Here is a 57,671-nt window from a genome sequence, read left to right as displayed (position 1 = left end):
GCGCGCTACCGGAAGCCGGTCCGGCCAGCGACGGCCGGCCCAGCTGGAGCCACCGGCCAAGTGCCTGGTCGGCGGGCTCACCGTAGGGAACAGTGCGTTCCTTGTCGCCCTTGCCGATGACCCTCAGCACTCGTCGGTGGCGGTCGGCATCGTCGACGTCGAGTCCGCACAACTCGCCCACCCGGATACCACTTGCGTAGAGGAGCTCAAGGATCACTTTGTCCCGCAACGCAATCGGATCATCGTCGGGCCGGTCGACAGTTGTCGACGCAATGGCAGAATCCGCTTGGGCCGGCGCCAGGACACCCGGCAGGGTGCGATGCGCCTTGGGGGCACGCAGCCGCTGTGAGGGATCGTCGGCCAGCCAACCCTCTCGCGTGGCCCAGGCACAGAAGGTCTTCACCGACGACACCTGCCGCGCGATGGTCGTACGGGCCGCACCCCGACGGGTGTGCTCGGCGAGCCATGCCCGCAGGAGGTCGAGTCCGATGTCGGAGACCGCGACGCCGCGCGCACCGGCGAAGGCGATCAGGCCGCGCGCGTCACCCACGTACGCGCGCACGGTGTGTTCGCTTCGCCCCTTTTCCAGGCGCAGGTACTCCGCGAAATCATCAAGCACACCGACGAGACAACCCGGGGCTCCGCCGGCCCGCAAGCGCACACACCCGTCGTGACCCGATCGTGGCGGAGCCAGTGCCCTAGCCGCGCTTGGCGTCGGCGAGTTGCTGCGCTCCCCCGTCTTCGGCTTCACGCAACTGCGCCTTCCACTGACGGAACCCTTCTTCGGTCCGCCCTCGGCGCCAGTAGCCCGAGATCGAGGCGTTGGCGGCGCTCACCCCGCGTTCCTTGCGGATGTAGCCGCGCAGATTGTGCATGACGGCCTGCGCCTCACCGTGGATGAAGACCTGCGGCTCGCCGTCGAGCCACTGCGCCTCGCGGACGGCGGCGATCAGTGGAGCGTTGTCGCCGGCAAGTTCGTCACCGACCTCGCCGGCCGGGCCGCCCCGGTGCACCCACACCACCTCGGCTCCGGATGGCGCGGTGATCGGGAGCTCGTCCTCCGGCCCGGCGACCTCGATGAAGACCTTCGCGATGGCATCGCCGGGCAGGGCTTCGAGAGCCGCCGCCACCGCAGGCAACCCGGCCTCGTCGCAGGCGAGCAGATGCCAGGGCGCATCGGCCTTGGGCTGGTAGCCGCTGCCCGGGCCGAGGAATCGGACGGTCTCGCCGGGTTGAACTCGCGCCGCCCACGGGCCGGCAATGCCCTCGTCACCGTGTACGACGAAATCGACGGCGATTTCTCGCTGCGCGGCATCGATCGAGCGGACCGTGTAGGTACGCAGCACCGGTTGCTGCTCCGGTGGCAGCGTCTTGCGGAGCGCCTGAGGATCGAACGGTTCGGGGTATTCGACGCCCTCGGGAGTGAAGACGAGTTTCACGTACATGTCCGTGTCGGGCTTGCCCGACGACCCGATGGCGGGCTCGAAATCGTTGAATCCGTCGCCGCCGAGATATACCCGGACGAAATGCGGGCTGAGCCGCTCGGTCCGTTGGACCGTCATCGTGTTGACGCGCTTGGCCATCACACCTCCTGGTGGTAAGTCGCTGTCCAGCGTACGCGCGAAACACCGGCGACTTAGGCCCCCCTAACCTGTCGGGTTGCTGAGAGTCCTTGGTCAAGCGTCCAATCTGTGTAACGATCACACACAGTCGGGCGATTAAGTAGATTCATTACAAGATCCACACTGGTTAATATCTGTAGGCGGGCCGCCCGCCGGAGGTTTCAATGCCCGACGTCACAGCGCCGCGACGCGGCACACGCCTCGGCGCCCAGCGACTGAGCCCCGATGACTGGCTCTCCGCCGGAATGCGACTCCTGGTGGACGAAGGCATCGATGCGGTCAAGATCTCACGGTTGAGCTCGATGCTCGGTGTCACCAAGGGCAGCTTCTACTGGCATTTCGCCGACATCGCCGCCCTCAAGACCGCGCTCGCGCAGCGTTGCGCCGACTCGTACAGCTCGATTCTGACCCACCTCGACGATCTGTCGGCACGACCTCCGCGCGAGCGGCTGATCGCGATGAGCAAAATGATCGTCGAACCGCGACGCCGGCAGGCGCAGGCAGCGCTTGGACGGTGGGCCGAGGTCGACGAGATCATGGCGGAGTCAGTGAAGCACCTCGAAGAACGGGTCCATGCCGTCGTCACCGACGCGATGCGCGAACTCGGTTTCACCGACGACCAGGTGCATGCCCGCGCGTCGGCCCTGCACTATGCCGGAATCGGATACGTCCACGCACGCCGAGCGCCGGACCACTTCGCCGAGTTCACCGACGAACACGTGAGCATCGTCATCGATCTGCTGACCCGACCTTGATCCGACGAGTCGGGGGACCACCCGCGCAATCACTCACGCCAGACACCATCCACCACCATCGGCGGCCACCAGACCCGCGACGTCGAGAGCGGCCAACGCCGACCGCACGGCCGGCAGGTCGAGACCGGACGAGACGGCGATCTCCGCGAGCGTCACCGCTCCGCGACCGGGAATCGCGTCGTGCACCCGCTTCTGCTCGTCGCTGAGCCCGTCGGTGGGCCGGCCACGTCCTCCCGGCGCGTCGCCGTTCCCCTCGGGACGTACCAGCGCGATCACACCGTCGACGTCGTAGACCAGGGCAGCCTGCTGATCGGCGATCATGCGATGACATCCGACCGAGGTCGCCGACGTCACGGGTCCGGGAACCGCGCCCAACGGCCGCCCCAACTTTCGCGCCCAGGCCGCCGTGTTGGCCGCGCCCGACCGTCGCCCCGCCTCTACGACGACCGTCGCGCCCGAGAGCGCTGCCACCAACCGATTGCGGGTCAGAAAGCGGTGCTTCGCAGCGGTCGTCCCCGGCGGATACTCGCTGATCACCGCACCGACTCGAGCGATCTCTCGCAGCAACTGCGTATGCGCCGCGGGATAGTCGCGGTCGATGCCACACGCCATCACGGCCACGGTCTGCCCGGCCGACCCCAGAGCAGCCCGGTGCGCGACACCGTCGACGCCGAAAGCACCCCCGGATACGATGGCAAAACCGTTGCTACACAGTCCCGATGCCAGAGTCGCGGTCACATGCTCTCCGTACGACGACGCCGCACGCGACCCGACGAGCGCCACGGATGCCAGAGTCAAGTCATCGAGCCGCATCGGCCCCCGAACCCAGAGTGCCAGCGGCACACCACCTCTCGCCGCCGTATCAGCAGTCGCCAAGGACAATAGTGCGTATCCGGGCCACTCGTCGTCATCGGGGGTCACGAGGCGGGCGCCGATCCGCTGTGCATCGTCGAGGTCGGCGCGGGATCGATCGACGTCCGCGCGCGACTCGGTTGCGAGCAAGGCCGCGTCGTGGCCCGACGGCACCGACCGCTTGCGGATGGCGTGCGCCGCATCGAGCACTCCGAGGGCCTCGACGAGGTCGATCACCGGAGCCGACGGTGGCTCGGCGACCCGCGCAAGGTACGCCCAGGCTGCCCGCCCGGCCTCGTCGACGATCACCAGCTCGCTCCCCGGTCGCGGAACATGAGTGCCTGCGCCACATCGTCTTCGGTGGGCGAATCGTCTCCGCGCAGATCGCACAGGGTCCACCCGAGGCGCAATGCGCGATCCGCACCGCGTGCCGTCACCCGTCCGTCCCGCAGGAACAGTTCGATGGGTCGCAGAGCCGCCGGCGACAGACGGAATTGTTGACGCAGAGCCGAACCCGGCACCTCGGCGTTGGTGAGCCAACCATGCCCGCGCCAGCGATCGGCCGCAGCCGCCCGCGCCGCGGCCACCCGATTCCGCATGATGTCGGACGCCTCGCCGATCGTGGTCATCAGGGCGGTGTTGCCCGGCGGATCCATCCGGACCCGGATGTCGATGCGGTCCATCAGTGGACCGGACAGTTTGCCCAGGTACCGGCGGCGGACGAGGGCCGAGCAGACACAATCGACGTCGTGCGCAGGCGCGCACGGGCACGGGTTGGCCGCCATGATCAGCTGAAAGCGCGCCGGATAGCTCGCCACTCCGTCCCGACGCGACACTCGAACCTCCCCTTCTTCGAGCGGTTGCCGCAAGGAATCGAGCACCTTGGGGCCCATCTCGGCACACTCGTCGAGAAACAACACTCCGCGATGCGCGCGGGACACCGCACCGGGCCGCGCCATACCGGTACCGCCGCCGAGTAGGGCGGTGACCGAGGTGCTGTGGTGCGGCGCGATGAACGGTGCCTCCACGATCAACGGGTGCCCCGGGCGCAACGTTCCGGCAATCGAATGGATCGCGGTCACTTCCAGGGACTCCTCTTCACCGAGGGGCGGCAGAATTCCCGGCAGTCGACGTGCGAGCATCGTCTTTCCGATTCCCGGAGGTCCGGTCATCAGAACGTGATGGGCTCCCGCAGCGGCGATTTCGAGTGCATGCCGCGCCTGGACCTGCCCGACCACATCGGCCATGTCCGGAATGTCCGGCGGCGGGGCACATTCGCCACTGCCGACGGTGTCGAGCACATGATCTCCGTCGAGCCACCTCGCCACCTCCGAAAGGCTGTCCGCACCGCCGATGTCCAGGCCACTGACCAACGTCGCCTCTGCCACGTTGGGGCGAGGCACCACCGCATGGGTGAACCCGGCAGCCCGTGCCTTCACGAGAGCCGGCAAGACCCCGCGCACCGGCCGCAGCCGTCCGTCGAGGCCGAGCTCACCCAGGAACACCGTGTGCCGTATCCGCGTCGTCGCCACCTGCTCGGTGGCGGCCAGAATCGCCAGGGCAATCCCCAGGTCGAAGGACGACCCCGACTTCGGAAGGTCCGCGGGCGCCAACGCCACCGTCACCTTCAGATCGGGAAAGGTGAACTTGGAGTTGGTGATCGCGGGCCGGACCCGATCCTTGGCCTCGCGCAGCGCGGCGTCGACGTGACCGTGAATCGTGAAGCCGGGCAAACCCTGACCCGAGTTGGCCTGGATCTCGATGCCGGTGGCCGCAAAGGCGTTGAGCGCCACCGAATAGGTGTGGCCGAATCCCATCTGCCGCATGGCGATCAGGCGAAGACGCCGCGATGATGGCGGACCGCGGCGGCCGCGGTGTCCTCCGGATCGCGCGGATCGAGTTGGATCGATATCACGTCGAATCGGATCTGCTCCCACCCGTGACCGTTCTCGGCCAGCCACATCCGGATGAGTCGCCGCATCCGGGACAGCTTCTGCGGTGTCACCGCGGCCACCGGATCGGTGTAGGTCCGGCTCGCGCGGGTCTTGACCTCGACGACCACCAGCACCCGACCCTGCGCCGCGATCAGGTCGAGTTCGCCATAGCGGTTGCGCCAGTTGCGATCCAGCACCCGCCACCCGCGTGCGGTGACGAACTCGGCGGCCACATCCTCGCCGATCCGACCCACAAGTCGGCGGCGATCATTGCGACCTCTAGGGCGTTGCGGTGCGACGTCTTCTGTCATGCACCAGATCCTGACCGACCGATCGGCATGGATCGGCCAGGGTGACCCCACGGTGCATCGAACTGTGGATTCAGGCCGGACTGTTAACAGCCTCCACGGTCGCCGACGGAACGCGACCCTTCCTCACGGCTCGTCGGGCAATCGCAGTTCGGGCTTCTCGAGTTCCTCGATGTTGACGTCCTTGAAAGTGATCACCCGAACCTGCTTGACGAACCGCGCCGGGCGGTACATGTCCCACACCCAGGCGTCGCTCAGCCGCAGTTCGAAATAGATCTCACCGTCGGTGTTGCGCGGAACCATGTCCACCGCGTTCGCGAGGTAGAAGCGCCGCTCGGTCTCGACCACATAGGTGAACTGGCCGACGATGTCCTTGTACTCGCGGTACAGGGAGAGTTCCATCTCGGTTTCGTACTTCTCGAGATCCTCAGCACTCATCCTGTAAGCCTATCTCCCTGCACTGCACCGCCCGCGATCACTCGGGACGCAACATTACGGTAGGACATCCGGTGCTGCGGCGACGGTCCGGCAACGTCGATGCAGGCCATGTGGTGTGCGGTGCTGTATCCCTTGTGCACCGCGAAGTCGTAACCCGGAAGCTCGGTGTCCATCGCCACCATGATGCGGTCGCGGGTCACCTTGGCGATGATGCTCGCGGCCGCTATGCACGCAGCCGAGCCGTCGCCGCCGATCACCGGAAGCGACGGTGCAGTGAGCCCCGGCACCGCGAATCCGTCGGAGAGAACGTAGCCGGGCGTCACCTCGAGGGCGGCGACGGCACGACGCATGCCTTCGATGTTGGCCACGTGAATACCGATCCGGTCGATCTCTGCGGCGTCGATGATCACTGCGCTCCAACTGTGCGCATAGCGGGTCACCGCGCGGTACAACGTCTCCCGGGTGCGCTCGGTGAGACGTTTGGAATCGTCGAGATCTGCCAGGGAGGCGAGCTGGGTGGGTTTGAGAACGCAGGCGGCCACCACGAGCGGTCCAGCGCATGCGCCCCGACCGGCCTCGTCGACGCCGGCCACCGGTCCGAGTCCGTTGCGGTACAGCGCGAACTCGAAGGTCCGCAGGGCAGCGGCCCGACGAATCGGGAAACGGGGCGGCCAGCGATTCATCGAACCCTCACTGCTGAGGGTTGATCGCGTCGACACCACCGATCCGCGAGAACGGATAAATGATGAACCGGACCTTGCCGCGGATGTCGCCGACCGGCACGGTGCCGTGGTACTGGTCCTCCATGTGGTAGCGCGAGTCCGCCGAGTTGCCCCGGTTGTCGCCCATCACCCACACATTGCCGTCGGGCACCGTCACCGGCCCGAAGTCCTCGCCATAGCAGGGCACCGGCTTGCCATCGGGCCCCTGGATGCCAGGATTCTGCGCTTGGAGCTCTTGATTGATGTACGGCTCGTGCAGTGGTTTGCCGTTGACCTTGACGCCGACACCCTCGGCGTTGTGGCATTCCACGGTTTGACCACCGACGGCGATCACCCGCTTCACGAGATTGTTCTCGTCCGGTGGCGCAAACCCGAACCAGGACAGACCGTCCTGGAACCGCTTGATCACCGGGTTGGTCGAGCGAGGTGATATCCAACTGCCCGACCATGACTCGGAAGGTGCCTTGAAGACGACGACGTCGCCCGGTTCGGGATCGCCGAACCGATAGGTCATCTTGTCGATGACGATGCGATCGTTGGTGCAGCCCTCACAACCGATGAGGGTCTCCTCCATCGACTCCGACGGGATCACGTACTGACGGCCGACGAAGGTCTGGAGCACCCAGGTGAGCAGCAGCACGCACGCGATGATGATCGCGACCTCGCGCAGGAATGATCCCGACTTGCCCGACTTCTTCTCGTCGTCGTCGGTGTCACTCTTCAGGCGCCACGGACGCTTCTCGCCTGCTTCGGCGTCCGGATCGGCGGCGGCGTTCGCCGCAGAGTTGTCCGGATCGATGCGCGTCGGTTCGGCGTCGGCAGTGACATCATCTCGAACCGGGTCGGGGTTGGTCCCGTCGTCGTCTGTGCTGTGCGTGTCGGCCACGTCGTCAGGTTAGACGCGTCAGCGCTTTTCCTTGATCTTGGCTGCCTTGCCGCGCAGATCGCGCAGGTAGTAGAGCTTCGCACGACGCACGTCACCGCGGGTGACGACATCGATCTTCGCGATGTTGGGGCTGTGCACCGGGAAGGTACGCTCCACGCCCACACCGAAGGACACCTTGCGCACGGTGAAGGTCTCGCGCACGCCGCCGCCCTGGCGCCGGATCACGACGCCCTTGAACACCTGCACGCGCTCCTTGCTGCCCTCGATCACCTTGACGTGAACGTCGAGGGTGTCGCCGGGGGCGAAGTCGGGGATGTCGTCGCGCAGCGACTGCTTGTCGAGGAAGTCAAGGGTGTTCATTGGTCGTGGTCCTGTTCTGGCGTGAACGATGAGTAGAGGAACCTGGCGGTCCATGCTGAGATGGGCTCGACCGATTCGTGCTCCGAGTCGTGTGGTGCGCTGGGCAGTGTCCGCGCATGCGGTACCTGCGTCAGGCAACCCGACTATTGTGCCAGAGGAACCCGCCTCCGACGAAATCGCCGAGACGGCAACCAGCTCGACCACATGCACTATGCACTCGACTGGGCCGGCTCGTATCGATTCCCGCAGTTCAGAGGGCTGTCAACGAACTCTTCGGATCATCGACCCACCGGCCGTGTCCGCGACAACCGGTGCCTTCATGTTTCCGCAGTTCAGGAGGCCGAAAGCAGTACTCTTCGAGTCAGCGACCCACCCGCCGCCTGCGGCGGCGATCGTGGAGGCGGGAAGAGCGCGGTCTCGTCGTAGAAACCGCATTCGTGGCCAGAAACCGCCAGTTTGGCCGGAAACCGCTGGTGCGCACCGGGTTTCTCACCAGACACGCGGTTTCTGAAATCGCGACACGCCGACAATTCGCCTCAGCGGCGGACACTTCCCACTCAAGGGGTGCTGGCGACATCTGCGCGCGTGTCTCCCATCTGCGCGCGATGCTGCAGTTGCGAGCACATGGGAGAAACGCGAGCACCTTCATCGTCGCGCCCGCGACCGCTTATCGACCCGTTCCACGGAACGCGCCACACGCTCCCGGCACCCGCAGAAAGTAGGGGAAGAAACTTCGTCCCCTACCCTCAGAGTCCTCCCCTACAAATTTCTCGGGGACGACTCCGAACCCCGGGAAAGAAACTCTTCCCCTAGATTTTGCGAGCACGACTCCGACGTATTTGCCCAGGTCAGCGCGCCCGGTCACCGAACTCTCTTCGAGTCAGTCAGTCAGGGCCGACAATCGCGACGTCCGCGGCACGCAGAGCGGAGACGACACCAGGCGCCATCGGCGTCGCCGACGCGACCGCCCGAGGGGTGGTACCGGTTCGCTGCATGTGATCGACGACGGCGAGTTCCGGCGCGCGCCCGTCCGCGGTCAGCGCCTCGTCGTCGGCGAGCGTCATCCCCCGCCGCTGGTAGGGCTGCGGATCGTTGGTGCCGACCACCACCACTCGGCGGCCCCGATCAGAGACCCCCAGACCGACGGCGGTGCGCAGCCAGCCGCCGACGCCGGCCGCCACCGACGCACCGAGCCGTTCCGCACGGCGCCGCAGCCACACGAGGTCCGTCGTCTCGAGATCCTCCGAGGACACAGCTGTGTTCGACGTGCCGCTCGCCGCACGTCCAGCCGCGACACCGGCTCCCAGCGCGCCCAGCGCCCCCATCGGAGCGAACGGCATCATCCCGCTCGTCGCCGCCGCCGGCACGGTGTCGAGGGCACCCGGCTCGTGCTTGCCGGCCGCGTCGGCACGGTCGGTGTAGTCGTCGCCGGCCGCGGTCAACGCCAGCCGGCCCGAACTTGCCGCCACCACCCGCGCCGAATCGTCACCGAGGATCGCGAGCAACTCGGCGCGCCGAACATCGCGATCGGTGATCGCCGCGATCGCCGACACCGCACGGCGTGTGTCGGCCACCACGTCGGCGAAGCGGTCCAGCCGACCTGCCATCACATCGAGCCGGTCGGCCGTGGCGCCGGTTCCGGTATCCGCCCCGACGATTCGATGCAATCCGAGGTCGACATTCTCGGCGAACACTCCCCTGCCGTGTGCGTACTCGGATCGTGCTCGCTCGATGTCACCTCCGATCTGCCGAATGTGGTCGGCAAGGCCGCGGCAGCGCAGCGCCTGGGTGCGCAACGCCTCCTCGTCGGCACTCGGCCACGAACCGGGTAGCAGATCCTCGGCATAGGTCGGCGCATCCCAGACCTCGCTCGACACGTCAGCCGCACCCTGGTTCACGATCCGCTGCAGCTCTGGTTCGTCGGGCGCAGGCCGCGTCGGAGCCCGTCGTCCGTTGCAGCAATCGCGTCGGCGCCGTCGGCCACCGATGTCAGATGGTCGTGCGCTTGGCCGCAGAGTTCCGCCAGCGACGACGATGCCGCGTCGGTACAGGACACGAAGCCACGACGAAACGCCTGCGCCGCATCCCCGACGCCGAGCGCCGAGTCGACGTCGGTGAGCAACGCCGCGAGGTCGGCAGCCACCGACTCCAATGCGTGGTGAGCGGTGGACAGCCGATCGGTCAGCTCCGCCATCGCCGCGGCATCCATCGAGACGGCATCCGCAGACACCCCATTCATCCCCACAGGTTCAGTCATTATCGCTGTCCCGCAACAGTTCTCGAAGGTCAGCAAGAGTCGGCTGCGGCGCCGCAGCAGCTTCGAGAATGGCGGCCCGCCGCGTCCGAAGGGCTTCGTCGGCCTGGCCGGCGAGGTCGGTCAGAAGTGTCGAGAGCGCGTCGGCACGGTACCGGCGCAGGGCGATCGGCTCGATGGAGATGTCCACCGGCAGGCCACGCGCATTGACGGTCACCGACACCAACCGGTCGGCACTGACTGCGCGAGAGGTCAACTCGGCCAACGACGATCGGGCGCGGTCGAGTTCGGTCCGCTGGCGCTCGAGTTCGGTGAGCATCACCGAGTAGCTATCGGTATCGATGACCACGCCCCCTCGTGCTTCCGACCGGACCCCCACAGAGCAGTACCCGACGATCGTAGCCGCAACCGGCCGGTTCGATCAGGATTCGTTCACATCGTCCGGTCGAGGCTCGGTGAAACCGCCATCCGGCCGAGCGAAGCCGCCATCGAGCAGATCGGGTCGCCGTCGCCGGGTGCGGTCCAACGCCTGCTCACGACGCCACGCGTCGACGCGAGCATGATCGCCACTGAGCAACACCGACGGCACCGCGAGTCCGCGCCACGTCTCGGGACGGGTGTAACTGGGGCCTTCGAGCAGCCCGTCGGAGAATGAATCCTCTTGGTGCGACCTCGGATTGCCGAGCACGCCGGGTAGCAACCGAACGGTGGCCTCGATCATGGCCATGGCGGCCACTTCCCCACCGATGAGGACGAAGTCGCCGAGCGACACCTCTTCGACCCGGACCCGCGTGGCCGCGTCGTCGAACACGCGCTGGTCGATTCCCTCGTATCGACCGCACGCGAACACCACGTGCGACTCGGTGCTCCACCGCGCGGCTGTCGCCTGAGTGAACGGCATGCCTGCCGGCGTGGGCACCACGAGCAGCGCGTCGTCCGGGCACACGCTGTCCAGGCACGGCCCCCAGACGTCGGGCTTCATCACCATCCCCGGACCGCCGCCGTAGGGCGAGTCGTCGACGCTGCGATGGACGTCGTGCGTCCAGTCCCGCAGGTCGTGCACTGCAACGTCGATCCGGCCCGCATCTATTGCCTTGCCCAGCAAGGCAAATCGCAGCGGATCGAGGTATTCGGGGAAAATCGAGACGACGTCGATCTGCATGTCACTCGACCTCGTCCAGGAGCCCGTCCGGCGGATCGATGACGATCGATTCCCGGGTCACGGTGGGCACGATCTGCCGCACGAACGGTACCAACACTTCGCGACCGTCTTCGGTTCGCACAGAGAGCAACTCGCCGCCGGGCAGATGCAACACCGACTCCACCACCCCGACCGCCGCGCCGTCGACGGTCGACACCGCGACGCCCTCGAGTTCGTGGTCGTAGAACTCGTCGGGGTCGTCCGACGGCTCCGCCTCGCTGCTGTCGATGAGGAACAGCACGCCGCGCATCCCGTCCGCCGCAGTACGATCCGACACTTCGGCAAGTGACAGCAACAGCCGCCCGGAATGTTCCCGGGCGGCTGTCACGGTGAAGTCGCGATCTCCGGCGCCCTTGGGGAGCCGTCCGCGCAGGACGGCACCCGGGGCAAACCGGCGATCCGGATCGTCGGTGCGAATGTCGACGACGACCTCTCCGCGCACACCGTGCGACTTGACGACACGGCCGACGACGAGGTCCATCGCTGTTCTGGTCGGCTCAGCGATCGGTGTCGACGATGTCGACTCGCATCCCCTTGCCGCCGATGCCGGCGACGAGGGTCCGCAGTGCGGTGGCCGTACGGCCGTTGCGGCCGATGACCTTGCCGAGATCCTCGGGGTTCACGTGAACCTCGACGAGGCGTCCCCGGCGACCGGTCACGAGGTCGACGCAGACGTCGTCGGGATTGGCGACGATGCCGCGCACCAGGTGCTCGACGGCGTCGGCGACAACTGCACTCACGCGCCGGCCTCGGCGGCGGGTGCTTCCTCGGCGGCCGGGGCGTCGGCGGCGGCCTCGTCGTCCTTCTTGGCGGCCTTCTTCTTCGGGGTGGTGGCCTCGGCGACCGGCTCGCTGTCGGCAGCCGCGAGTGCGGCGTTGAACAGGTCCAGCTTGGACGGCTTGGCCTCGGCGGTCTTCAGGGTGCCCTCGGCGCCCGGCAGGCCCTTGAACTTCTGCCAGTCACCGGTGACCTTGAGGATCGCGGCGACGGGTTCGGTCGGCTGCGCACCGACACCCAGCCAGTACTGCGCGCGCTCGGAGTCGACCTCGATCAGGCTCGGCTCTTCCTTGGGGTGGTACTTGCCGATGGTCTCGATCACCCGGCCGTTGCGGCGGGTCCGAGCGTCGGCGACGACGATGCGGTACTGCGGGTTGCGGATCTTGCCGAGCCGCGTGAGCTTGATCTTGACAGCCATGTGTTGCCTCTTTCAGTGGTCACTGCGCAATTCAGCGGCCCGCCCGGTGTGACGGGCCCGGTTTTGCGATCTGTTCTGGTGTGACCGTCGGTCGGCGCGTGACCGGATCCGACGAACCAGCACGCAATTGTGCCAGATCGGGACCCTGCAACAGAAATCCGCCCCAGAAGCAGAATCCGACGCAGACGACCCGATCGGCGCCACCGTGTCGCGTCGGCATGTGGTCACCCACCCCGCGAAGGGAGACCACATGCCCACGACCCACCCCGAGAATGCGTCGCACAGAGAATGACGGCGATTGGGGCGACCGCCGGGTGCAACGTCACGGCTATCTTACCGACCAGTAAGTACGGGCCCCAAGACCTCTCCCAGTGGAATTGGTCACACGAGCGCCAGGCCCGAACAGACGACAGCGGTCGGATGGCGGAGAACGGCGAGGTCGTCGCACGGGTCCTCCGGCAGAACCAGGAAATCGGCTCGATCCCCGTCGCCCAGGGCGCCGGCACCCAGCCAGGCACGAGGGGCGGTGGTCGCGGCCGCCAGCGCGTCGGCGGGCCCCATGCCGACGGTGGCGAGGCGTTCGATCTCGTCGACGATGCGGCCGTGCTCGACGAACCCGCCCGCATCGGTGCCGGCGAACATCGTCACACCCGCCTCCCGGGCCGCGGCGAAGACGTCGGTGGCGGTCGCGTGCAGGGCACGCATGTGGGCGCCGTAGGTCGGGAAGCGGTCGGCTCCCGCGGCGATCTGCGGGAAGTTGTCCACCTGAATCAGCGTGGGCACCAGCGCAATTGAACGGTTCACCATCCGATCGAGGAGGTCGGGGGTGAGACCGGTGCCGTGTTCGATGCAGTCCACGCCGACGTCGATGAGGTCGACGAGGGCGTCGGTGCCGAACACGTGTGCGGTGATGCGTGCGCCGTGTTCATGTGCGGTCGACACCGCAGCGGCGAGCTGATCGCGATCCCACAACGGCGCGAGGTCGCCGGCGTCGCGATCGATCCAGTCCCCGACCAGCTTCACCCAGCCGTCCCCCGCCTGCGCCTGCCGGGCGACCTCGGCGGGCAGGTCGTCGGGGTCGTCGAGGTCGACGCCGTAGTCGCGCAGGTATCGCTTGGGCCGCGCGATGTGCTTGCCGGAACGAATGAACCGCGGACACGCCGGGTCGTCGTCGAGTGCATGGGTGTCCAGCGGCGAGCCGACCTCGCGGATGAGCAGGGTGCCGGCCCGTGCATCGGCGTAGGCGTATTGGCGGGCCTGTTCGATGGTGACGCCGAGACCCGGTGCGATGCCGACGTGGTTGTGCGCGTCGACCAGACCGGGGACGATCCATCCGCCGTCGGCAACCGTGTCCGAGCCGGGCACCTCGCTGTGGGTGATGGTGTCGCCGACCACCCAGAATTCGATCGGTTCCCCGGTGAAGGGGTCCCGTCCGCGGTAGTGCCCGGGCGACGCCATCGTCGGGCTATTTCTTCTTGGGCTGCTGGAACTGGGAGACGTCGATGCCTTCGAGTCCGGGCGGCAACTGATCGAGACCCGCGGGCATTCCCGACAGGTCCGGGAATCCACCCGGCATGCCCGGGAACCCGCCACGCACCTTCGGCGGCGTCGGGCCGCGGCCCTTCCCCTTCTTGCCCTTGCCCTTCTTGCGGTTGGACTTGCGGCCCACACCGCCCATGCCCATGCGCCCCGACATCTGGGCCATCATCTTGCGGGCCTCGAAGAAGCGGTCGACGAGCTGGTTGACCTCGCTGACGGTCACGCCGGAGCCGTTGGCGATGCGCAGGCGCCGGGAGGCGTTGATGATCTTGGGATTGTCGCGTTCGGCGGGGGTCATGCCCCGGATGATCGCCTGCACGCGGTCGAGCTGTTTGTCGTCGACCTGCGCGAGCGCATCCTTCATCTGCCCGGCACCCGGGAGCATTCCGAGGATGTTGCCGATGGGGCCCATCTTCCGGATCATCAGCATCTGCTCGAGGAAGTCCTCGAGGGTCAGCTCACCCTGCGAGATCTTGGCGGCGGCGGCCTCGGCCTGCTGGGCGTCCCAGTGCTGCTCGGCCTGCTCGATGAGGCTGAGCACATCGCCCATGCCGAGGATCCGGCTGGCCATCCGGTCGGGGTGGAAGACGTCGAAGTCCTCGAGCTTCTCGCCCGACGACGCGAACATGATGGGGCGTCCGGTCACCTCGCGCACCGAGAGGGCGGCACCACCACGGGCGTCGCCATCGAGCTTGGTGAGCACGACGCCGGTGAATCCGACACCGCTCTGGAAAGCCTCTGCGGTGGTCACCGCGTCCTGACCGATCATGGCGTCGACGACGAAGAGCACCTCGTCGGGACGCGTCGCATCGCGGATGTCGGCTGCCTGCCGCATCAGCTCTTCGTCGATGCCGAGACGGCCGGCGGTGTCGATGATCACCACGTCGTAGTGCTGCCTGCGGGCCTCCTCGACACCGGCCTGAGCGACCGCCACCGGGTCACCCGAGCTGACGCCGAGCGTGCCTTCGCCGCCGATGCTGGTGCCCGGATGTGGCGCGTAGACCGGCACCCCGGCACGTTCGCCGACGATCTGCAGCTGCGAGACCGCCCCCGGACGCTGCAGGTCACAGGCCACCAGGATCGGGGTGTGCCCCTGTTGGGTGAGCCAGTTGCCGAGCTTGCCGGCCAGTGTCGTCTTACCGGCACCCTGCAGGCCTGCAAGCATGATGACGGTCGGCGGCGTCTTGGCGTAGGTGACCCGCCGGGTCTCGCCGCCGAGGATCCCGATGAGTTCCTCGTTGACGATCTTGACGACCTGCTGAGCCGGATTGAGCGCCGCGGACACCTCCGCGCCCTTGGCACGTTCCTTGATCCGCGCGATGAAGGCACGCACCACCGGCAACGACACGTCCGCCTCGAGCAGCGCCAGACGGATCTCGCGACAGGTGCGGTCGATGTCGGCGTCGGACAGGCGTCCCTTGCCGCGCAGATCCTTGAGCGCACCGGTCAACCGATCGGAGAGGGAATCGAACATTCACCCATCTTCCCATGGCTGCCGGGCGTTCAGCTGATCGGCACTCCCGATCGGCCGGTGCCGCTGTAACTCTGCGGGCCACCGTCCTCGTCGTCCTCGTCACGCGGTTGCGGTGGCGGGCACACTGCGAGCACCGCGTCCGCCAGCGCCGTTCGGGACTCTTCGGTGTCGGTCGAGAGCCGCACGTTGAAGGTGTCCACCACAGTCGCACCGAGGGTCGCCACCTTTGCCCAGCGCACATCGGCCCCATGTTGTTCGAGGACCGCGCTCACCCGGCTCAGTAATCCGATGCGATCGTCGGTACGCACTTCGAGCATCGCCTCGCCGGCCGGCGCATCGACCCACGACACCCGGGGTGGTGCGACCGCGAACAGAGCAGGCACCGCGTTCTTGGAGTTGCCCGCACCCTCGCCGGCCGGGTCGGTGCTGCCCGACGACGCACCGACGGCGGCCCCGCCCGGACCCGCGGCGACGGTTCCGATGGTGGGGATCGGGGACTCCCGTTCGCGTGCGTCGAGCCGGGCCAGCACGTCGATCTTGCCCTCGACGGCAGCAATGAGCTGCTGCCGGATGAGGCCGGCCTCCGGCGGGGAGCCGAAAAGCGGCACCACCACGAACGTGTTGATCGCGCGACCGTCGTGTCCTTGGACCGTCGCCGAATGCGATCGGAGTCCGTTGAGTGCCAGCACGCCCGCCATCTTCGACAGGAGCCCCGGCTGATCCGGCGCCACCATCGCGATGTGGTGCGTGTGCCCCTCCGCCGGAACCAACTGCACTGCGAATTCGGCACTTTCGGCGAGTTCGAGCAATTCCGGGGTGAGCGGCTCGACGGTCGGGAGTTCACCGCCGTCGATCAACCGCATCGACCGCCGGACCAGGTCGTTGATCAGCGACGCCTTCCACTCCCCCCAGACGCCCGGTCCGGTCGCCTTGGAATCCGCTTCCGCCAACGCAGACAACAACTCCAAGAGCACGCGATTGTGTCCGAGGGTCTCGACCACTTGCTCGGCGGTCGCCGGATCATCGAGGTCACGGCGAGTGGCCACCGCCGGCAGCAGCAGATGATGGCGCACCATGGCGGAGAGGACCTCGACATCCTGCGGCCACAGCCCGACGCGGTTACCGACCTGGATCGCGAGTTCGGCTCCCACGATGCTGTGGTCGGCCCCGCGCCCCTTGCCGAGGTCGTGGATGAGCGCACCGAGCACCAACAGATCCGGGCGGGACACGCGCGTCGTCATCTGACTTGCGTACGCCGCCGTCTCCACGAGATGACGGTCCACCGTCCACGTGTGGATGGCGTCGCGCGGCGGAAGGTCGCGCACCGCACCCCATTCCGGCAACAACCTGCCCCACAGGCCGGTCCGGTCCAGTGCCTCGATCGGGTCGACCATGTGACTGCCGGAGCTGAGCAGCACCAACAGATCCGACAATGCCTCCGCAGGCCACGGTTCGCGCAGTTCGGGCGCGTAGTCGGCCAGGCGACTGAGCGTCGAGGCACTGATCGGCAGGCCGGTGCGCGCCGAGGAGGACGCCACACGCAGGATCAGGCCGGGGTCTTTGCTGGGAATAGCGTTGCGCGCCAACACGATCTCGCCGTTGTGCTCGACCACACCCTCGTCGAGGGGCCGGCGGATGGGTGATCGTCGAAGCTTCGCGAGTCCGCGCCGCGGGAGCGCATTACCGGCGGTACGTAGCCCGACATCGATCGAATAGCTGATGGTGCGCGCGGAATCGCTGATCACTCGGGCGAGGTCGAAGCGGTCGCCGATACGCAGCGCCGCTCCGATCTCGTCGGCGTCCTGCGCCTGGACCTGCTCGCGCGGGCGGCCGGCGATCCGATGCAGTTCGGTGCGGATGTCCAGCAACTTCGCGTACGCGAGCTGTGGCCCGGCGCCCGGCGAATCCGGACGCAGGCTCGCCATGCCGTCGGTGAGCTGGGCGATCGCCAGGGCACCGAGCAGCTGCACGTCACGCAACCCACCGCGACCGTTCTTGAGATCGGGTTCGGCCCGGTGAGCGATGTCCCCCGTCCGCCGCCACCGGTCCTGCGCTTGTTCGACCACGCCACCGAACCGATTGCGAATGTCATTGCGCCACTGCTGCCTTACTCCACCGATCAGGAGCGCGGACAGGTCCTCGTCGCCGGCGATGTGCCGGGCCTCGAGCAGACCGAGTGCGGCGGTGAGGTCGTCGGCGGCCACCTGGAGCGCCTGCGGCACCGTGCGAACGCTGTGGTCGAGCGGAATGTTGGCGTCCCACAACGGATACCAGAGTCCGTCGGCGACCTCGGAGACATCGGCGGACGCCTGGTCGTCGTGCAACAGGATGAGGTCGAGGTCCGAATGTGGCAGCAGCTCTCCACGGCCGAGCCCCCCGACGGCGACGATGGCGAAGCCGCTGTTGGACCGGATGCCGAGTTCGCTTGCCTTGCTGGTCAACCAGAATTCGTGCAGGTCCACCAGAACCTGCCGCAGGCCGGGGGCGTCGAGCTTGCCGGCCCGGCTCGACTCGATGAGTTGACGCCGCGTCTTGGCGAGATCCGTTGCCGCCACCGGGGTTACAGTGTGTGACGAACCACGCGGCCCCGCGCCTGACTCGTCGTCAGACGCGGGGCCGTGTGTCGTGTTGAGAAAGGGCACGGGCCCGCCGCTTCTAGAGAGCGTCGCCGCCGCGCTCACCGGTGCGGACGCGGACCACGGCCTCCACCGGGGAGACCCAGACCTTTCCGTCACCGATCTTGCCCGTCCGAGCCGCCTCGACGATCACGTCCACCACCTTGTCGACGGCGGCGTCGTCCACGACGACCTCCACGCGAACCTTGGGCACGAAATCGACCGAGTACTCGGCGCCGCGGTAGACCTCGGTGTGGCCCTTCTGGCGGCCGTAGCCCTGGACCTCACTGACGGTCATGCCGAGGATTCCGGCCTGTTCGAGTCCCGCCTTGACATCCTCGAGCGTGAACGGCTTGACGATTGCGGTGATCAGCTTCATGAGTTATCCCTCTCCATGGGTTTCAGCGTAGTCGCGAACGGTCGGTGCTTCATGCCAGTTCATACGCTGTCTCCGCATGTTCGGCCTCATCGATGCCGGTCTTCTCCTCTTCGTCGTCGACACGCCAGCCCAGCGGCTTGAGCGCGAAGGCGATGATTGCGGTGAGCACACCGGTGAAGGCCAGTGCGAAGGCGGCGATGACGACCTGGATAACGAGCTGCTTGTAATCGCCACCCCAGAAGAGACCGCCGATGCCGGCGTCATTGGGCACCGCGAACAGACCGATCGCAATGGTGCCCCACAGACCGGCAACGAGGTGCACACCGACGACGTCGAGCGAGTCGTCGTAGCCGAACTTGTTCTTCAGACCGATGGCAACCGCGGCCAGCGCGCCGGCGATGACACCCAGGATCAGCGAACCGACCGGGTTGAGCGCACCACAGGCGGGGGTGATCGCGACCAGACCGGCGACGATACCGGAGGCGGCACCGACGCTGGTGGCGTGCTTGTCGCGGATGACTTCCACCACGAGCCAGCCGATGATCGCTGCAGCGGTTGCGGCCGTGGTGTTGACCCACACCTTGCCCGCGGTCATGTCGGCGGCAAGTTCCGAACCGGAGTTGAAGCCGAACCAGCCGAACCACAGGATGGCCGCACCGAGCATGACGAACGGGATGTTGTGCGGACGGTAGGCGGTGCGACCGAAGCCGACACGCTTGCCGATGATGAGCACGAGGACCAGGGCCGCGATACCGGCGTTGATGTGCACGACCGTACCACCCGCGAAGTCGATCGGCGGAACCTTGGCGACCATCTCGCCGTCGACCTCTTCGGTACCGAAGATCCACGATGCGAACCCGGTCTCGGACTTCGACATCAGACCGCCGCCCCAGACCATGTGCGAGAGCGGGAAGTACACGATCGTCGACCAGATGACGGTGAAGACCAGCCAGGTCGAGAACTTCACACGCTCGGCCAGCGCACCACTGATGAGGGCGACGGTGATGACCGCGAAGGTCAACTGGAAGCCAAGGAACACGAACGACGGGATCGACAACCCTCCGGTGACGACCGCGTCGAAACTCTCTTGAGTCTGCTCGTTGTAGCCCGGGATTGTGTCGGCGAGCTGACCGGATCCGAACAGCGAGAACGGATTCGCGAAGATACCCCAGATGTCGTCATCACCCGTGATGCCGTCGCTGAACGCCATCGAGAAGCCCCAGAGGACGTACACGACGCTGACGGTGGCCAGCGACCCGAACGACATCATCATCATGTTCAGCACCGATTTGCCACGAGCCAGGCCGCCGTAGAAGAAGGCGAGACCGGGGGTCATGAACAACACCAGTGCAGCGGACACGATCATGAAGGCCGTGTCGCCTGTGTCAATACTGCCGAACGCGTCGTTTGGCAGGAGAGCCAAATCCACTGTAAGAAACCTCCTCAGAGTGCGCCGACCGCTCGGCGCCTCCAAAGAGACTCGCGGCACACGGTTTCAGCAGTGGTGCCCTGGTGTTTCCACCACGTGAACCAGTGGCCGATTTATATTTCCTGCACGTAACGTCCCAGGTCGCTTCCTGGGCGAGCTCTCAGGCTTGTCGAAGCAATTGTGAGCGCTGATTCGTCATCGCGAAAGGCGTTGTCGGCTACAGCAAATCGATCCGTAGGCGGAAATGTCAGAGCAGCGCGTCGACGAATGCTTCCGGTTCGAACGGCGCGAGGTCGTCGGCGCCCTCGCCGAGTCCTACAAGCTTGACCGGCACACCGAGCTCCTTCTGGACGTGGAAGACGATGCCGCCCTTGGCGGTTCCGTCGAGTTTGGTCAGCACCACGCCGGTGATGTCGACCACCTCGGCGAACACTCGCGCCTGGGTGAGGCCGTTTTGGCCGACCGTGGCGTCGAGGACGAGCAGCACCTCGTCCACCGGCGCCTTCTTCTCGACCACGCGCTTGACCTTGCCGAGCTCGTCCATCAGCCCGGTCTTGGTGTGCAGACGCCCGGCGGTGTCGATCATCACGACGTCGACGCCGGTGTCGATCCCGCGGTCGACGGCGTCGAAGGCCACCGCTGCCGGATCGGCCTTCTCCTTGCCCCGGACCACCTCTGCGCCGACTCGTTCGCCCCAGGTCTGCAGTTGGTCGGCGGCTGCGGCACGGAAGGTGTCGGCGGCACCGAGCAGCACCCGGCGGCCGTCGGCCACCAGGACGCGCGCGAGTTTGCCGGTGGTGGTGGTCTTACCGGTCCCGTTCACACCCACGACGAGGACCACCGCCGGGCTGCCGGCGTGCGGGAGGGCACGCACCGAGCGGTCCAGGTCGGGCCGGAGTGCGTCGACCAGGACGCGCTTGAGCAGCGCGCGGGCCTCGTCGGCCGTGCGGATGTTGCTGGTGGCCAACTCCTCGCGGAGTCGTTCGACCACTTCGGCGGTGGTTGCGGACCCGAGGTCGGCCATCACCAGGGTGTCCTCGATGTCCTCCCAGCTCTCGTCGTCGAGGTCACCGGCACCGAGCAGACCGAGGACGCCCTTGCCGATGGCGCCTTGCGACCGCGACAGCCGGCCCCGGAGGCGACCGAGCCGGCCCGCGGTGGGTTCGATCTCGTCGAGGGCCGGTGCGGTCGCCGCCGACTCGGCCGTGTCGGGGATCGCCGTTGCAGCCGTATCGGATTCAACCGCTTCGGGTGCAGCCGTCTCCGGTTCGGCTGTGTCAGGTTCGGTCGTATCGGGTTCGACGACCTCGGGGACAGCTTCCTCGGTGTCGGTGACATCCGGCTCGACAACTTCGGGCTCGACAACGTCGGGCTCGGCAACGTCAGGCTCGACAGTCTCCGGTGTCGGCGCCTGCGCGGGTGTGTCGAGATCGGGCAGTCGTACCTCGTGGATTCCGCGTTTGGCCGAATCCCGCGGCACCGAGGCGTCGTCGCCCACGCCCGGCTGACCGTCGACCTCGGTGCGCTCGACCGGCTCGGGCGGTTCCGCCAGTGCGGTGGTTCCCCCGGACCCCTGACTGAAGCTGAATCCCGATCCGGCGGTGTAGCCACCGGATTTGTCGACCTGACGGGAGGTGCCGTCGGTGACCGGCTTACTGGTGTCGTCGGTCAGCGAGATCCGGCGTCGACGCGCCAGCACGAGCCCCAGCGTGATCAGCGCGATGAGCGCGATCACGGCCACGACGATGCCGATGATGATTCCGGTGTCCAAAGTTCGTCCTGTCCTCGTCTTGTCCGGGGTTCGATGGCTGCTCGGTGGCTAGCCCGAACCCACTGCGATGTCCACGCCGCGCAGACGCTGCGAGATGACGGTCGTGATGCCGTCGCCTCGCATGCTGACGCCGTAGAGCGCGTCGGCCACTTCCATGGTGGGCTTCTGGTGGGTGATGACGATCAGCTGCGACCGCTCACGCAGTTGCTCGAACAGGCTGATCAGCCGTCGCAGGTTGGTGTCGTCGAGGGCGGCCTCGACCTCGTCCATCACGTAGAACGGCGACGGCCGCGCGCGGAAGATGGCCACCAGCATGGCCACCGCGGTGAGCGATTTCTCGCCGCCCGACAGCAACGACAGCCGTTTGACCTTCTTGCCGGGCGGTCGCGCCTCGACCTCGATCCCGGTCGTGAGCATGTCGGCAGGGTCGGTGAGCACGAGGCGACCCTCGCCGCCCGGGAACAGGGTGGCGAAGACCTGCGAGAACTCGCGCTCGACGTCGGCGTAGGCCTCGGTGAACACCTGCAGGATGCGTGCGTCGACTTCCTCGACCACTTCGAGGAGATCCCTGCGGGCCGCTTTCACGTCCTCGAGCTGCGCAGAAAGGAAGTTGTAGCGTTCTTCCAGCGCGGCGAACTCCTCGAGCGCCAGCGGGTTCACCTTGCCGAGCGTGTTCAGATCCTTCTGCGCCTTCTTGGCCCGCGCCTCCTGAGTTGCCCGGTCGTAGCGCATCGGCGCCGGTGCAACCACCTGTTCGCCGCGCGCCTTGGCGTCCTCGTACTCCTGGACCTCCAGGGCAGACGGCGGCATTGCGACGTCGGGTCCGTACTCGGCGATCAGGTCATCAGGGGCGACGGCAAAGGATTCCAGGATCTGTTCCTCGAGCTGCTCGATGCGCAGCGCGACCTGGGCACGGGCGAGTTCGTCGCGGTGCACGGTGTCGCGCAATGCGTTGAGCTGCCCGGTGAGGTCGGCGGCCTGACGCTTGAGTTCATCGAGTGCGGCACCGCGAGCCACGCGGATCTCCTCGAGTTCGTCGCGTCCGGCCTGCGCGGTCGCGACCGCGGCAGCCAATCGCGCGGAGACCTCGGCGCCGGCCGTACCGACCGCGGCCGCGACCGCAGCAGCGTGCCGACGAATGAGGTCCTGCTGCCTGGCCCGCTCACGGGCGTCGCGTTCCCGCTGCGCAGCGCGGCGCAACGAGTCGGCCCGCCCGCGCACCGAGGCGAGACGTTCCTCCGCTGTCCGCAGCGCGAGCCGGGCCTCCATCTCGGCACTCCGGGCCACGGTGACGGCCTCGGCAGCCACGCTCCGATCCGAATCGTCGACGTCGCCCTCCGACGGAACCGATTCGGTCTCGTCCTGCGCCAGCCGAAGACGCTCGGTCAGCTCGTCGAGCCGCTCGAGGGTTTCCGACCGCCCGTCCTCGGCCGTGGCGCGCTGCCGGAGCAGCCGCTCGATCTCGGCGTGTGCGGTGCGGATCTCCTGACCGAGCCGGGCCATCGACTCGTAGGCGCCACCGACACTCGCATCGGATTCGTGCAGGGCGGCGAGCGCCTCCTCGGCCGCCTCGCGCCGTTCACGCTGTTCGGTGAGTGCGCCGTCGAGCGCTGCTTCGACCTCCTCGGCGCGACGACGGGTGGCCGCCAGATCGCCGGTCGCGAGGTCGATCGCCGATTGCACCTCGAGCGTCGACGGACGCCGCGAGGAGCCCCCGACGATGGCCGCCGAGCCGATTCGGTCACCGTCGCGGGTCACGGCGACAATTCCCCGTTCGCGGGCCACCGCAAGCCCCAGGGCCGCGTCGTCGACGACGACGGTGTCGGCGAGAATCAGCTCGACTGCCCCGCGAACCGAGTCTGGGCACGCGGTCACCGACGACGCCCAACGCACCCCGTCGGGCAACGGATCACTGCGACGCGGCGACGCCGACAGTCCGCCGCAGATGAGGGCGGCACGACCACCATCTCCCGACTTGAGCGCCTCGAGGGCGCGCAGCGCAGCCATCGCGTCAACGGTCGCTATCGCATCCGCCGCGGGGCCCAGGGCGCCGGCGATCGCGGTCTCGTAGCCGGACTCGACCGTCAGCAACTCCGACATCGGGCCGAGCAGGCCGTCCGGCGCGTTCTCGACAAGCCAGGTGCCACCGTCGTTGCGTTCGAGCCCGACGGCGAGGGCATCGATCCGAGCGGTCAGCGAGGCGATCTTCTGCTCGCCCTCTCGTTGCTCGTTCTGCAGTGCGGCGACCCGCTCGTTCGACAGGTTCAGCGCGGTCACGCAGCGTTCGTGATGCTCGTCGAGGGCTCGTTCCGACGCTTCCAGCTCACCAAGGGCCGCGGCGGCCGAATCCTGTTGCGACTGAGCGGCTTCGGCGCGTTCGGTGGCCGCCGACACCGCGGCCGTGAGACGGGCGGCCTCGGCATCCACCGACTCGGCGCGGGTCCGCAGGTTGTCGACCTGACCCTCGAGGCGAGCTAGCCCCTCCCGCCGATCCGCGATTGCCCGTACGGCCGCCAGGTGAGCAGCTTCGGCCGCCTGCGCGACGGCCTCCCGCTCGGCGAGTTCCTCGCGGGTCACCTCGAGAGTCTCCGCGGCGATCTGCACGCCCTCGGTCAGTTCCGCCTCGGCCGCGGCCGCCTCGTCGGCCTGCCGCTCGAGCGCGTCGGGGTCGGGCCCACCCGACTCGTTCACCGGTTCGCGCAGATAGCGGCTGCGTTCCGCGGCGACCCGGCACGTCGCGTCGACACGTTCGGCCAGCGCTGACAGGCGGAACCACGCCTGATTGGCCGCCGACGCCGCCGGAGTCACCTCGGCGAGATGCTGCTCATGCTCGGCGACCTCGGCGGTCATCCGGTCCAGCGCCTCGGTCACCTCGTCCTGTTTGCGCCGCACCTCGTCCTCGACGGCGCTCTGCTCGGCCATCTCGGCGCGTCGGGTGACCAGATCGTCGGCGGCCAGCCGCAGCCGGGCGTCGCGCAGGTCGGCCTGGACGGTCTGGGCCCGCCGGGCGACCTCGGCCTGGCGCCCCAACGGCTTGAGCTGGCGACGCAGTTCGGCGGTGAGATCGGTCAGCCGCGCCAGGTTGGCCTGCATGGCGTCGAGCTTGCGTACCGCCTTCTCTTTGCGCTTGCGATGCTTGAGAACCCCGGCGGCCTCCTCGATGAACGCCCGCCGGTCTTCGGGCCGCGACTCGAGGATTGCGGCGAGGCGACCCTGCCCGACGATGACGTGCATCTCTCGCCCGATACCGGAGTCCGACAACAGCTCCTGCACGTCCATCAGTCGGCACGAGCTCCCGTTGATCTCGTACTCCCCGGCCCCGTCGCGGAACATCCGCCGCGTGATGGAGACCTCGGAGTACTCGATCGGCAGTGCACCGTCGGCGTTGTCGATGGTCAGCGTCACCTCTGCCCGGCCCAGCGGGGGACGACCGGAGGTGCCGGCGAAGATGACGTCTTCCATCTTCCCGCCGCGCAGCGCCTTGGCGCCCTGCTCGCCCATCACCCAGGTCAGAGCGTCGACGACGTTGGATTTACCCGATCCGTTGGGCCCGACGACGCACGTGATTCCCGGCTCGAAGCGCAGGGTCGTCGCCGAGGCAAACGACTTGAAGCCCTTCAGGGTCAGGCTCTTGAGGTGCACGACCGTACAGACTACTCACCATCGCGATCCGGATCCGCGTCGCACGCCGTCACCGCTCGGCGAAACCGTCCAGATCACCCCGCGGGATGTCGAGGCGATCAACCACCAACGACACCCGGCCGGGCGTCTGCCCGGACCGCAGCAAGTCCACCAAGGCCGCCACGTCGCGTCGCGTGCCCTCGGCCACCACCAGCACTCGGCCGTCGGGCTGATTGGACGCGTAGCCGGCCAGACCCAGTTCCAAGGCCCGCGAGCGGGTCCACCACCGAAACCCGACACCCTGCACGCGTCCGTGGACATGCGCGATCAACCGCACCTGCTGGTCGGGATCGGGCGGATCGTGCTCGGCGTGTCGCTTGTCGGACATGGGAGCAAGTCTGCTCCTCCATCCGTACCGATCGGCGTATTTCGGCTCCGGCGATGTCAGTCGGTGTCGATCCGCAGCTGCACCTGCGCGCCGGCCTTGATGGTGCGACCCACCGTGCACACGGCGTCGACGGCGCGCTCGACCACCACCAGGAGCCGTTGTGCAGCTTCGGGATCCAGTTCCGAGAGGTCGATCTCGAGCGTCTCGTCGAGTCGCGGGTACACCTCGTTCTCGCGGTCGGCGGCACCCGAGACCCGAATTGTCGCGTCGTAGTCGTCGCCGAGCCGCCGGGTGAGCGGACGATCCGACGACATCCCGGTGCATGCGGCCAACGCGATCTTGAGCAGCTCCCCGGGGGTGAACACACCCTCGACGTCTTCGGAGCCGACGAGTACCGTCGCGCCGCGCGAGCTGTGTCCGGTGTAACGTCGCACGCCCGTTCGCTGCACCCACAATTCCGTCATGGTCGTCAAGCGTCCTCTCGCGTCAGGTGATTCGCGGACCGGCGTTTGCTGCCGCACCGCGCGGACAATACCAAGGGCTTGGGCACCTCGACCATTCCTCGCAGTCACCGGTTTTGTTCAGCGACCCACCCGCCGACGCCGTCGGCGATCGGGGAGGCGGCAAGAGAGTGGCCTCGTCCCGGAAACCGCCCTTGTGGCAAGAAACCTCACGTGCGGCCAGAAACCGCTGGTGCGCGTCGGGTTTCTGACCGGACACGCGGTTTCTGGGTTCGCGACACGCCGACGCGCACCCGACGAGGGTGCTCGTCCGACCTGGGGGCCGCACAGAAAATAGGGGAAGAAACTTCTTCCCCTATCCTTGGAGTCGTCCCCACAAAATTTCGCGGGGACGACTTGGAACTTAGGGGAGGAAGTTCTTCCCCTAGATTTTTTTCGGCACGAAGCAAGCGTATTTGCGCAGGTCAGCGGGATTGGTCACCGAACTCTTCGATTCAGCGTCGCCGCTGGCAGTACGGGCAGAAGTGGCTCGAGCGGTTCATGAATGTCTCCCGCTGGATCGGGCGGCCGCACCGCGGGCACGGCTGCCCTTCGTGGCCATAGACATTCAGGTTTCGCGCGAAGTACCCGGACTGGCCGTTCACGTTGACGTAGAGCGCGTCGAAGGAGGTACCGCCGACCTCCAGCGCCTCCGCCATCACGTCAGACACCGCGGTGAGCAACTCGGTGAGCTTGGCGCGACTGATCCCGTCCGCGATCCGGCTGCCGTGCAACCTGGCCCGCCACAACGCTTCGTCGGCGTAGATGTTACCGACACCGGAGATCACCGTCTGGTCGAGCAGCACGCGCTTGATCTCGCTGTGCTTGGTGCGGATCACCGCGATCACCGCCGCCGGGTCGAATCGGTCGTCGAACGGGTCGCGGGCGATGTGCGCGATCGACTCAGGGATCGAATCATGCTGTCCGGCAGCATCTTCAGTGTGGCCGCCGGGAGCGAAGCGAGCGGGGCCAGTGTCGCCGACATAGTCGTCGACGTGCCAGCCGCCGAACGTGCGCTGGTCCACGAACCGAAGCTCGTTTCCGTCGTCGAGTGCGGCGCGGATACGCAGATGTGTGTGGTCTGGGGCACCGGCCCGAGCGATGAGCATCTGCCCGCTCATACCGAGGTGAACCACCACGGCCGCGCGGTCGTCTCCCCGGCCGACGTCGAGCCACATGTACTTGCCCCGACGTCGGACTCCGAGCACCTCGGCATCGCGCAGGCGTCCCGTGAGATCGAGATCGCCGGCGACATGGCGACGGGCCGCTCGCGGATGCAGAACCTCCGTCGTGCGCAGGCGACGTCCCACGAGATGTGCTTCCAGGCCACGACGAACAGTCTCGACCTCCGGCAGTTCAGGCATCGCGTCGCTGAGATGCGTCGCGGGTCACGACGCGGACGCTCGTTCCGTCAGCGCCTTCCACGCGCGTGCGGCGGCGCGTTGCTCGGCTTCTTTCTTGGTGCGCCCGATCCCGTCGCCCAGGTTCTCCCCCGCGATCATCGCGACCGCGGTGAACTCTTTGTTGTGGTCGGGACCGGTGGAGCTGATCTGATACTGCGGGGGTCCGTACCCGCGCTCGGCGCTCAGTTCTTGCAACGACGTCTTCCAGTCGAGTCCGGCGCCCAGCGTGCCCGCACGGTCGATGAGGTCGTCGAACAGGCGCAGGATCACCCGCTGCGAGGTGGCGAGGTCGTGTTCGAGGAACACCGCGCCGAATAGCGATTCCAGACCGTCGGCCAGGATCGAGTCCTTGTCGCGCCCGCCGGTGAGTTCCTCACCGCGGCCCAGGTAGAGGTGTTGTCCGAGACCGCCCTCACCGAGTCCTCGGGCCACGTCGGCCAGGGCGTGCATGTTGACCACGCTGGCCCGGATCTTGGCGAGTTCGCCCTCCGGGCGGTCGGGATAGCTGAGATAGAGACGCTCGGTGATCACCACTCCGAGCACGGAATCGCCGAGGAACTCGAGTCGCTCGTTGGTCGGCAGGCCGCCGTTCTCGTAAGCGTAGGAACGATGCGTCAGAGCCAGGGTCAGCAGATCGTCGGACACCGTGGTGTCCAGCGACGTCAGCAGATCCGCGTACCGCGATCCGTCGCCCGGCACGGCGTCAGTCACCGTCACTCCCCGAGCCGGGTGTGCTGTCGCCGACGTCCGGACCATCGCTGAGGTCGCCGAACTTGTCGGCCAATCCGGCCCATCGGGGATCGATGATCTCGTGTCCATGACCTGGTTCGGCGATGGCCAGGCGCACGCCGCACACCGGGCAGAGCCCGGGACAGTCGTCCGAGCACAGCGGCGACATCGGCAACTCCAGTGCGACCGCGTCGATGATGGATTGTTCGAGATCGATGTGGTCGTCGACGATCCGGTGGATGTCGTCGGCATCGGTGGTCTGCTCGGTTGCGCTGTCGGGATAGGCGAACAGTTCGGTCAGGAACACCGTCACCGTGCCGTCGAGCGGCTCGAGGCACCGAGCACACTGACCGACCGTCTCGCCGCACACCGTGCCGGTGACGAGCACCCCTTCGGTCACCGATTCCAGCCGGAGGTCGAGGTCGACCTCGGAATCGGCGGGAATGGCGACCATCTCGACCCCGATTCGGTCGGGCGTGGTCACTGTCCGATGGATCTCCGACATGGTGCCGGCTCGACGTCCGAGTGTCCGGACATCGAGCACGAACGGGCCCGGACGCGACCCCGGGCCGCCTGCACGCGATGTCTTCGAAGCGCCCGAGCCGGGCGTAGCCCCAGGTGTCACAGCGTAGCCCCAGGTGTCACAGCATGTTCAGCCACAGTTGCACGATACGCCCGGGTCCGGTGATTGATCGAACGGCCCGCGCGTGGTGTCGATGCACTCCCATGACACCACGCGCGCGAGGTTCAGACCGCGAGCGGCGATCCCTGCTCGCGGTCGTACCCGCGAGGCGCGCCCGACTCGCGTCCGGCGGTCTCCCGCCGTGCCGGCTGGTCGTCGACACTGCGTGGGTACTCGACGTAGTCGTGCATCCCGGCGCCGGTCCGGAGCTGGTGCCGACCGCGGTTGACCGAGCGCAGGGTGCCGGTCAGGATCTCCTCGAACTGGGCCAGCTTCTCGTCGACGTAGACGTCGCAGTCACCACGCAAACGGTCGATCTCGGCATGCGCCGCGTCGATGATGCGTTCGGCCTCCGACTTGGCGGCCGCGACCACCTCGGTCTCCGACACGAGGCGCTGCTGCTCCGCGATGCCGTCGGCGATCGACTTGTCATAGGTGTTGTTCGCCGAGTCGATCGTGCGCTGCGCCTCGGCGCGCGCCCGGCCGGTGACGGCCTCGAACTCGCGTGACGCACTCGTCGACATCCGACGCGCTTCCTCGGTGGCGTCCTCGACCAGCGACTTTCCATGAGCGCTGGCCTCGTCGACCATGCGGTCGGCTTGGGCCTTGGCGTCGGCGAGAATGCGGTCGGCCTCGGCGCGGGCGTGCGCCATCACCGCTTCGGACTCGGAGTCGGCCTTCGAGGTGACCGTCTCGGCGTGCTCACGGGCGTCGCCGATCAGCGTCTCCCGTTCGTCGAGGACGTCCTGCGCATCGTCGAGTTCACCCGGGATCGAGTCCTTGATGTCGTCGAGCAGTTCGAGTACGTCGCCGCGCGGGACGACGCAGCCCGCGGTCATCGGGACGCTTCGCGCTTCCTCGACAATTGCGACCAATTCGTCGAGAGCTTCAAAAACCCGGTACACAGCCACCCCAATCCGGCGCTTGCCATTGTTTCAGTCGGTGCTTCTGTGACTATTGTGCCGAATGTTGCAGTTGTGATTGGTGAAGCGGGAGGGGTGTGTCGTCTAGGGCGTGTCGCAATCCCACTGCGAGGGATTGGGGGACACGCCCTAAACCGCCTGTTGGCCCTCGATCCGGGCGGTCAGCGCGCGATGGATGCGCGGTGACAGGAACGGCTCGACGTCACCGCCGAGCTTGGCCACCTCTTTGACCAGCGAACTCGACACGTGGGCGAAGCGCGGATCGGTGAGGAGGAAGACGGTCTCGACGTCGGCCAGCTCGCGATTCATCTGGGCCATCGGCACCTCGTAGTCGAAGTCGACCGCCGACCGCAGGCCTTTGACGATGGTGTGGATCGACTCCTGACGCAGGTAGTCGACGAGTAGGCCGGTCCACCGATCGACCCGCACATTGGCCAGATCGGAGCAGTCGTCGCGGATCAGGTCGATGCGCTCGTCCACGCCGAAGAGCCCGTGTTTGTTCGGGTTGACCACCACCGTGATGACAACCTCGTCAAAGCACGCCGCGGCGCGCTCGACCACATACCGGTGGCCGCGGGTGAAGGGATCGAAGGAACCGGGGCACACTGCCGTGCGTCGTGACACATCCGTCATGAGGTCAAAGTACCGGCATCCCTATCGGTCGCCCGTGGAGGCGGGAGGAGTCGCCTGCTGGTTGAGTAGGCCGAGGCGCGTTCGGGCTCAGGTGCGCCGATCCGGATCGGCCATCTCGGCGCGCACACGGTCGACGATCGCCGCGGCCGAGCCGGTTCTCGCGCGTCGCCATCCGGTCCCGGCCCAGAGGTTCACGTCGTCGGCGACGCCCGCCGAGGCGGCGGCCGCGCGAATCGGTTTGGTCATGTAGTGGACCTGCGGATAGGCGGCCGGCGCGTCCGCGTTGTCTTCCGCGAACGACGTGGCCAGCGACCGTGCCGGCCGTCCCGAGAACGCCCGCGTGATCACGGTCTCGGGCTCGCCTGCTCGGTTGTGATCGGCGAGCGCAGTTCGATGCACAACGGAGGTGCCCGCCTCGTCGGCACGCAGAAACGCCGTACCCAGCTGGGCACCGATCGCGCCGGCGCCACGAACCGCCACGATGTCGGCGCCACTCATGAGGCCACCGGCAGCGATCACCGGAAGATACTGCGCTGCAGCCAGTTCCGCGACCAGGTCATGGCTCCCGAGCCCCGGCCCGCCCAACGGATCGCGTGGGTCGTCGGTCCAGATGCCTCGATGTCCGCCCGCCTCGATGCCCTGCGCGATCAACAGGTCGGCGCCCGAGGCGACCGCTGCATGTGCCTCGATCACACTCGTCACCGTGACGCCGACCGCCGCCCCAACCTCGCGGTGGATCCGCTCCACGAGATCGGGCCCCGGATCTCCAAACGTGACCGTGACCAGGGCGGGCCGATGGTCGGCCAGCACGGACACCTTGGCGGCGATGTCCTCGTCGAACCACCGGGGTTCACCGACCTCGACGCCATACCTGTCGGCATAACGGGCGAGTCGCCGCCGGTAGTTCGTCACGTCGGCCGCCAGCGGGTCGGACGCGTCCTCGAGCACGTCGCGACCGGGCAGGAACAGATTGACGCCGTATCGACCCTCCGTCGCCTCGTCGACCTCCTCGACGAGTGGAGCGAGCGCCGCAGCGGTCAGATAGCCCGCGGCCAGCATGCCCAGCCCGCCGGCCTCGGCGATTGCGCGCACCAGCGCAGGCGTGGTCGGGCCACCGGCCATCGGCGCGCACACGATCGGGACCTCGATGTCGAGCGCTCCGATGCGCATCGGTTCACCCGTCATGACGTGCGACCTCCACCCGGGTGTCCCCGTACTTCTTGTCGACGACGACCTCGAAGTCGTCTGGCCAGTCGAGGTCGACGGCGCGGGCCGATCGCTCGAGCACGACCAGGGCGCCCGCGGCGAGTCGGACCACCACGGCTTCCATATCGGCCCTCACGGTGCTGACGTCGACGTCGTAGGGCGGGTCGGCGAACACCAGGTCGAAGGCCCTGTCTGTCGGCCCGGCCAGGTAGGCACCGACCGAGCGGTTCACCACCGTGACGCTGTCCGCGACCCCGCAGGATCGTGCGTTGTCGGCGATGGTCGCGGCGGCCTTGCGGCCGGAATCGACCAGTGTCGCCGACGCCGCACCGCGCGAGATGGCCTCCAGCCCGAGCGCGCCCGAACCGGCGTAGAGGTCGAGGACGCGGGCTTCCGCCAGGTCACATCGGTGCTCGAGCATGTTGAAGACCGATTCGCGAACTCGATCCGAGGTCGGCCGGGTCCCCTCGTCGGGAACCTTCAGTCGTCGGCCTCGAAGACGCCCAGCGATGATCCTCGTCATTTCACCCATTCTGCATCGACCCACTTCTGCGCCCGCGCGGATGGCCTGAAGACGCCCCGATACCCGTCGCGCCGATCGGGGTGAACCACATCCACGTGACCCACTTCACATTCACCCGCTGAACAGGACGAAGCCGGGTCATCCGATGACCGATTTTTGCAGCTGCATGACTTCGACGACACGCATTGTTAACGTCGAACGGGTCATGAGCCCGTCCCAAACAAGAACGGCCCCAACAACTGCCCTCGCCGTCGACTTTCGTGCACCAACGGTCGACGACGGCACCCGACTCTGGGAAATCGCCTCGGACTCACAGGTTCTCGACGTCAACTCGAGTTATTCCTATGTCCTGTGGTGCCACGATTTCGCCGAGACCTCGATCGTCGCCGAAGTCGACGGTCGCACAGTCGGGTTCGTCACCGGCTACCGACGCCAGTCCGACCCCTCCACACTGATGGTGTGGCAGGTCGCGGTCGACGACGATTACCGCGGTCACGGCATCGCCGCAACGATGCTGCACCGCCTCTTCGACCGGACGTCGCGACGTGGAGTGGTCGCGCTGCACACCACGATCAGCCCCGACAATGCCGCATCGCAGCGACTGTTCGGATCGGTGGCGAGTGCGCGTGGACTTCGCTTCGAGCGGCGTGATCTGTTCGGCGCCAACGCCTTTCCGGATGCACACGAGCCCGAAGACCTCTACATGTTGGAACCGGAGATTCCCGAGCCCTGACCGGCCGATCCCCGTGGCAGATCTCGATCCGCGAGATCGGTTGCCTCGAAATACTTTTCACCGGCGCACCGGTTGTACCGCCATGCCCGGTTGTTCTTTCACCTATTCGACAAAGAAGGAAGCGTGACATGCAACTTCTCGAACAGACCGTTGACGACTCGGTGTTCACCCAGCACGAGTCCGAGGTCCGCAGTTATTGCCGCAACTGGCCCACCGTGTTCACCCGTGCCAGCGGGTCGTGGATCACCGACCAGGAAGGCCGCGAGTACCTCGACTTCTTCGCCGGCGCCGGTTCGCTGAACTACGGCCACAACCACCCGGAACTGAAGGCGGCGCTGCTCGACTACATCGCCGATGACGGGATCACCCATGGTCTCGACATGGCGACTGTCGCCAAGGGCAAGTTCATCGAGGCGTTCACCGACAAGATCCTGGCGCCGCGCGGATTGGACTACAAGATCCAGTTCCCCGGCCCCACCGGCACCAACGCCGTCGAGTCGGCACTCAAGTTGGCGCGCAAGGTAACCGGGCGCGAGTCGATCATCAGCTTCACCAACGCATTCCACGGGATGACCCTGGGATCGCTGTCGGTGACCGGTAATTCGATGAAGCGCGCAGGTGCGGGTGTGCCGCTGGTCCACGCCACCCCGATGCCGTTCGACAACTACTTCGGCGGCGTCGTCGAGGACTTTGCCTGGTTCGAGCGGGTGCTCGACGACTCGGGCAGCGGACTGAACCGTCCCGCAGCCGTGATCGTGGAGACCGTGCAGGGCGAGGGTGGCGTCAACGTCGCACGCATCGAGTGGCTGCAGGCGCTCGCCGACCTGTGCCGCCGCCGCGACATCCTGCTCATCGTCGACGACGTCCAGATGGGCTGCGGCCGTACCGGCGAGTTCTTCTCGTTCGAGGCCGCCGGGATCAAGCCCGACATCGTCACCCTGTCGAAGTCGATCAGCGGCTACGGTCTGCCGCTCGCGCTGACCCTGTTCCGCCCGGAGCTCGATGTGTGGACCCCGGGTGAACACAACGGCACCTTCCGCGGCAACAACCCCGCATTCGTCACCGCCACGAAGGCCATCGACCTCTTCTGGGGCGACGATGCCCTGTCGCGCGAGATCCACGCCAAGGGTGCCCGGATCGACGAGGTCTTCACCGGCCTGGCCAACACGTACGACGGCATCTCGACCCGCGGACGCGGCATGGTTCGCGGCCTCGTGTTCGACGAGGCGACCGCCGCCGGCAAGGTGTGCGCGTCGGCGTTCGGTTCCGGGTTGCTCGCCGAGACCTCCGGCCCGTCCGACGAGGTCGTGAAACTTCTTCCCCCGCTGACCATCTCGCGTGAGGACCTGGATCGCGGTCTGGGCATCCTCAGCGACGCCGTGAAGGAGGTGATCGGATGATCGTCCGAACCACAGCAGAGATCACCGGGACCGAGCGCGAGGTCGCCGATCCCAAGGGCAACTGGGTGTCCAAGCGCATCGTCCTCGGTGGCGATCACGTGGGATTCTCGTTCCACGAGACGACCATCAAGGCCGGTTCGGTCAACGAGTTCCACTACGCCAATCACATCGAGGCCGTGTGGCTCGTCGAAGGCGAGGGCACGCTCCTCGACCGCGAGACCGGCGAGACCTATCCCCTGGCCCCCGGATCGATGTATCTGCTGAACGGCCACGAGCGCCACACCGTCACCGCCGACACACAGATGCGGATGATGTGCGTGTTCAACCCGCCGGTCGTCGGCACCGAGGTGCACGACGAGAACGGCGTGTATCCGCTGGTCACCGTGCCCGCGCCGAGCGGTCGGCACGCCACGGAAAACGTCTGAGGGACGTAGCGATCTGACGCGCGTGCGCACCCTGCCTATCCTGGGCAGGGTGCGCACGCGTTTGCAGATCGGCTGGGAACCCGCCGCACCCACCCGTGCCGACGACGACCTCGACGCCCGTCTCGCCGAACTGCGACGCATCCTCGACGACAAGCGGTTCGTGGTCCTGACCGGTGCCGGCATCTCGACGGATTCCGGAATCCCCGACTACCGCAGCCCCGGAGCACCACGCCGCACTCCGATGACGCTGGAGATGTTCCTGTCGTCACCGGAGTTCCGACGCCACTATTGGGCGCGCAATCACCTCGGTTGGCGCCACATGGACGCCTCGGTACCGAATGCCGCCCACCTCGCGCTCACCGACCTCCAGCGGCAGGGCCGACTCACGACGGTCATCACCCAGAACGTCGACATGCTGCACACCAAGGCGGGCACCCGCGGTGTCCTCGAACTGCACGGGTGCTACGGCCGCGTGCGCTGCCTGTCATGCGATTGGCGCACCTCCCGGCATCGGTTGGCGGCGCACCTCGAAGCTCTCAACGCCGAGTTCGCGGAACGAATCGGTGGACGCGGCGCCATCGAGGTCGCACCCGACGCCGACGCGGTGATCGCCGACACCGCCGATTTCCACATGGTCGACTGCCCCGCGTGTGGTGGCATACTGAAGCCCGACATCGTCTACTTCGGTGAGAGTGTTGCCAAAGACCTTGTCCAACAGGCATTCACGCTGGTCGACGAGGCCGATGCCCTCCTCGTGGTCGGGTCGTCGCTGACCGTGATGAGCGGACTGCGCTTCGCACGTCATGCCTTCCGGACCGGCAAACCCGTGCTCATCGTGAACCGCGGTGCCACGCGAGCCGACGACATCGCGACCTTGAAGATCGACCACCTTGCCGCAACGGTGCTGCCCGCGCTCGCCGGTGGACCCACTCCCGTGGGCTAACTCGAAGAGTCTGGCTCCCAGCTCTGACCAGCATTTTCACGCTCGGCCCCACCTGCTGGTTGAGAGGGCCGAGGCGCTGGCCGAGGTCGTATCGAAACCTCAGAAGCCGAGAATGTCAGCGACCACCGGGTTGCGGACAAGGACATCTCACCGGGTTTCGAAACGCCCCGCTCTGGGGCTCGGCTACTCAACCAGCAGGGGTACCCGCAGATCAGAGAGCCGGTCGCCAACTCTTCGGATCAGCGATCCACCCGCCGCCTGCGGCGGCGATCGTGGAGGCGGGAAGAGGGCCGTGGAGCGCGGCGCGGCGACGATGATCCACAAATAGTAGGGGAAGAAACTCGTCCCCTATCCCTGGAGTCTTCCCCGCGAGTCTTCTCGCGGACGACTCGACAAGCAGGGGCAGAAAGTAGGGGAAGAACCTTCCCCTACTTTCAGTGGTCCGGTGGTGAGCCGCGAAACCCGCGGTGCGCGATCTCTCAGGTCGACGCCGGACGCGGCCGGAACGAAGCCCAGACCGCGCCTCCCAGCCAGGTCGCCGTGGTACTCGGCTCGAACTCTGGCCACACCCTGTGTCGAATCAGGTCAACCGGATGCTGCAGCACACAGATCTTCCAACACGACACAGGGTGTCCCTCGCACCTCCCGATCAAACGACGACAGGGTCGCATTTCCCCAGTTCAGGAGGCCGAGAGCAGTACTCTTCGAGTCAGACCGCCACCAGGTCGTCGGCATGGATGACGGGCCGACGCAGTTCCGCGGGGAGGTCGGCGGTGGAGCGGCCGACCATCTTCGCGATGTCGTCGGCGTTGTAGGCGGAGACGCCCCGCGCGCGAACCGCTCCGGCGAGATCGACGAGTTCCACCACGTCGCCGTCGTAGAAGCGCCCGCGTACCCCGACGACCCCGGCCGCCAGCAAGGAGCGCCGCCGGCGCGACACCGCCGCGACCGCCCCGTCGTCGAGCACGATCTGCCCCCGCGCGTCCGCGGCGTGGCGCACCCAGAACCGGCGCGCCGACAGACGTTCCGGGCGAGCTGCGAAGACCGTCCCCACCGACGCATCCGAAAGTGCTTGTCCCGCTTCGGCGGCGGCCGCCAGAAGCACCGGCACACCCGCATCCGCGGACAACCGCGCGGCAGCGAGTTTGGAAGCCATTCCCCCGGTTCCCAGCGCACCGCCCGAACCCGCGATCACGCCATCGAGATCCTCAGGACCGGCCACCTCGGCGATGAAGCGTGCGCGTTCACCCGTCGGCGACACCTTGCGCGGATCCCCGTCGTAGAGACCGTCCACGTCGGAGAGCAGGAACAAGGCATCGGCACCCGCGAGATGGGCAACCAGAGCGGCAAGCCGATCGTTGTCGCCGAAGCGAATCTCGTTGGTGGCCACCGTGTCGTTCTCGTTGACGACGGCCACGGCACCCAGCGACCGCAGACGATCGAGGGTGCGCTGGGCGTTGGCGTGATGCGCCCGGTTGGAAATGTCGTCGGCGGTCAACAGTACCTGGCCGACCGTCCTCTTGTACCGCGCGAACGAGGTACCCCATGCGTGTGCGAGGGCAAGTTGTCCGACGCTTGCCGCGGCCTGCTTGGTCGCCAGATCCGTCGGACGCTTCTTCAGCCCCAACGGGGCGATCCCGGCACCGATGGCGCCCGACGACACGACGATCACATCCGAGCCGGCCCGCATTCGGGCCTCGAGGGCATCGGCAAGGCGGTCAAGCCGGTCGGTGTCGAGTCCGGTACCGAGGTCGGTCAGCGCCGACGATCCGATTTTCACCACGACGCTGCGCGCATGCGCGATGGACTCGCGAACCTCGCTCACGTCAGCTGGTCGCCGTCGTGGGTGTCAAGAGAGTGGTCGTCGGAATCCTCATGCAGTCCTCGACGCAGACGGCGCGCCTGTTTGCGTTCGGCTGCTCCCACACGATCGGAGCGATCGAGTCGAATGTCGGTGCCGCGTCCGGTGATCGGGACATCGTCACCCATCGGGGTGCTGGGCTCCCAGTCGAAGGTGACCGCGCCGATGGTGACCGGCGCGCCGGGCTGAGCGCCCAGGCGCATGAGTTCGTCCTCGACGCCGAGCCGATTGAGACGATCCGCGAGATAGCCGACCGCTTCGTCGTTGTCGAATTGGGTTTGGGCGATCCACCGCTCGGGGCGGGTGCCACGCACGACGAATCCGCCGGGGGTCTCCGGGTCCTCTGTGACCGTGAACCCGGTCTCGTCGACCGCCTTGGGGCGGATGATCGGACGCCGCGCCACCTTCTCGGGTTGCGACTCCCGGTACTCGCGTACCATCCGCGCGAGCGCGAAGGTCAGTTCACGCAGACCCTGATGGGTGACCGCGGAGATCCGGAACACCGGCCAACCTCGCTGCGCCAGCTCGGGTTCCACGAGATCCGCGAGATCGGCGGCATCCGGCACGTCGACCTTGTTCAGGATCACCACACGCGGACGGTCGGCGAGCTCGCCGAGTCCGTGGTCGGCATCGAGCGCGGGCTGGTAGGCGGCCAGTTCGGCCTCCAGTGCGTCGATGTCGGAGATCGGGTCACGTCCCGGTTCGAGGGTCGCGCAATCCACCACGTGCGCGAGCACCGCGCAGCGTTCCAGATGGCGCAGGAACTCCAGTCCGAGGCCGCGTCCGGTCGAGGCGCCCGGGATGAGTCCGGGGACGTCCGCGATCGTGAACACGTCGCCGGCGGTCTGGACCACGCCGAGATTGGGGACCAGAGTCGTGAACGGGTAGTCGGCGATCTTCGGCTTTGCCGCCGACAACACCGAGACCAGCGACGACTTGCCCGCCGAAGGGAATCCCACCAGTCCGACGTCGGCGACGGACTTGAGTTCGAGGACGAGGTCCCGGTGTTGGCCCTCTTCACCGAGCAGAGCGAATCCCGGCGCCTTGCGCGCCTTGGACGCCAGTGCCGCGTTACCGAGACCACCGCGGCCGCCCTTGGCCGCATCGAAGCTCGTGCCCACTCCGACGAGGTCGGCGAGAATCGAACCGTCGGCTCCCAAGACCACGGTTCCGTCCGGCACGTTCAGGATGAGGTCGTCACCCGTCGCGCCGTCGCGGTTGTCGCCGGCTCCGGGTTTCCCGTTGCCCGCCTTCGCATGTGGGCGGAAATGGAAGTCCAGCAGCGTGTGCACCTGCGGATCGACCACCAGCCGCACCGACCCACCGTTGCCACCGTTGCCGCCGTCGGGACCACCGAGTGGCTTGAACTTCTCACGGTGTACCGAGGCACAACCGTGGCCACCGTTACCGGCCGCCACATGAATCGTGACGCGGTCGACGAACCGAGACATCGGCGGTTCCTTTCTACTTCGGAGGCTTTACTTCACGGGCGAGTCGGCGCGGAGGGTGGACGGTGGAGAACAGCAAACAGGGCGGGCGGGTTCTCGTGACCCAGCCCGCCCTGTTTTCAGGCGTGTTCTCGCGGCGCCGTCAGGTCAGGCCTGGACAGCTTCCGGGACGATGTTGACCGTCTTGCGGCCACGCTTGGTGCCGAACTCGACCGCACCGGCCTCGAGCGCGAACAGGGTGTCGTCGCCACCGCGACCGACGTTCACACCGGGGTGGAACTTGGTGCCGCGCTGGCGAACCAGGATCTCGCCCGCGCTCACCTGCTGGCCGCCGAAGCGCTTCACACCGAGCCGCTGGGCGTTGGAATCACGACCGTTGCGCGAACTGGACGCGCCCTTCTTGTGTGCCATGTGTCAGTCCTCCTGGATGAAGTCGTTTACTTGATGCCGGTGACCTTGAGGACCGTCAGCTTCTGACGATGACCCTGGCGCTTGTGGTAGCCGGTCTTGTTCTTGAACTTGTGGATGCGGATCTTGGGGCCCTTGACGTGCTCGACAACCTCACCGGTGACCGAGATCTTGGCCAGCTTGTCGGCATCGGTGGTCAGGGTCGACCCGTCGACGACCAACGCGACCGGCAGGCTCACGGTGCTGCCCGGCTCGCCGTCGATCTTCTCGACCTTCACAATGTCGCCCTCGGCGACCTTGTACTGCTTACCGCCGGTCTTGACGATCGCGTACGTTGCCATCGAAGTTCTTCCTCTAACTTGTCTCGTCGGGCCCGCCGCGCTGGGTTGGCGCCGGGGCATGATGTTGGTCGTGCCATGTTGTCGTGCTCGGTGTCCGTGCCGGCGCTGGCCGCAGAACACCCAGCCATGGCCGGGGATTCAGGCGGTTCACACCAGAATGCCTGCCGTCGGGGCTGCCAACCGTTCGGGGCTTTCGACCTGGGTCGATACACCCGCACAGCGCAGAACCTCCGCGGAGGCGACCTTGCAAGATTACGGGAACGTTGCCGGTCGGGTCAAACTCGCTCGACCAGGTGTGATCGGACCCTCGGTCATTGTTCTGCGGGCGGCGGTCCGGCGGGGCGTCCCGCCGTACGACGCCGCGGCCGTCGGCGCACCGCGACCACCGATTCCGTCCCGGCACCCGACGCCGGACCAAAGGTCGTGAGCGGTGCGGCCGCGGCATCCTGCGCCGTGATGACCACCGGTTCGGGTGCCGTTGTCGGCGACGCGGCGCGGCGCACCACCCGGCGACGTCGCTTCGGTGTCACAGCAGCGTCGTCGGGATGATCAACCGCTGCGACGTCGGGCTCGCTCGAGGGCTCCTCGGCGTCGGCGTCACCGACAGATTCATCGACCACGGCGTCGGGTTCGGCCACAACGGTCGCCTCGGTCGTCGGAGGTGAATCGGGTGCTTGGGTCGAGTCGTCCTGCGGTGTCGAGGTATCCACCTCGTCGGCCGCGCTCGTCGCCGCGTCGCCGTCGGTCGCCGCCTCGACATGCGTCGTGTCGTCGTCCTCGTCGTGCGCGTGTGCAGCCATCGCCCGGAACATCGGGTGCTCGGCCGGTTTGTGCGCCGGCTTGGCCTCCGGCGCCGCCTCGGTCTTCCGTTTGCCGCGGCGCGAACGCTTCGACCCGGCACCGTCGGTGCGATTGGTGTCCTCGGTGCGGACCTCGACCGGGTTGGCGTGCACGATGATGCCGCGCCCACAGCAGGTGGTGCAGGTGGTGGAGAAGGCCTCGAGCAGGCCGGTGCCAAGTCGCTTTCTCGTCATCTGAACGAGTCCGAGCGAGGTCACCTCGGACACCTGGTGCCGCGTCCGGTCACGCGCGAGCGCCTCGGTGAGGCGTCGAAGCACCAGGTCACGGTTGGATTCGAGGACCATGTCGATGAAGTCGACGATGATCATCCCGCCGATGTCGCGCAGCCTCATCTGCCGCACGATCTCCTCGGCGGCTTCCAGGTTGTTGCGGGTGACCGTCTCCTCGAGATTGCCTCCAGAGCCGGTGAACTTGCCGGTGTTGACGTCGACGACGGTCATCGCCTCGGTGTGCTCGATGATCAGCGTGCCGCCCGAGGGCAGCCACACCTTGCGGTCGAGCGCCTTGGCCAGTTGTTCGTCGATGCGATGCACGACAAAGGAATCCGGCGCGTCGGCGTGGGCCTTGTCGAACTTCTCGACGCGCTCCATGAGGTCGGGCGCCACCGAACTGACGTAGCCGTCGACGAGGCTCCACGCCTTGTCGCCTTCCACCACGAGCTTCTTGAAGTCCTCGTTGAACAGGTCGCGGACCACACGGACCAACAGGTCCGGCTCCTCGTAGAGTGCCTTCGGGTTGGACGCCCCCGAGCCCTTCTTCGCCCCGGCGACCGACTCGTCGATCGCCTTCCACTGCGCTTCCAGTCGGGCGATGTCGGCACCGAGATCCTCGGCGCTGACGCCTTCGGACGCGGTGCGGATGATCACGCCGGCGTCGTCGGGCACCAACTTGGCCAGAATCTGCTTGAGCCGCTTGCGTTCCACGTCCGGCAGCTTGCGACTGATACCGGTCGACGAGCCGCCGGGCACGTAGACCAGGTAGCGGCCGGCCAGCGAGATCTGGGTGGTCAGGCGTGCACCCTTGTGCCCGACCGGGTCCTTGGAGACCTGGACGAGCACATTGTCGCCGGGCTTGAGGGCCTGCTCGATCTTGCGCGAGCCACCGTCGAGCCCCGCGGCATCCCAGTTGACCTCACCGGCGTACAGGACGCCGTTGCGGCCACGCCCGATGTCGACGAACGCGGCCTCCATGCCCGGCAGCACGTTCTGCACGCGGCCGAGGTAGATGTTGCCGACCATCGACGACGAGGTCTCCGTGGTGACGAAATGTTCCACCAGGACGCCGTCCTCGAGGACCGCGACCTGCGTGTAGTCCTCGACCGGAGTGGCGTGCCCATGCCCGCCGTCGTCGCCCCCGCCGAGCGCGATGCGGCTGTTAGCGCTGCGCTCACGGACAACCATCACCCGGTCGACCGCCTCGCGGCGGGCCAAGAACTCCGATTCGGTCAGGATGGGCGGACGACGACGACCGGCGTCGCGCCCGTCGCGTCGGCGCTGACGCTTCGCCTCGAGTCGGGTGGATCCGGAGATCCCCTGCACCTCGTCCCGGGCCCGCTTGCTGCGCGGCTCCCGCTCGTGAACGACGGTGTTCGGCGGATCATCGGGCGAGGAGGACTCGTCGGAGTCGGCGCCCCCCTTGCGACGGCGACGCCGCCGGCGACGCCGGGTCGACGAACCCTCGGCGCCGTTGTCGGCGTCGGAATCAGTCGAGTCGCCCTCGTCGGCCGATGCCGCGCCATCCTCATCGGAGGTGTCTGCATCGCCGTCGGAGCCTTCGCCCTGGGCGTCGGAGGTCTTCTTCTTGGACTTCTTGCCCTTCTTGCCGGACGGCTTGCCCGACTTCTTGGCGCCCGATCCGTCGCCACCGCCGGCATCATCCTGCGATCCGGACGATGATTCCGAGCCATCAGCAGGCCCGGCGGTGTCGTTGTCGGTGGCACCGCTCACCGCGCCGTCGGAACCAGCGTCGTCGGTAGCTGCGCCGTCGGAACCAGCGTCGTCGGAAGCTGCGTCGTCGCCGCGGGTGTCATCGCTGCCCTGTTCGCCGCGTCCGCGACCACGGCCCCGACGCCCGCGGCGCCTGCGGCGACGGCTCGAGTCACCCGAACCCTCGTCGGAAGACGAGTCGTCATCGCTGTCGGCGGAATCCGACTGCGCTTTGTCGCCGGTGTCTTTGTCACTTGCGTCGGACGCGGCCGAAGCCTGGTCGGGTGCGTCGCGCTTGGGCGCCGGACTCGCGCCACGCTCGGGTGCCTGCGGCTGGAGGAACAGCGGCCCGGCAGCGACTGCTGCGCTTTCGTCCGCGATCGGCCGGTCGTATTGGCTCGATGCCGCCGAGAACAGAGTCGGCTGTGCCGTGGCCGGTTCCTCGACCTGGGCCTCGACCTGGGTCGTGTCCACCTCGGCGGGCGCGCTCCCGGCTTCGGTGGCGACTGCCGGGGCGGCCGCTTGGGTATCGGTCACCGGCGTGGCGGCCTCGGCGTCGGGTGCCGGCGTGGCGGCCTCGACGGTTGCTGTTTCCGCCTCGGGCGCCTCTGGGCCGGCCACATCGACCCCGCCGGCCACATCGACGGCGGCAAGCGACGAGGCATCAACCTCGACGTGGTGGCGCACACGGTCGGCGACGGCCTGCGCAACGTCGGGTTCGACGCTGGATTGTGCGCTTCGGATCTGCGCTCCGAGCTCGGCCAGGTGCGCAAGCACCTGACGGCTCGTCACGCCCAAGGCTCGGGCGAGCGCGTGCACACGAAGTCTGCTGGAAAATTGTTCCGCCGATCCGGACGCTGCGTTCGCGTCAGCCGGCGACCCGTTGTCGGTCACTCAGTCTCCTCGAACCCCCGGGCGCGTCGGGCTGACGCGGCCACGCGAGGGTCTGCTCTGTGTCCCGGCCCGCGGGCCGGTGTTGTGTGGTCTGCGCGTCGTCGGTGATCCGGGTTGCCGGACCGTCCTCTGACGCTCTTGCATGGCGATGACGGCGCCGCGCTGTCGTTCAGGCCGCCGACCGGCGTGTGATTGTGCCGGTCCGCGCCGATACCGGGCGCGTCATCGGTGTTGCCGTGGACAAAGTGTGTCGCCGACAACTGTGCAAGTATCCCACACCCCGATCCGATAGCCGCAAACTATGACCCTTTTTGGCGTCCGCAGTGATTGTCGGCCTCGCGACAACCGGTGCCGTATGGGAGAAAGCGAGTGCTGCAGCACTCGCTTTCTCCCATTCGACTCGAGTGCTGGGCGGTCAGCTACCGAGCTCGGGGAACCAGAGCGCGATCTCCCGCTCTGCGGACTCCGGCGAGTCGGACCCGTGGACCAGGTTGTTCTGGGTGGACAACGCGAAGTCACCGCGGATCGTGCCGGGCACCGCCTTCTCCACCGGGTCGGTTCCACCCGCGATCTGGCGGAACGCGGCCACCGCACGCGGGCCTTCGAGCACGGCGGCGACCAGCGGACCGGACGTGATGAACTCCAGCAACGACGGATAGAACGGTTTGCCCTCGTGCTCGGCGTAGTGGCCACGGGCCACCTCGTCGCTGACGGTCTTCAGTTCGAGCGCGACCAGCGACAATCCTTTGCGTTCGATACGGCTGACGATGTCGCCGACGAGCGCGCGGGCGACGCCGTCGGGCTTGATGAGGACGAGAGTTCGTTCGGTCACGATCACACCTTAGTGGTGTTGGGGATCAGGAACAGTACTGACCCGCGACGGGGAAGAATCCGTAGTTGAACAGGCTGCCGTCGCGCGAACGCGGGTCGACGACCACCTGCACGCAGCCGCCGGGTGATGCGAGCGCTCCCGCGAGGGCGAGGTCGAATTGCTTGGCCAAGGCCAGGTTCGCGGGCCGGTACTGCGCCGGTACGGGCAGCGATGCGACGGCCGCGGCGATCTTCATCCCGGCAGCCCGCTTGGTCACCTCGTGCGTCGCGATGTAGCTGTACTCACCTTGACCCACCGGGACCGGGGCATCGGCGGTGGGGATCACGATCTCCGGTGTGCTCGGTGCCGCATGCGCCGAGCCGGTCAGCGCCGAACTCATCAGGGCCGAACTCATCAGGGCCGAACTCGCCAGCGCCAACGCACAAACCGCCCCGCCGAGCATGGCCGGGACGCGCAGGCGCAGACGTCGGGTGGAATGGAGATCAGAGTGGTTGAGCTGCACGTAGTTCCTCACGTCCGGACGACATCTGTTGAAACCGAGGAACGCCACCCCCGACCACTACGGTCCGCCCCCGGCTCGCGTCATTCTCACAGGTATCCCCTGCCCAAGGGAACCCATGCCGATAACGTTCCCGCAACAGCTGTTGCAGCGGGCGGATACCGGCGGTCGCGATCTCAAACCGATCAGTCGTCGATGGGTTCCTGACCTGGCAGCAGACCCAACTCGATCCGACGTTCGACGTCGAGTTTGACGTAGCGGATGTACACCCAGACGCACAGGAACAGCACCCCCACGACGGCGATCGACCAGTGGAAGATGCCACCTGCGATCACCGCGAACTGCAGACCGAGGTCGATGGTCAGAGCGTTGCGTCGTCCCTGCATCCCGGCTGCGAGAATCAGCGCGACCGTCACCACCGCGAGGTAGGCGCCGGAAAACCACGTCAGGCCGCCGGCGATGCGCGCGACGATCGGGAACGTCAGGATCATCACGATGACCTCGAGGATCAGCGTTCCGGCCATCACCCCGCGCAGCCCTTTCCACGGATCGTTGGCCGGCGGGGTGAACCGTGTCGGCGCGTCGGTCATCGCGGTTCCTTGGTCATCGTGGTTCCTTCCCGAACAGCGTCCGTGCCGAGCCGGCCGTCACCACCGACCCGGTGATGACGACACCCGCACCGGAGACGGGTTCGCCGTCGACCTCCTCGGCCAGCGCGATCGCTGCCTCCACCGCGTCCGGCAGGAACGGCTTCACCTCGACCCGCTCCTCGCCGAAGATCTCGACGGCGTAGTCGGACAGGGTCGCGGTGTCCAGCGCGCGCGGCGACCCGTTGTTGGTCAGCACCACCATGTCGAAAACGGGTTCCAGAGCCTCCAACAGACCGCGCGCATCCTTGTCGCCGAGCACCCCGACGACCCCGATCACCCGACGGAAGTCGAACTCCTCGACGAGCGCCTGCGCGAGAGCCATTGCGCCGTGCGGGTTGTGGGCGGCATCGACGAATACCGTCGGCGCGCTGCGCAACCGTTCCAACCGTCCGGGTACCGCCACCGACGCGAATCCCTCGCGCACGGCCTCGATGTCGAGTTGGCGCTGCGCACCCGCGCCGAAGAACGCCTCCACGGCTGCCAGCGCCAGTGCGGCATTGCCCGCCTGGTGTGCTCCGTGCAACGGCAGGAAGACCTCGTCGTAGACGCCGCCGAGCCCGCGTAACGTCAGCATCTGCCCACCGACCGCGGTGATCGATTCCAGGACGGTGAATTCGCTGCCGGCCCGGGCCACCACGGTGCCCGCCTCGACGGTCGCCCGCAGCAGGACGTCGGTGACCTCCGGCTCCTGCGGGGCGAGCACCGTGATCGGGTCCACCGGGACGAGCGCATCGGGATCGGCTGCCTTGATGATTCCGGCCTTCTCCCCCGCGATCGCAGTCAGCGTGTCCCCGAGGTAGTCGGCATGATCCATCGCGATCGGCGTGATCACCGCGACCGCTGCGTCGATCACGTTGGTGGCATCCCACCGGCCGCCCATGCCCGTCTCGACCACTGCGACGTCGACCGGCGCCTCGGCGAACACCGCGTATGCCATCGCGGTGAGGACCTCGAACTTGCTCATCCGGGGGCCGCCCGCAGCCGTGGACGAATCGTCGACCATCGTGATGTAGGGCTCGAGCTCACGATAGGTGTCGATATAGGTGCGAGCGGCAATCGGCTTGCCGTCCAGCGAGATTCGCTCGGTCACCCGTTGCAGGTGCGGGCTGGTGATCCGGCCGGTCCGACGATGCAGCGCAACGAGCAGCGCGTCGATCATCCGGGTCACCGATGTCTTGCCGTTGGTACCCGCGATGTGAATGGCCGGGTACCCGTGTTGCGGCGAGCCGAGCAGGTCCATCAGAGTGCTGATGCGCGTCAGCGACGGCTCGATCTTGGTCTCGGGCCACCGAGTGTCGAGGTCGGCCTCCACCTCGGCGAGTTCGGCCAGATCTTCCGCCGAATCCTCCGTCGGCACGTCCGCGACCACCTGATCCTCGGCGTTTGCCGCCTCGTCGTCGAGAAGCGCCGAAAGGCCCAGCGGATCACCGCCGATGGCCGGATCTTCTTCCGGCCAACCGTCGTTCATTCCGTCCGAATCACTCACGCGCCACCCATACTCGCCAGCTTGGCGCCGATGCGCTCCACTTCCTCGCCGGCCACGCGCTGCCGTTCGCGGATCTTGTCGACGACGTGGTCGGGCGCCTTCGACAGAAACTGGTCGTTGCCCAGTTTGGCTGTCGTGGAAGACAATTCCTTCTCCGCGGCGGCGAGGTCCTTGTTGAGGCGCTTGCGTTCGGCCGCCACGTCGACGGTTCCGGTGGTGTCGATCTCGACGGTCACCGTGGCACGACTCAGCCGCACCTCGAGCGTTGCGGTCGCCGCGAATCCCTCGGCCTCAGGATCGAGCCGGGCCAGCGATCGGACGTAGGGCAGCGTGGCGTCGAGTCCGGCGGTGTCGAGTGCGTCGAATCGTGCGGCGACACGCTGACCCGGTCGCAGTCCCTGGTCGCTGCGGAAGCGGCGGACCTCGGTGATGAGCTTCTGCAGGTCGTCGATCAATCCGGCCGCCTCGGCATCCGGCGTCGCGCCGGACGGTTCCGGCCACGACGCGATCACCAGCGACTCGCCACCGGTGAGGGCCTTCCACAGCACCTCGGTCACGAAGGGCATCACCGGCGACAGCGCCCGCAGCAGTGGATCGAGCACTGCGCCGAGAACCAAAGACGTGGTGCGAGAACGGCCTTCATCTTCCGAGAACTGCACCTTGGCCAGCTCGAGATACCAGTCGCACACCTCGTCCCAGGCGAAGTGATAGAGCGCCTCGCAGGCCTTGGAGAACTCGTAGGATTCGAACCCGGCATCTACCTCCGCCAGTACTTCGTCCAGGCGGCCCAGAATCCACCGATCGGCGACGGTCAGTTCGTCGGCCGCCGGGAGTTCACCCACCGCGGCACCGTTCATCAGGGCAAACTTGGTCGCGTTGAACAGCTTGGTAGCGAAGTTCCGGGACGACGACGCGTGGTCCTCGCCCACCGAGATGTCGCTGCCCGGGTTGGCTCCGCGGGCCAGGGTGAACCGCAGCGCATCCGCTCCGAAGCGCTCCACCCAGTCGAGCGGATCGATGCCGTTACCCTTCGACTTCGACATCTTCCGGCCATGCTCGTCACGAACCAGACCGTGCAGGAACAGATTTCGGAACGGAACCGCTGCTTGCGGGCCGAAGTCCCGACCGACGTAGGTGCCGAACATCATCATCCGGGCCACCCAGAAGAACAGGATGTCGTAGCCGGTGACCAAGACCGAGGTCGGATAGAACTTCGCCAGGTCGGCGGTTTCGTCGGGCCAGCCGAGCGTCGAGAACGGCCACAGCCCCGACGAGAACCAGGTGTCGAGGACGTCGGTCTCCTGCACGTAGCCCTCGGGTGCCTGCTCGTCGGGTCCCACACAGACGATGTCGCCCTCGGGTCCGTACCAGATCGGGATGCGGTGGCCCCACCACAACTGCCGCGAGATGCACCAGTCGTGCATGTTGTCGACCCAGGCGAACCAGCGCGGTTCCATAGAGGTCGGGTGGATCACGGTGTCACCGGCGCGCACGGCGTCACCCGCCGCCTTGGCGAGGGTATCCACCTTGACCCACCACTGCATCGAGAGACGCGGTTCGATGGGCTCACCGGTGCGTTCGGAATGCCCGACGCTGTGCAGATACGGTCGGACCTCCTTGACGATCCGTCCCTGCGCAGCAAGCGTCTCGCGGATCTTGACCCGCGCCTCGAACCGGTCCATACCGTCGAATTCGGTTGCGGTACCGGCGATTCGCGCGGACTCGTCCATGATCGTCGGCATCGGCAGGTCATGGCGCTGCCCGATCGCGAAGTCGTTGGGATCGTGCGCGGGGGTGATCTTGACTGCGCCGCTGCCGAATTCGGGATCCACGTAGTCGTCGGCGATGACCGGAATGCGGCGGTCGACGAAGGGGTGCTCGAGTTCGGTGCCGATCAGATGCGCGTACCGCTCGTCGTCGGGGTGCACGGCGATCGCCGTGTCACCGAGCATCGTCTCCAACCGCGTGGTCGCGACCACGATGTGCGGCTGCGCATCGTCGAGTGAGCCGTAACGGAAGCTGACGAGTTCGCCCTCGACGTCGGCGTAGGACACCTCGATGTCGCTGACCGCAGTCTTGAGTACCGGTGACCAGTTGACCAGGCGCTCGGCCTGATAGATCAGCCCGTCGTCGTACATCTTCTTGAAGACCGTGTGAACCGCCCGGGAAAGGCCGTCGTCCATCGTGAAGCGCTCACGACTCCAGTCGACGCCGTCACCGAGACGACGCATCTGCTCGCCGATGTTGCCGCCGATCTCGGCCTTCTCTGCCCACACCCGCTCGATGAAGGCTTCCCGGCCCAGATCGTCGCGAGTCTTGCCCTCCTGCGCCAACTTGCGTTCGACCATGGTCTGCATGGCGATCGCCGCATGGTCCATGCCCGGCAGCCACAGCACTTCGTAGCCCTGCATCCGGCGGCGGCGCGACAGCGCATCCATCAGGACATGCTCGTAGGCATGCCCCATGTGCAGCGAACCGTTGACATTGGGCGGTGGGATGACGATGGAGAAGGGCGGCTTGTCGGTGTCCGCGTCGGCGGTGAAATAGCCGGCATCCAGCCACTCCTGGTACAGCCGGGACTCGTGCTCGGCGGGATCCCAGGACTTCGGCAGTTCGGACGTCGGGTCGGGTGCGCTCACGCAGGCCATTCTATTGGGCTGCGCGCATCGCCCCTGCGGGAGGTTATCCCCGTCATCGAGCGACCCTCAGACGCGCAGGCGGTGCAGATCCTCGGGGGCATTCACGTTGACCAGCCAGTCCGGCTCGGAGACCGAGATGCGGTAGGTGGTCAGCGCGTCGAGCGCCGCGGTCATCCGCCGCTCACCGGTGGCGACCACGTCGGCAATCACCCCGGCGGCATCGGTGCGGTAGATGCCGGCCATCGGATGGTCTCGCTGGTTGTCGTGGGCGATGACCGCCTGTGCCGACGGTGTGACGCCGGTGAGCAGTTCGTCGATGAGTTCCGCCGAGATCAGCGGCATGTCGGTCGCACAGACGAAGGCCAGTTCGGCTCCTCCGGCGGCTGCGGCGGACAATCCCGCGACCAGGCCGCCAAGCGGGCCTGCGCCCGGCTCCTCGTCGGTGATCCACTGCGCCTCGGGCCCGCCGGTGCCGAACAGACCCTGATACGCCGAGGATTCCTCGGTCGCCACCACCAGAATCGGCTCGCACCGCCCGGCGGCGACCCGCACGATGCGCGCCAGCATCGGCTCGCCGTCCCAGTCGAGTGCCGCCTTGTCCTGACCCATGCGCCGCGACCGTCCGCCTGCGAGGACGATGCCGGCCAGTCGTCCGTCCGACGCTTCGGTTCGGGGTGCGTTGTGTTCCGTGTCTCCCATGCACCCAGTGTGTGGCAACGATCGCCTTTTGGGGTGCAGGATGGGAATCATGAGCAGTTCTCACGGCCCCGACGACCACCAGGTGCACGAACCCGAGTCCGTCCACCTGGGCCATGTGAAGTCGTACGCGGCCGGCGTTCCGGCCGTCGCGGTGGCATTGCGACGCGGGGTCGAGCAGATGGGCCCACTGCGGACGGCCAAGACCCTCACGAAACTCAACCAGCGCGACGGCTTCGACTGCCCCGGCTGCGCGTGGCCCGAGAACCCGGGCCACCGCAAGCACGCCGAGTTCTGTGAGAACGGCGCCAAAGCGGTGGCCGAGGAGGCAACCAAACGCAAGGTGACGCCTGGGTTCTTCGCCAAGCACTCCGTCGACGACCTGCGGACACGGTCCGGGTACTGGCTGTCACAACAGGGCCGGATCACCCATCCCATGTATCTCGCACCCGGCGACACCCACTACCGGGAGATCAGCTGGGACGACGCCAATCGACTTGTTGACGAGGAGATCTCGGCGATGGACTCGCCCGACGAGGCCGCCTTCTACACGTCGGGACGCACCAGCAACGAAGCCGCCTTCGTCTACCAACTCCTTGCCCGCAGCATCGGAACCAACAACCTGCCCGACTGCTCCAACATGTGCCACGAGTCCTCGGGCACGGCACTGGGCGCGTCGATCGGGATCGGCAAGGGGTCGGTCACCGTTCCCGATCTCGAAGCGGCCGATCTGATCATCATCGCCGGACAGAATCCCGGCACCAACCATCCGCGGATGCTGTCGACGCTCGAGAAGGCCAAGCACAACGGCGCCACCATCGTGGCGGTGAACCCGCTGCCGGAGGCCGGCCTCATGCGGTTCAAGGATCCGCAAAAGGTCGGTGGCGTGGTCGGCGCCGGCGCGAAACTCGCCGACGACTTCCTCCAGATTCGGCTCGGTGGCGACATGGCCTTGTTCCGCGGTGTCGCGCGTCTCCTCCTCGACGCCGAACGCGCGGCTCCCGGAACGGTTTTCGACCACGACTTCCTCGACAATCACTGCGCCGGGGTCGACGACTATCTCCGCCTCCTCGAGGACGTCGATCTCGACGAGATCGTGCAGGCCACCGGGCTGACCCGCGGACAGATCGTCACCCTGGCCGAGAAGGTCGCGTCGTCGGACCGGATCGTCCTGTGTTGGGCCATGGGTTTGACGCAGCACCGCCACGGGGTCGCGACCATCGCCGAGGGCACCAACGTCCTGCTGTTGCGCGGAATGATCGGCAAGCCCGGCGCGGGCCTCTGCCCGGTGCGTGGTCATTCGAATGTCCAAGGCGACCGCACGATGGGCATCTTCGAGAAGATGCCCGAGTCGTTCCTCGCGGCCCAAGACGCGGAGTTCGGTATTTCGAGTCCACGCAAACACGGATACGACACCGTCGCCGCGATCGCTGCAATGCACCGCGGCGAGATCCGCCTGTTCATGGCGATGGGCGGCAACTTCGTGTCGGCGGCGCCCGACACCGCGTTCACCGAGGAGGCGCTACGACGCTGCGCCCTGACCGTGCATGTCAGCACCAAACTCAACGAGTCACATCTGGTGACCGGGACGGCAGCCCTCATCCTGCCCACCCTCGGGCGCACCGACAAGGACGTTGTGGACGGTGTGCCGCAACAGGTTTCGGTTGAGGACTCGATGTCGGTGGTACATCTGTCGCGTGGCTCGCTTCCCCCCGCCTCGGATCAGCTGCGCAGCGAGATCGCGATCGTCTGCGACCTCGCACGCACCGTCCTCGGCGACGATCATCCGGTGCCGTGGCGACGGTTCCGCGGCGACTACGACGCCATCCGGGACCGTATCGAGCGGGTCATTCCGGGGTTCGAGGACTTCAACATCCGCGTGCGCAAATCCGACGGCTTCACCCTGCCGCACCCACCGCGGGACGACCGAGAGTTCGACACCCCCAACGGCAAGGCCAACTTCGCGGCGCAACCGCTGGAATGGCTACCGGTACCCGAGGGTCGATTGATTCTGCAGACGATGCGCAGTCACGACCAGTACAACACCACGATCTACGGCCACGACGACCGGTACCGCGGGATCAAGGGCAATCGGCACGTCGTCATGGTCCACCCCGACGACATCGCCGCCTTCGGCCTCACCGCGGGCGACCACGTCGACATCGTGTCGGAGTTCGACGGTCCGGACGGAACCGAGGAGCGCCGCGTCGAAGGCTTCGAGGTCGTCGCCTACGACACCCCGCGCGGAAATGCGGCGGCGTACTACCCGGAGACCAATCCGCTGGTGCCGCTGCGATCGGTCGCCAAGGGATCGAACACACCGGTGTCGAAGGCGGTCGTCATCCGGTTGGAGCGGGTCGGCGACCAGCTTCCACGCTGACCACCCAACGCAAAGATCCCACCGCTACAGCTGTGAGCGGTGGGATCTTCGCAACCCTCGTCTGTCAGGCGCTCTTGTCGCGCCGTTCGTCGCGGTTGTCCTTGCGCGGCACGATGGTCGGCAGGACGTTGTCGCGGACCGTCTCGCCGGTCACCACGACCTTCTCCACGTCGTCGCGGCTCGGGATGTCGTACATCACCGGCAGCAGGACCTCTTCCATGATCGCCCGGAGACCACGAGCGCCGGTGCCCCGGTGGATCGCCTGGTCTGCGACGGCCTCGAGCGCATCCTGAGTGAACTCGAGTTCCACGTTGTCCATGTCGAACAGCCGGGTGTACTGCTTGACGAGCGCATTCTTCGGTTCGGACAGGATGCTGACCAGCGACTCCTTGTCGAGGTTCGTCACCGAGGCGACAACCGGGAGACGACCGATGAACTCCGGGATCAGACCGAACTTGATGAGATCCTCGGGCATCACCTCGGCAAAGTGATCGGTGGTGTCCACCTCGTCCTTGGTGGCCACGTCGTTGCCGAAGCCGATGCCGCGCTTGCCGATCCGCTCGGACACGATCTTCTCGAGTCCGGCGAACGCCCCCGCCACGATGAACAGCACGTTGGTGGTGTCGATCTGGATGAACTCCTGATGCGGATGCTTGCGCCCGCCCTGCGGCGGCACCGACGCCTGGGTGCCCTCGAGAATCTTCAGCAGCGCCTGCTGCACGCCCTCACCGGACACATCACGCGTGATCGACGGGTTCTCGCTCTTGCGGGCGATCTTGTCGACCTCGTCGATGTAGATGATCCCGGTCTCGGCGCGCTTCACGTCGTAATCGGCGGCCTGGATCAGCTTCAGCAAGATGTTCTCGACGTCCTCACCCACGTATCCGGCCTCGGTGAGGGCCGTGGCGTCGGCGATCGCGAACGGCACGTTCAGCATCTTCGCCAGGGTCTGGGCGAGATAAGTCTTGCCGCAACCGGTCGGACCGAGCATCAGGATGTTGGACTTCGCGAGTTCGACGGTCTCGCCGGTCCGCGAATCCTTCTTCTCCCCGGCCTGAATGCGCTTGTAGTGGTTGTAGACGGCCACCGCCAGGGTGCGCTTCGCGGTGTCCTGACCGATGACGTAGTTCTCGAGGAAGTCGCGGATCTCGGCCGGCTTGGGCAGTTCGTCGAGCTTGACGTCGCCGCTCTCGGCGAGTTCCTCCTCGATGATCTCGTTGCACAGATCGATGCACTCATCGCAGATGTAGACGCCTGGGCCGGCGATCAGCTTCTTCACCTGCTTCTGGCTCTTGCCGCAGAACGAGCACTTCAGCAGATCCCCACCGTCTCCGATTCGTGCCATCTCGTGCTGTACCTACTTCCTCGTTCTTCTCGTCACCGCCCCGCCGGGCCTGCCGAGTCGGCAGTCCACTCCGGTGGCGGACACGTGCCGGACGTTGCGTACGCAGGACACGGGCTCACCATCGACGCGCCATTCGCCAGTAACACGACGGTACTCGTGTGCCGCGTGAACTTCGACCGATAACACCAAATGTCGTGACTGTTGTTTGCCTTGTCCGGGCGTCAGGGTCTTCTTCGGTTGGATGTCGCAGACGTCAAGGATGACGCCGTTGCGCACCGCGGTGGCGCACCCGCGTCCCGGCGTGTCGGAACGGCCAGACACCGACGGGCGAGCCACCGAGGTCAGGACGACGACTTCTTCAGCGACTTCTTGCGGTACTCGAACACCTCGTCGACGATGCCGTACTCCTTGGCGGCCTCGGCGGTGAGGATGTTGTCGCGGTCGGTGTCCTTGCGGATCTTCTCTGCGGGCTGCCCCGTGTGCCCGGCCAGGATCTCGTCGAGACGGTTGCGAATGCGCTCGATCTCCGCGGCCTGGATCTCGAGGTCGGAAACCTGACCCTGATATGCGCCGCCGGTGCGCGGCTGGTGAATGAGGATCGTCGCGTTCGGGAGCGCTGCACGCTTGCCTGGCGTGCCGCCGGCCAGCAGGATTGCTGCCGCCGACGCCGCCTCACCCAAGCAGACCGTCACGATGTCGCAGTGCACGTACTGCATGGTGTCGTAGATCGCCAACATGTCCGGCACGCTGCCGCCGGGCGAATTGATGTACATCGTGATGTCCCGGTCCGGGTCCTGCGACTCGAGGACGAGGAGCTGAGCCATCACGTCGTTGGCAACGGTCTGGTCGATGGGCGTTCCGACGAAGACGATGCGCTCTTCGAAGAGCTTTGCGTACGGGTCGTACTGCCGCTGCCCGTTGGGCGTGTGCTCGATGAACTGCGGGAGGATGTAGCGCGCCTCGATGCTCTTGAGCGCGAGTGCCGACGCGGGGATGCCCGCGGCGACCTCTGCGGCGTACGCGTCCGATGTGAAGGAGGTGGTCATCTGATGCTCCGTTGACTAGGTGGTGGGAGTGGGATGCCTGATCGGCCCGGCTCAGGACTGGGAGATCACGTGGTCGACGAGGCCGTACTCCTTGGCCTCGGCCGCGGTGAACCACTTGTCGCGGTCCGCGTCGGCCTCGATCTTCTCCAGGGGCTGACCGCTGAACTCGGCGTTGAGCCGGTTCATCTCCTTCTTGGTGGCCGCGAACTGCTCGGCCTGGATCGCGATGTCGGCCGCGGTACCACCGATTCCGGCGGACGGCTGATGCATCATGATGCGCGCGTGCGGGAGTGCATGACGCTTGCCCTTGGCGCCCGCTGCCAGCAGGAACTGCCCCATCGACGCGGCCATACCCATCGCGTAGGTGGCGACATCGCACTTGGCGAGCTGCATGGTGTCGAAGATCGCCATACCCGCGGTGACCGACCCGCCGGGCGAGTTGATGTAGAGGTTGATGTCCTTCGTCGGGTCCTCCGCGGCGAGCAGCAGGATCTGCGCGCACAGGCGGTTCGCGATGTCGTCGTCGACCTGCGTGCCGAGGAAGATGATGCGCTCACGCAGCAGCCGCTCGAACACCGAATCGGTCAGGTTCAGCCCGGCGACACCTGAACTCATGGTCGGTGTGTGGATGGTCGGCTTGGTCACGGTCCCTACCTTTACCTTGTTGTCGTGATGGCCTGTCGTGCTGATCGGCCGTCCTACTCGTCTGCCCCGTATTCGTCGGCGCCGTACTTCTCTGCGCGGGCCCGCCGGTCCTCGCACCTTCGGCGATCATGTCGTCTTGTCGAGACGTCTCCACCGACACTAGTCAATGCGAGTCGCCCGACACCCCCGCGGACACCGGTCTTCGCTGAGAGCAGAACAGCCGGCCGAGGCGAGTACACGCCCCGAACCGGCTGTTCGGCACCGATGTTCAGTTGTCGGTGTCGGCCGCTGTCTCGTTGTCGGCCGAGGTCTCGTCGTCGGCCGAGTCGCTGTCGTCACCGAAGAATTCGGAGGTGTCGACGGCGGCGCCGGTGGTGTCGGTGACAGTGATGTCCTTGACGATCCCGGCGAGGGCCTTGCCCCGGCGGACCTCGGCGAAGACCGCACCCACCTGATTGGCCTGCGACAGCTGCTGGATGAACTCCTGCGGCTGCATTCCGTAGCGCTGCGCCTGGAAGATGATCTGCTGGGTCAGCTCGTCCTGGCTGACCTGGGTGTCCTGCTGCTCGGCGATCGCGTCGAGCAGGAGCTCCGTGCGGACCGACTTCTCGGCCTCGTCGCGAGCTTCGGCGTCCCACTTCTCGCGCGTGGTGCCCTGTGCCTCGAGGAACTTGGCGAGCTGCTCGTCGTCATGTCCGAGCGCGTGGATGATCTGGTGCTGCTGTCCTTCGATTTGGCTCTCGACAACCTTCTCCGGCAGCGGAACCTCGACCGTCTCGAGCAGCTGCTCGAGCACCTTGTCGCGGATCGCGTTCGCCTGCTCGAGCTTCTTCGAGGTGGCGACCCGCTCGCGCAGACTCTCCTTCAGTTCGTCGACGGTGTCGAATTCGCTAGCCATCTGGGCGAACTCATCGTCGACCTCGGGCAGCTCGCGCTCCTTGACCGAGTTGACGGTCACGGTCACCGCGGCCTCCTCACCGGCGTGATCGCCGGCGACCAGCTTGGTGGTGAACACCTTGGTCTCGCCGGCCGCAAGGCCGACGAGGGCCTCGTCGAGACCGTCGATCAGCTGGCCGGAGCCCACTTCGTGCGACAGACCCTCGGTCGACGCCTCGTCGACGGGCTCGCCGTCGACCTCGGCGGCGAGATCGATCGATACGAAGTCGCCGTCGGCCGCACCGCGCTCGACGCCCTGCAGCGTGCCGAAGCGTGCGCGCAGTCCCTCGAGTTGCTCGTCGACTGCGGCGTCGTCGATCTCGACGGGGTCGACCTCGACCGACAGGGTCGAGTAGTCGGGCAGGGTGATCTCGGGACGGACGTCGACCTCAGCGGTGAAGGTGACGCTCTCGCCGTACTTCAGTTCCGACAGGTCGATCTCCGGCTGGCCGATGGCCTTGGTCTCGGTCTCTGCAACCGCCTCGGAGTACTTGCCCGGAATGGCCTCGTTGACGACCTGCGCAAGGATGGAGTCACGACCGACGCGTGCCTCGATCAGCTTCGCCGGCGCCTTGCCCGGACGGAAGCCGGGAATACGGATCTGCTGGGCCAACGACCGATACGTCCGGTCGAAGTCTGCCGACAGCTCCTCGAACGGGACCTCGACGTTGAGCTTCACTCGCGTCGGGGTGAGTTGCTCGACAGTGCTCTTCACGCCTACTGCTCCTTATGTCTGCTTACGGTGAGAGTCCGTGGGCCGGAGCCGAAAACGGCTGCACCGACCGAGTCGGGATGACAGGATTTGAACCTGCGACCCTCCGCTCCCAAAGCGGATGCGCTACCAAGCTGCGCCACATCCCGTGGACCTGAACTCGCGGGCGTCGACTTGGGTGTCCGACCGCGCTCGTGGGCCAACAGAAGATAGTACGTGGCCTG

54 protein-coding genes and 1 tRNA gene (1 of these 55 only partly in view) are annotated in these 57,671 nt (G+C 66.9%); 6 read left to right on the top strand and 49 right to left on the bottom strand.

Going from position 1 to position 57,671, the window contains the following annotated elements; all coding sequences use genetic code 11:
- Together ACWDTF_RS15105 and ACWDTF_RS15100 are read right to left on the bottom strand one after the other, a co-directional pair.
- On the bottom strand, nt 1-619 hold the 5' portion of the coding sequence (locus ACWDTF_RS15105; protein ID WP_433259100.1) for a tyrosine recombinase. The gene continues 266 nt to the left of window position 1, outside the view; only the first 619 of its 885 coding nucleotides appear in the window; the start codon lies at nt 617-619; its stop codon lies off the left edge, out of view.
- Nucleotides 620-698: 79 nt separating this feature from the next.
- Nucleotides 699-1,583: a siderophore-interacting protein gene (locus ACWDTF_RS15100; RefSeq protein WP_449754599.1), complete on the bottom strand. Its 885-nt coding sequence runs from the start codon at nt 1,581-1,583 to the stop codon at nt 699-701.
- A 203-nt stretch (nt 1,584-1,786) separates the two neighbouring features.
- On the opposite strand from ACWDTF_RS15100, the gene ACWDTF_RS15095 reads away from it, so the two are divergent.
- Nucleotides 1,787-2,377: a TetR/AcrR family transcriptional regulator gene (locus ACWDTF_RS15095; protein ID WP_240856876.1), complete on the top strand. Its 591-nt coding sequence runs from the start codon at nt 1,787-1,789 to the stop codon at nt 2,375-2,377.
- Between the two features lie 33 nt (nt 2,378-2,410).
- On the opposite strand, the gene dprA is transcribed toward ACWDTF_RS15095, so the two are convergent.
- The 31 genes from dprA to rsmD form a co-directional block, all read right to left on the bottom strand.
- The gene (gene dprA / locus ACWDTF_RS15090; RefSeq protein ID WP_355278816.1) at nt 2,411-3,538 is read right to left on the bottom strand and encodes a DNA-processing protein DprA; all 1,128 of its coding nucleotides are present in this window, start codon (nt 3,536-3,538) and stop codon (nt 2,411-2,413) included.
- Nucleotides 3,535-5,046 carry a YifB family Mg chelatase-like AAA ATPase gene (locus ACWDTF_RS15085; protein WP_374246681.1) on the bottom strand — a complete coding sequence of 504 codons (1,512 nt, stop codon included), beginning with the start codon at nt 5,044-5,046 and terminating at the stop codon, nt 3,535-3,537. Before ACWDTF_RS15085 ends, dprA begins: the two co-directional genes overlap by 4 nt.
- Before the next feature lie 14 nt (nt 5,047-5,060).
- Nucleotides 5,061-5,474, bottom strand: a complete 414-nt coding sequence (locus ACWDTF_RS15080) for a YraN family protein (RefSeq protein ID WP_240856873.1) — start codon at nt 5,472-5,474, stop codon at nt 5,061-5,063.
- A gap of 123 nt (nt 5,475-5,597) precedes the next feature.
- Nucleotides 5,598-5,909 carry a DUF2469 domain-containing protein gene (locus ACWDTF_RS15075; protein ID WP_240856872.1) on the bottom strand — a complete coding sequence of 104 codons (312 nt, stop codon included), beginning with the start codon at nt 5,907-5,909 and terminating at the stop codon, nt 5,598-5,600.
- A complete protein-coding gene (locus tag ACWDTF_RS15070) occupies nt 5,906-6,592 on the bottom strand; it encodes a ribonuclease HII (protein WP_240856871.1) in 687 nt (228 codons plus the stop codon). Before ACWDTF_RS15070 ends, ACWDTF_RS15075 begins: the two co-directional genes overlap by 4 nt.
- 7 nt (nt 6,593-6,599) lie before the next feature.
- Complete coding sequence (gene lepB / locus ACWDTF_RS15065; protein WP_240857023.1) at nt 6,600-7,430, bottom strand: signal peptidase I; 831 nt, start codon at nt 7,428-7,430, stop codon at nt 6,600-6,602.
- 105 nt (nt 7,431-7,535) lie between these two features.
- Entirely contained in the window at nt 7,536-7,877 is a 342-nt protein-coding gene (gene rplS / locus ACWDTF_RS15060) for a 50S ribosomal protein L19 (protein WP_240856870.1), read from the bottom strand.
- A gap of 884 nt (nt 7,878-8,761) precedes the next feature.
- Nucleotides 8,762-9,754, bottom strand: coding sequence for a hypothetical protein (locus tag ACWDTF_RS15055; protein ID WP_240862602.1), 993 nt, complete (start codon nt 9,752-9,754; stop codon nt 8,762-8,764).
- A 17-nt stretch (nt 9,755-9,771) separates the two neighbouring features.
- Nucleotides 9,772-10,134, bottom strand: coding sequence for a hypothetical protein (locus ACWDTF_RS15050; protein ID WP_449754598.1), 363 nt, complete (start codon nt 10,132-10,134; stop codon nt 9,772-9,774).
- Nucleotides 10,127-10,450 carry a YbaB/EbfC family nucleoid-associated protein gene (locus tag ACWDTF_RS15045; RefSeq protein WP_240862604.1) on the bottom strand — a complete coding sequence of 108 codons (324 nt, stop codon included), beginning with the start codon at nt 10,448-10,450 and terminating at the stop codon, nt 10,127-10,129. The genes ACWDTF_RS15050 and ACWDTF_RS15045 overlap by 8 nt, the downstream gene beginning before the upstream one ends.
- A gap of 102 nt (nt 10,451-10,552) precedes the next feature.
- Complete coding sequence (gene trmD, locus ACWDTF_RS15040) at nt 10,553-11,293, bottom strand: tRNA (guanosine(37)-N1)-methyltransferase TrmD (protein WP_240862599.1); 741 nt, start codon at nt 11,291-11,293, stop codon at nt 10,553-10,555.
- A gap of 1 nt (nt 11,294) precedes the next feature.
- Complete coding sequence (gene rimM / locus ACWDTF_RS15035; RefSeq protein ID WP_355279282.1) at nt 11,295-11,813, bottom strand: ribosome maturation factor RimM; 519 nt, start codon at nt 11,811-11,813, stop codon at nt 11,295-11,297.
- A gap of 16 nt (nt 11,814-11,829) precedes the next feature.
- The gene (locus ACWDTF_RS15030; protein ID WP_355279279.1) at nt 11,830-12,072 is read right to left on the bottom strand and encodes an RNA-binding protein; all 243 of its coding nucleotides are present in this window, start codon (nt 12,070-12,072) and stop codon (nt 11,830-11,832) included.
- Nucleotides 12,069-12,527 carry a 30S ribosomal protein S16 gene (rpsP, locus tag ACWDTF_RS15025; RefSeq protein ID WP_355279276.1) on the bottom strand — a complete coding sequence of 153 codons (459 nt, stop codon included), beginning with the start codon at nt 12,525-12,527 and terminating at the stop codon, nt 12,069-12,071. The genes ACWDTF_RS15030 and rpsP overlap by 4 nt, the downstream gene beginning before the upstream one ends.
- 31 nt (nt 12,528-12,558) lie before the next feature.
- Nucleotides 12,559-12,747: a hypothetical protein gene (locus ACWDTF_RS15020; protein WP_240862593.1), complete on the bottom strand. Its 189-nt coding sequence runs from the start codon at nt 12,745-12,747 to the stop codon at nt 12,559-12,561.
- Nucleotides 12,748-12,908: 161 nt separating this feature from the next.
- The gene (locus tag ACWDTF_RS15015; protein ID WP_240862591.1) at nt 12,909-13,985 is read right to left on the bottom strand and encodes an amidohydrolase family protein; all 1,077 of its coding nucleotides are present in this window, start codon (nt 13,983-13,985) and stop codon (nt 12,909-12,911) included.
- A 7-nt stretch (nt 13,986-13,992) separates the two neighbouring features.
- On the bottom strand, nt 13,993-15,540 hold the full coding sequence (ffh, locus tag ACWDTF_RS15010; protein WP_355279273.1) for a signal recognition particle protein: 1,548 nt from the start codon (nt 15,538-15,540) through the stop codon (nt 13,993-13,995).
- A 29-nt stretch (nt 15,541-15,569) separates the two neighbouring features.
- On the bottom strand, nt 15,570-18,182 hold the full coding sequence (locus ACWDTF_RS15005; RefSeq protein WP_240862587.1) for a [protein-PII] uridylyltransferase: 2,613 nt from the start codon (nt 18,180-18,182) through the stop codon (nt 15,570-15,572).
- Between the two features lie 13 nt (nt 18,183-18,195).
- The gene (locus tag ACWDTF_RS15000; protein ID WP_240862585.1) at nt 18,196-18,534 is read right to left on the bottom strand and encodes a P-II family nitrogen regulator; all 339 of its coding nucleotides are present in this window, start codon (nt 18,532-18,534) and stop codon (nt 18,196-18,198) included.
- Between the two features lie 49 nt (nt 18,535-18,583).
- Complete coding sequence (locus ACWDTF_RS14995) at nt 18,584-19,963, bottom strand: ammonium transporter (RefSeq protein ID WP_355279270.1); 1,380 nt, start codon at nt 19,961-19,963, stop codon at nt 18,584-18,586.
- 247 nt (nt 19,964-20,210) lie between these two features.
- Nucleotides 20,211-21,734: a signal recognition particle-docking protein FtsY gene (gene ftsY / locus ACWDTF_RS14990; RefSeq protein WP_240862581.1), complete on the bottom strand. Its 1,524-nt coding sequence runs from the start codon at nt 21,732-21,734 to the stop codon at nt 20,211-20,213.
- A 48-nt stretch (nt 21,735-21,782) separates the two neighbouring features.
- Complete coding sequence (gene smc / locus ACWDTF_RS14985) at nt 21,783-25,376, bottom strand: chromosome segregation protein SMC (protein ID WP_433259084.1); 3,594 nt, start codon at nt 25,374-25,376, stop codon at nt 21,783-21,785.
- A 49-nt stretch (nt 25,377-25,425) separates the two neighbouring features.
- A complete protein-coding gene (locus tag ACWDTF_RS14980; RefSeq protein ID WP_240862576.1) occupies nt 25,426-25,743 on the bottom strand; it encodes an acylphosphatase in 318 nt (105 codons plus the stop codon).
- Nucleotides 25,744-25,799: 56 nt separating this feature from the next.
- Nucleotides 25,800-26,207 carry an OsmC family protein gene (locus ACWDTF_RS14975; protein WP_240862574.1) on the bottom strand — a complete coding sequence of 136 codons (408 nt, stop codon included), beginning with the start codon at nt 26,205-26,207 and terminating at the stop codon, nt 25,800-25,802.
- Nucleotides 26,208-26,698: 491 nt separating this feature from the next.
- Complete coding sequence (gene mutM / locus ACWDTF_RS14970) at nt 26,699-27,607, bottom strand: bifunctional DNA-formamidopyrimidine glycosylase/DNA-(apurinic or apyrimidinic site) lyase (RefSeq protein WP_355277240.1); 909 nt, start codon at nt 27,605-27,607, stop codon at nt 26,699-26,701.
- A 24-nt stretch (nt 27,608-27,631) separates the two neighbouring features.
- A complete protein-coding gene (gene rnc, locus ACWDTF_RS14965; RefSeq protein ID WP_240859929.1) occupies nt 27,632-28,357 on the bottom strand; it encodes a ribonuclease III in 726 nt (241 codons plus the stop codon).
- Entirely contained in the window at nt 28,350-29,000 is a 651-nt protein-coding gene (locus ACWDTF_RS14960; RefSeq protein ID WP_433259079.1) for a YceD family protein, read from the bottom strand. Before ACWDTF_RS14960 ends, rnc begins: the two co-directional genes overlap by 8 nt.
- Before the next feature lie 122 nt (nt 29,001-29,122).
- The gene (locus ACWDTF_RS14955; protein ID WP_240860053.1) at nt 29,123-29,962 is read right to left on the bottom strand and encodes an ATP synthase F0 subunit B; all 840 of its coding nucleotides are present in this window, start codon (nt 29,960-29,962) and stop codon (nt 29,123-29,125) included.
- Between the two features lie 147 nt (nt 29,963-30,109).
- Entirely contained in the window at nt 30,110-30,613 is a 504-nt protein-coding gene (coaD, locus tag ACWDTF_RS14950; protein WP_240859933.1) for a pantetheine-phosphate adenylyltransferase, read from the bottom strand.
- An 87-nt stretch (nt 30,614-30,700) separates the two neighbouring features.
- Nucleotides 30,701-31,798, bottom strand: a complete 1,098-nt coding sequence (locus ACWDTF_RS14945) for a nitronate monooxygenase (RefSeq protein WP_355277236.1) — start codon at nt 31,796-31,798, stop codon at nt 30,701-30,703.
- On the bottom strand, nt 31,788-32,342 hold the full coding sequence (gene rsmD / locus ACWDTF_RS14940) for a 16S rRNA (guanine(966)-N(2))-methyltransferase RsmD (protein ID WP_355277233.1): 555 nt from the start codon (nt 32,340-32,342) through the stop codon (nt 31,788-31,790). The genes ACWDTF_RS14945 and rsmD overlap by 11 nt, the downstream gene beginning before the upstream one ends.
- Before the next feature lie 205 nt (nt 32,343-32,547).
- On the opposite strand from rsmD, the gene ectA reads away from it, so the two are divergent.
- The 4 genes from ectA to ACWDTF_RS14920 all read left to right on the top strand — a co-directional run bounded on the left by ectA (nt 32,548) and on the right by ACWDTF_RS14920 (nt 35,843).
- Nucleotides 32,548-33,075 carry a diaminobutyrate acetyltransferase gene (ectA, locus tag ACWDTF_RS14935; protein ID WP_240859940.1) on the top strand — a complete coding sequence of 176 codons (528 nt, stop codon included), beginning with the start codon at nt 32,548-32,550 and terminating at the stop codon, nt 33,073-33,075.
- 128 nt (nt 33,076-33,203) lie between these two features.
- On the top strand, nt 33,204-34,475 hold the full coding sequence (gene ectB, locus ACWDTF_RS14930; protein WP_240859942.1) for a diaminobutyrate--2-oxoglutarate transaminase: 1,272 nt from the start codon (nt 33,204-33,206) through the stop codon (nt 34,473-34,475).
- Nucleotides 34,472-34,900 carry an ectoine synthase gene (locus ACWDTF_RS14925; RefSeq protein ID WP_240859944.1) on the top strand — a complete coding sequence of 143 codons (429 nt, stop codon included), beginning with the start codon at nt 34,472-34,474 and terminating at the stop codon, nt 34,898-34,900. Before ectB ends, ACWDTF_RS14925 begins: the two co-directional genes overlap by 4 nt.
- Nucleotides 34,901-34,949: 49 nt before the next feature.
- On the top strand, nt 34,950-35,843 hold the full coding sequence (locus ACWDTF_RS14920; RefSeq protein WP_240859946.1) for a Sir2 family NAD-dependent protein deacetylase: 894 nt from the start codon (nt 34,950-34,952) through the stop codon (nt 35,841-35,843).
- 709 nt (nt 35,844-36,552) lie between these two features.
- Here ACWDTF_RS14920 and proB read toward each other — a convergent pair.
- The 11 genes from proB to mobA form a co-directional block, all read right to left on the bottom strand.
- The gene (proB, locus tag ACWDTF_RS14915) at nt 36,553-37,668 is read right to left on the bottom strand and encodes a glutamate 5-kinase (protein ID WP_240859948.1); all 1,116 of its coding nucleotides are present in this window, start codon (nt 37,666-37,668) and stop codon (nt 36,553-36,555) included.
- Nucleotides 37,665-39,155 carry a GTPase ObgE gene (gene obgE, locus ACWDTF_RS14910; RefSeq protein WP_240859951.1) on the bottom strand — a complete coding sequence of 497 codons (1,491 nt, stop codon included), beginning with the start codon at nt 39,153-39,155 and terminating at the stop codon, nt 37,665-37,667. Before obgE ends, proB begins: the two co-directional genes overlap by 4 nt.
- 144 nt (nt 39,156-39,299) lie before the next feature.
- Nucleotides 39,300-39,563 (bottom strand): 50S ribosomal protein L27, encoded by a 264-nt coding sequence (gene rpmA / locus ACWDTF_RS14905; protein ID WP_240859953.1) that lies wholly within the window; start codon nt 39,561-39,563, stop codon nt 39,300-39,302.
- Nucleotides 39,564-39,589: 26 nt separating this feature from the next.
- Entirely contained in the window at nt 39,590-39,901 is a 312-nt protein-coding gene (gene rplU, locus ACWDTF_RS14900) for a 50S ribosomal protein L21 (RefSeq protein WP_012833869.1), read from the bottom strand.
- A 311-nt stretch (nt 39,902-40,212) separates the two neighbouring features.
- Entirely contained in the window at nt 40,213-43,581 is a 3,369-nt protein-coding gene (locus ACWDTF_RS14895) for a translation initiation factor IF-2 N-terminal domain-containing protein (RefSeq protein ID WP_449754597.1), read from the bottom strand.
- 415 nt (nt 43,582-43,996) lie between these two features.
- Nucleotides 43,997-44,413 (bottom strand): nucleoside-diphosphate kinase, encoded by a 417-nt coding sequence (ndk, locus tag ACWDTF_RS14890; protein ID WP_240859958.1) that lies wholly within the window; start codon nt 44,411-44,413, stop codon nt 43,997-43,999.
- Between the two features lie 25 nt (nt 44,414-44,438).
- Complete coding sequence (locus ACWDTF_RS14885) at nt 44,439-44,915, bottom strand: hypothetical protein (RefSeq protein ID WP_433259067.1); 477 nt, start codon at nt 44,913-44,915, stop codon at nt 44,439-44,441.
- A gap of 182 nt (nt 44,916-45,097) precedes the next feature.
- The gene (locus ACWDTF_RS14880) at nt 45,098-45,502 is read right to left on the bottom strand and encodes a DUF4233 domain-containing protein (protein WP_449754596.1); all 405 of its coding nucleotides are present in this window, start codon (nt 45,500-45,502) and stop codon (nt 45,098-45,100) included.
- Nucleotides 45,503-45,515: 13 nt separating this feature from the next.
- The gene (gene folC / locus ACWDTF_RS14875; protein WP_449754603.1) at nt 45,516-47,030 is read right to left on the bottom strand and encodes a bifunctional tetrahydrofolate synthase/dihydrofolate synthase; all 1,515 of its coding nucleotides are present in this window, start codon (nt 47,028-47,030) and stop codon (nt 45,516-45,518) included.
- Between the two features lie 14 nt (nt 47,031-47,044).
- On the bottom strand, nt 47,045-49,696 hold the full coding sequence (locus tag ACWDTF_RS14870; protein WP_433259065.1) for a valine--tRNA ligase: 2,652 nt from the start codon (nt 49,694-49,696) through the stop codon (nt 47,045-47,047).
- A gap of 57 nt (nt 49,697-49,753) precedes the next feature.
- Entirely contained in the window at nt 49,754-50,386 is a 633-nt protein-coding gene (gene mobA / locus ACWDTF_RS14865) for a molybdenum cofactor guanylyltransferase (protein ID WP_240859965.1), read from the bottom strand.
- A 40-nt stretch (nt 50,387-50,426) separates the two neighbouring features.
- Between mobA and ACWDTF_RS14860 the strand changes: the two genes are divergently transcribed.
- Nucleotides 50,427-52,763, top strand: a complete 2,337-nt coding sequence (locus tag ACWDTF_RS14860; RefSeq protein WP_449754595.1) for an FdhF/YdeP family oxidoreductase — start codon at nt 50,427-50,429, stop codon at nt 52,761-52,763.
- A 64-nt stretch (nt 52,764-52,827) separates the two neighbouring features.
- Here ACWDTF_RS14860 and clpX read toward each other — a convergent pair whose 3' ends face one another.
- The 5 genes from clpX to ACWDTF_RS14835 form a co-directional block, all read right to left on the bottom strand.
- The gene (clpX, locus tag ACWDTF_RS14855) at nt 52,828-54,108 is read right to left on the bottom strand and encodes an ATP-dependent Clp protease ATP-binding subunit ClpX (protein WP_240859970.1); all 1,281 of its coding nucleotides are present in this window, start codon (nt 54,106-54,108) and stop codon (nt 52,828-52,830) included.
- Nucleotides 54,109-54,449: 341 nt separating this feature from the next.
- Nucleotides 54,450-55,154, bottom strand: coding sequence for an ATP-dependent Clp protease proteolytic subunit (locus tag ACWDTF_RS14850; protein WP_240859972.1), 705 nt, complete (start codon nt 55,152-55,154; stop codon nt 54,450-54,452).
- 51 nt (nt 55,155-55,205) lie between these two features.
- Nucleotides 55,206-55,799 carry an ATP-dependent Clp protease proteolytic subunit gene (locus ACWDTF_RS14845; protein ID WP_308221059.1) on the bottom strand — a complete coding sequence of 198 codons (594 nt, stop codon included), beginning with the start codon at nt 55,797-55,799 and terminating at the stop codon, nt 55,206-55,208.
- A 268-nt stretch (nt 55,800-56,067) separates the two neighbouring features.
- Nucleotides 56,068-57,450, bottom strand: a complete 1,383-nt coding sequence (gene tig, locus ACWDTF_RS14840) for a trigger factor (protein ID WP_240859974.1) — start codon at nt 57,448-57,450, stop codon at nt 56,068-56,070.
- Between the two features lie 72 nt (nt 57,451-57,522).
- Nucleotides 57,523-57,596: transfer RNA gene (locus ACWDTF_RS14835), tRNA-Pro, on the bottom strand.
- Nucleotides 57,597-57,671 lie beyond the last annotated feature (75 nt).

The organism is Gordonia sp. NPDC003422, from assembly GCF_053588675.1.
Note: the sequence above shows the minus strand (reverse complement) of the source record. Positions and strands in the feature narration are given on the sequence as shown.

What these genes read in the sequence shown, in the direction of transcription:
- ectB (WP_240859942.1), top strand. Translation starts at nt 33,204, where the DNA reads ATGCAACTTCTCGAACAGACCGTTGACGACTCGGTGTTCACCCAGCAC.
- ffh (WP_355279273.1), bottom strand. Translation starts at nt 15,540, where the DNA reads ATGTTCGATTCCCTCTCCGATCGGTTGACCGGTGCGCTCAAGGATCTG.
- ACWDTF_RS15050 (WP_449754598.1), bottom strand. Translation starts at nt 10,134, where the DNA reads ATGACTGAACCTGTGGGGATGAATGGGGTGTCTGCGGATGCCGTCTCG.
- ACWDTF_RS15015 (WP_240862591.1), bottom strand. Translation starts at nt 13,985, where the DNA reads ATGGCGTCGCCCGGGCACTACCGCGGACGGGACCCCTTCACCGGGGAA.
- ectA (WP_240859940.1), top strand. Translation starts at nt 32,548, where the DNA reads ATGAGCCCGTCCCAAACAAGAACGGCCCCAACAACTGCCCTCGCCGTC.
- ACWDTF_RS15045 (WP_240862604.1), bottom strand. Translation starts at nt 10,450, where the DNA reads ATGCTCACCGAACTCGAGCGCCAGCGGACCGAACTCGACCGCGCCCGA.
- ACWDTF_RS15080 (WP_240856873.1), bottom strand. Translation starts at nt 5,474, where the DNA reads ATGACAGAAGACGTCGCACCGCAACGCCCTAGAGGTCGCAATGATCGC.
- obgE (WP_240859951.1), bottom strand. Translation starts at nt 39,155, where the DNA reads ATGTCTCGGTTCGTCGACCGCGTCACGATTCATGTGGCGGCCGGTAAC.
- ACWDTF_RS15020 (WP_240862593.1), bottom strand. Translation starts at nt 12,747, where the DNA reads ATGCCGACGCGACACGGTGGCGCCGATCGGGTCGTCTGCGTCGGATTC.
- rplS (WP_240856870.1), bottom strand. Translation starts at nt 7,877, where the DNA reads ATGAACACCCTTGACTTCCTCGACAAGCAGTCGCTGCGCGACGACATC.
- mutM (WP_355277240.1), bottom strand. Translation starts at nt 27,607, where the DNA reads ATGCCTGAACTGCCGGAGGTCGAGACTGTTCGTCGTGGCCTGGAAGCA.
- ACWDTF_RS15095 (WP_240856876.1), top strand. Translation starts at nt 1,787, where the DNA reads ATGCCCGACGTCACAGCGCCGCGACGCGGCACACGCCTCGGCGCCCAG.
- ACWDTF_RS15100 (WP_449754599.1), bottom strand. Translation starts at nt 1,583, where the DNA reads ATGGCCAAGCGCGTCAACACGATGACGGTCCAACGGACCGAGCGGCTC.
- ACWDTF_RS15070 (WP_240856871.1), bottom strand. Translation starts at nt 6,592, where the DNA reads ATGAATCGCTGGCCGCCCCGTTTCCCGATTCGTCGGGCCGCTGCCCTG.
- ACWDTF_RS14850 (WP_240859972.1), bottom strand. Translation starts at nt 55,154, where the DNA reads ATGACCACCTCCTTCACATCGGACGCGTACGCCGCAGAGGTCGCCGCG.
- ACWDTF_RS15000 (WP_240862585.1), bottom strand. Translation starts at nt 18,534, where the DNA reads ATGAAGCTGATCACCGCAATCGTCAAGCCGTTCACGCTCGAGGATGTC.
- ACWDTF_RS14870 (WP_433259065.1), bottom strand. Translation starts at nt 49,696, where the DNA reads ATGGCCTGCGTGAGCGCACCCGACCCGACGTCCGAACTGCCGAAGTCC.
- ACWDTF_RS14980 (WP_240862576.1), bottom strand. Translation starts at nt 25,743, where the DNA reads ATGTCCGACAAGCGACACGCCGAGCACGATCCGCCCGATCCCGACCAG.
- rimM (WP_355279282.1), bottom strand. Translation starts at nt 11,813, where the DNA reads ATGGACCTCGTCGTCGGCCGTGTCGTCAAGTCGCACGGTGTGCGCGGA.
- ACWDTF_RS14945 (WP_355277236.1), bottom strand. Translation starts at nt 31,798, where the DNA reads ATGACGGGTGAACCGATGCGCATCGGAGCGCTCGACATCGAGGTCCCG.
- rsmD (WP_355277233.1), bottom strand. Translation starts at nt 32,342, where the DNA reads ATGACGAGGATCATCGCTGGGCGTCTTCGAGGCCGACGACTGAAGGTT.
- trmD (WP_240862599.1), bottom strand. Translation starts at nt 11,293, where the DNA reads ATGCAGATCGACGTCGTCTCGATTTTCCCCGAATACCTCGATCCGCTG.
- ACWDTF_RS14975 (WP_240862574.1), bottom strand. Translation starts at nt 26,207, where the DNA reads ATGACGGAATTGTGGGTGCAGCGAACGGGCGTGCGACGTTACACCGGA.
- ACWDTF_RS15075 (WP_240856872.1), bottom strand. Translation starts at nt 5,909, where the DNA reads ATGAGTGCTGAGGATCTCGAGAAGTACGAAACCGAGATGGAACTCTCC.
- clpX (WP_240859970.1), bottom strand. Translation starts at nt 54,108, where the DNA reads ATGGCACGAATCGGAGACGGTGGGGATCTGCTGAAGTGCTCGTTCTGC.
- rpsP (WP_355279276.1), bottom strand. Translation starts at nt 12,527, where the DNA reads ATGGCTGTCAAGATCAAGCTCACGCGGCTCGGCAAGATCCGCAACCCG.
- folC (WP_449754603.1), bottom strand. Translation starts at nt 47,030, where the DNA reads ATGAACGACGGTTGGCCGGAAGAAGATCCGGCCATCGGCGGTGATCCG.
- ACWDTF_RS15085 (WP_374246681.1), bottom strand. Translation starts at nt 5,046, where the DNA reads ATGGGATTCGGCCACACCTATTCGGTGGCGCTCAACGCCTTTGCGGCC.
- rplU (WP_012833869.1), bottom strand. Translation starts at nt 39,901, where the DNA reads ATGGCAACGTACGCGATCGTCAAGACCGGCGGTAAGCAGTACAAGGTC.
- ACWDTF_RS14860 (WP_449754595.1), top strand. Translation starts at nt 50,427, where the DNA reads ATGGGAATCATGAGCAGTTCTCACGGCCCCGACGACCACCAGGTGCAC.
- coaD (WP_240859933.1), bottom strand. Translation starts at nt 30,613, where the DNA reads ATGACGGATGTGTCACGACGCACGGCAGTGTGCCCCGGTTCCTTCGAT.
- ACWDTF_RS14925 (WP_240859944.1), top strand. Translation starts at nt 34,472, where the DNA reads ATGATCGTCCGAACCACAGCAGAGATCACCGGGACCGAGCGCGAGGTC.
- ACWDTF_RS14880 (WP_449754596.1), bottom strand. Translation starts at nt 45,502, where the DNA reads ATGACCGACGCGCCGACACGGTTCACCCCGCCGGCCAACGATCCGTGG.
- rpmA (WP_240859953.1), bottom strand. Translation starts at nt 39,563, where the DNA reads ATGGCACACAAGAAGGGCGCGTCCAGTTCGCGCAACGGTCGTGATTCC.
- mobA (WP_240859965.1), bottom strand. Translation starts at nt 50,386, where the DNA reads ATGGGAGACACGGAACACAACGCACCCCGAACCGAAGCGTCGGACGGA.